52 protein-coding genes (2 of these 52 cut by a window edge) are annotated in these 57,671 nt (G+C 44.4%); 32 read left to right on the forward strand and 20 right to left on the reverse strand.

All coding sequences use genetic code 11. The features are described from left to right. Positions 1 to 302, reverse strand: partial view of a S8 family serine peptidase gene (locus ACXAER_RS11145; protein WP_474829234.1) — the beginning only. Its footprint begins 1,114 nt before the window's first position; 302 of the gene's 1,416 nt are visible here — the first part of the coding sequence; its start codon is at positions 300 to 302; its stop codon lies beyond the left edge, outside the window. A gap of 250 nt (positions 303 to 552) precedes the next feature. Here ACXAER_RS11145 and ACXAER_RS11150 point away from each other — a divergent pair, with 250 nt between their 5' ends. From ACXAER_RS11150 to ACXAER_RS11160, 3 genes are read left to right on the forward strand one after another with little or no spacing between them, the layout of a single operon-like run. Next, the gene (locus ACXAER_RS11150; RefSeq protein WP_474829236.1) at positions 553 to 1,047 is read left to right on the forward strand and encodes an RNA polymerase sigma factor; all 495 of its coding nucleotides are present in this window, start codon (positions 553 to 555) and stop codon (positions 1,045 to 1,047) included. Beyond that, the gene (locus ACXAER_RS11155) at positions 1,044 to 1,883 is read left to right on the forward strand and encodes an anti-sigma factor (protein WP_474829238.1); all 840 of its coding nucleotides are present in this window, start codon (positions 1,044 to 1,046) and stop codon (positions 1,881 to 1,883) included. The genes ACXAER_RS11150 and ACXAER_RS11155 overlap by 4 nt, the downstream gene beginning before the upstream one ends. Next, positions 1,873 to 2,394 carry a CC0125/CC1285 family lipoprotein gene (locus ACXAER_RS11160; protein ID WP_474829239.1) on the forward strand — a complete coding sequence of 174 codons (522 nt, stop codon included), beginning with the start codon at positions 1,873 to 1,875 and terminating at the stop codon, positions 2,392 to 2,394. The genes ACXAER_RS11155 and ACXAER_RS11160 overlap by 11 nt, the downstream gene beginning before the upstream one ends. Positions 2,395 to 2,597: 203 nt before the next feature. On the opposite strand, the gene ACXAER_RS11165 is transcribed toward ACXAER_RS11160, so the two are convergent. The 3 genes from ACXAER_RS11165 to ACXAER_RS11175 all read right to left on the reverse strand — a co-directional run bounded on the left by ACXAER_RS11165 (position 2,598) and on the right by ACXAER_RS11175 (position 5,345). Then, positions 2,598 to 2,789 carry a CsbD family protein gene (locus ACXAER_RS11165; protein WP_071816347.1) on the reverse strand — a complete coding sequence of 64 codons (192 nt, stop codon included), beginning with the start codon at positions 2,787 to 2,789 and terminating at the stop codon, positions 2,598 to 2,600. A gap of 200 nt (positions 2,790 to 2,989) precedes the next feature. Beyond that, positions 2,990 to 3,763 (reverse strand): siderophore-interacting protein, encoded by a 774-nt coding sequence (locus ACXAER_RS11170; protein ID WP_474829241.1) that lies wholly within the window; start codon positions 3,761 to 3,763, stop codon positions 2,990 to 2,992. Positions 3,764 to 4,181: 418 nt separating this feature from the next. Continuing rightward, positions 4,182 to 5,345, reverse strand: a complete 1,164-nt coding sequence (locus ACXAER_RS11175; RefSeq protein WP_474830566.1) for an MFS transporter — start codon at positions 5,343 to 5,345, stop codon at positions 4,182 to 4,184. Positions 5,346 to 6,263: 918 nt separating this feature from the next. On the opposite strand from ACXAER_RS11175, the gene ACXAER_RS11180 reads away from it, so the two are divergent. After that, positions 6,264 to 7,232 carry an FAD:protein FMN transferase gene (locus tag ACXAER_RS11180; protein ID WP_474829243.1) on the forward strand — a complete coding sequence of 323 codons (969 nt, stop codon included), beginning with the start codon at positions 6,264 to 6,266 and terminating at the stop codon, positions 7,230 to 7,232. A gap of 64 nt (positions 7,233 to 7,296) precedes the next feature. Here the strand turns inward: ACXAER_RS11180 and ACXAER_RS11185 are convergent, their stop codons facing one another. From ACXAER_RS11185 to ACXAER_RS11195, 3 genes are read right to left on the reverse strand one after another with little or no spacing between them, the layout of a single operon-like run. Beyond that, complete coding sequence (locus tag ACXAER_RS11185) at positions 7,297 to 8,916, reverse strand: hypothetical protein (protein WP_474829245.1); 1,620 nt, start codon at positions 8,914 to 8,916, stop codon at positions 7,297 to 7,299. 10 nt (positions 8,917 to 8,926) lie between these two features. Beyond that, positions 8,927 to 11,407, reverse strand: a complete 2,481-nt coding sequence (locus ACXAER_RS11190) for a LamG domain-containing protein (protein ID WP_474829247.1) — start codon at positions 11,405 to 11,407, stop codon at positions 8,927 to 8,929. A gap of 1 nt (position 11,408) precedes the next feature. Then, positions 11,409 to 12,668: a hypothetical protein gene (locus ACXAER_RS11195; RefSeq protein ID WP_474829249.1), complete on the reverse strand. Its 1,260-nt coding sequence runs from the start codon at positions 12,666 to 12,668 to the stop codon at positions 11,409 to 11,411. A 475-nt stretch (positions 12,669 to 13,143) separates the two neighbouring features. On the opposite strand from ACXAER_RS11195, the gene ACXAER_RS11200 reads away from it, so the two are divergent. The 15 genes from ACXAER_RS11200 (at position 13,144) to ACXAER_RS11270 (ending at position 28,869) form a co-directional block, all read left to right on the forward strand. Next, on the forward strand, positions 13,144 to 15,855 hold the full coding sequence (locus tag ACXAER_RS11200; protein ID WP_474829251.1) for an HzsA-related protein: 2,712 nt from the start codon (positions 13,144 to 13,146) through the stop codon (positions 15,853 to 15,855). Positions 15,856 to 15,858: 3 nt separating this feature from the next. Further along, on the forward strand, positions 15,859 to 16,614 hold the full coding sequence (locus tag ACXAER_RS11205) for an SH3 domain-containing protein (RefSeq protein WP_474829253.1): 756 nt from the start codon (positions 15,859 to 15,861) through the stop codon (positions 16,612 to 16,614). Next, entirely contained in the window at positions 16,584 to 17,213 is a 630-nt protein-coding gene (locus tag ACXAER_RS11210; RefSeq protein WP_474829255.1) for an outer membrane beta-barrel domain-containing protein, read from the forward strand. The genes ACXAER_RS11205 and ACXAER_RS11210 overlap by 31 nt, the downstream gene beginning before the upstream one ends. Before the next feature lie 10 nt (positions 17,214 to 17,223). Then, positions 17,224 to 17,748, forward strand: a complete 525-nt coding sequence (locus ACXAER_RS11215) for a TlpA family protein disulfide reductase (protein WP_474829256.1) — start codon at positions 17,224 to 17,226, stop codon at positions 17,746 to 17,748. Positions 17,749 to 17,750: 2 nt separating this feature from the next. Next, positions 17,751 to 18,005 (forward strand): DUF4266 domain-containing protein, encoded by a 255-nt coding sequence (locus tag ACXAER_RS11220; protein ID WP_474829257.1) that lies wholly within the window; start codon positions 17,751 to 17,753, stop codon positions 18,003 to 18,005. After that, a complete protein-coding gene (locus tag ACXAER_RS11225; RefSeq protein ID WP_474829259.1) occupies positions 17,992 to 19,125 on the forward strand; it encodes a DUF3570 domain-containing protein in 1,134 nt (377 codons plus the stop codon). The genes ACXAER_RS11220 and ACXAER_RS11225 overlap by 14 nt, the downstream gene beginning before the upstream one ends. A gap of 10 nt (positions 19,126 to 19,135) precedes the next feature. Continuing rightward, positions 19,136 to 19,711: a hypothetical protein gene (locus ACXAER_RS11230; protein ID WP_474829261.1), complete on the forward strand. Its 576-nt coding sequence runs from the start codon at positions 19,136 to 19,138 to the stop codon at positions 19,709 to 19,711. Positions 19,712 to 19,722: 11 nt separating this feature from the next. Further along, positions 19,723 to 21,879 (forward strand): hypothetical protein, encoded by a 2,157-nt coding sequence (locus ACXAER_RS11235; RefSeq protein WP_474829263.1) that lies wholly within the window; start codon positions 19,723 to 19,725, stop codon positions 21,877 to 21,879. Continuing rightward, positions 21,879 to 24,842 carry a tetratricopeptide repeat protein gene (locus tag ACXAER_RS11240; protein WP_474830568.1) on the forward strand — a complete coding sequence of 988 codons (2,964 nt, stop codon included), beginning with the start codon at positions 21,879 to 21,881 and terminating at the stop codon, positions 24,840 to 24,842. The genes ACXAER_RS11235 and ACXAER_RS11240 overlap by 1 nt, the downstream gene beginning before the upstream one ends. Then, on the forward strand, positions 24,829 to 25,641 hold the full coding sequence (locus tag ACXAER_RS11245; protein WP_474829265.1) for a tetratricopeptide repeat protein: 813 nt from the start codon (positions 24,829 to 24,831) through the stop codon (positions 25,639 to 25,641). The genes ACXAER_RS11240 and ACXAER_RS11245 overlap by 14 nt, the downstream gene beginning before the upstream one ends. 1 nt (position 25,642) lies before the next feature. After that, positions 25,643 to 25,990 carry a hypothetical protein gene (locus tag ACXAER_RS11250; RefSeq protein ID WP_474829267.1) on the forward strand — a complete coding sequence of 116 codons (348 nt, stop codon included), beginning with the start codon at positions 25,643 to 25,645 and terminating at the stop codon, positions 25,988 to 25,990. 116 nt (positions 25,991 to 26,106) lie between these two features. Then, positions 26,107 to 26,772: a MotA/TolQ/ExbB proton channel family protein gene (locus ACXAER_RS11255; RefSeq protein ID WP_474829269.1), complete on the forward strand. Its 666-nt coding sequence runs from the start codon at positions 26,107 to 26,109 to the stop codon at positions 26,770 to 26,772. Between the two features lie 6 nt (positions 26,773 to 26,778). Next, the gene (locus ACXAER_RS11260; RefSeq protein ID WP_474829271.1) at positions 26,779 to 27,363 is read left to right on the forward strand and encodes an ExbD/TolR family protein; all 585 of its coding nucleotides are present in this window, start codon (positions 26,779 to 26,781) and stop codon (positions 27,361 to 27,363) included. After that, entirely contained in the window at positions 27,360 to 27,899 is a 540-nt protein-coding gene (locus tag ACXAER_RS11265; protein WP_474829273.1) for an ExbD/TolR family protein, read from the forward strand. The genes ACXAER_RS11260 and ACXAER_RS11265 overlap by 4 nt, the downstream gene beginning before the upstream one ends. Next, positions 27,892 to 28,869 carry an AgmX/PglI C-terminal domain-containing protein gene (locus ACXAER_RS11270; RefSeq protein WP_474829275.1) on the forward strand — a complete coding sequence of 326 codons (978 nt, stop codon included), beginning with the start codon at positions 27,892 to 27,894 and terminating at the stop codon, positions 28,867 to 28,869. Before ACXAER_RS11265 ends, ACXAER_RS11270 begins: the two co-directional genes overlap by 8 nt. A 73-nt stretch (positions 28,870 to 28,942) precedes the next feature. Here ACXAER_RS11270 and ACXAER_RS11275 read toward each other — a convergent pair whose 3' ends face one another. Next, positions 28,943 to 30,817 carry a tetratricopeptide repeat-containing diguanylate cyclase gene (locus ACXAER_RS11275; RefSeq protein WP_474829277.1) on the reverse strand — a complete coding sequence of 625 codons (1,875 nt, stop codon included), beginning with the start codon at positions 30,815 to 30,817 and terminating at the stop codon, positions 28,943 to 28,945. A gap of 191 nt (positions 30,818 to 31,008) precedes the next feature. Here ACXAER_RS11275 and ACXAER_RS11280 point away from each other — a divergent pair, with 191 nt between their 5' ends. Further along, on the forward strand, positions 31,009 to 31,590 hold the full coding sequence (locus ACXAER_RS11280; RefSeq protein WP_474829279.1) for a DUF3299 domain-containing protein: 582 nt from the start codon (positions 31,009 to 31,011) through the stop codon (positions 31,588 to 31,590). A 232-nt stretch (positions 31,591 to 31,822) separates the two neighbouring features. On the opposite strand, the gene ACXAER_RS11285 is transcribed toward ACXAER_RS11280, so the two are convergent. Then, positions 31,823 to 32,620, reverse strand: a complete 798-nt coding sequence (locus ACXAER_RS11285) for a 5'-nucleotidase, lipoprotein e(P4) family (RefSeq protein WP_474829281.1) — start codon at positions 32,618 to 32,620, stop codon at positions 31,823 to 31,825. Positions 32,621 to 32,682: 62 nt separating this feature from the next. After that, positions 32,683 to 32,859, reverse strand: a complete 177-nt coding sequence (locus tag ACXAER_RS11290; RefSeq protein ID WP_474829283.1) for a GTP cyclohydrolase, FolE2/MptA family — start codon at positions 32,857 to 32,859, stop codon at positions 32,683 to 32,685. Positions 32,860 to 32,868: 9 nt separating this feature from the next. On the opposite strand from ACXAER_RS11290, the gene ACXAER_RS11295 reads away from it, so the two are divergent. Beyond that, positions 32,869 to 33,021 (forward strand): hypothetical protein, encoded by a 153-nt coding sequence (locus tag ACXAER_RS11295; protein ID WP_474829285.1) that lies wholly within the window; start codon positions 32,869 to 32,871, stop codon positions 33,019 to 33,021. Between the two features lie 224 nt (positions 33,022 to 33,245). Here ACXAER_RS11295 and ACXAER_RS11300 read toward each other — a convergent pair whose 3' ends face one another. After that, entirely contained in the window at positions 33,246 to 33,668 is a 423-nt protein-coding gene (locus ACXAER_RS11300; protein WP_474829287.1) for a YybH family protein, read from the reverse strand. A 321-nt stretch (positions 33,669 to 33,989) separates the two neighbouring features. Then, the gene (locus tag ACXAER_RS11305; protein WP_269918435.1) at positions 33,990 to 34,166 is read right to left on the reverse strand and encodes a hypothetical protein; all 177 of its coding nucleotides are present in this window, start codon (positions 34,164 to 34,166) and stop codon (positions 33,990 to 33,992) included. A 116-nt stretch (positions 34,167 to 34,282) separates the two neighbouring features. On the opposite strand from ACXAER_RS11305, the gene ACXAER_RS11310 reads away from it, so the two are divergent. Beyond that, entirely contained in the window at positions 34,283 to 35,053 is a 771-nt protein-coding gene (locus ACXAER_RS11310) for a sulfite exporter TauE/SafE family protein (protein ID WP_474829290.1), read from the forward strand. Between the two features lie 85 nt (positions 35,054 to 35,138). On the opposite strand, the gene ACXAER_RS11315 is transcribed toward ACXAER_RS11310, so the two are convergent. The 3 genes from ACXAER_RS11315 to ACXAER_RS11325 all read right to left on the reverse strand — a co-directional run bounded on the left by ACXAER_RS11315 (position 35,139) and on the right by ACXAER_RS11325 (position 39,118). Beyond that, on the reverse strand, positions 35,139 to 37,253 hold the full coding sequence (locus tag ACXAER_RS11315) for a TonB-dependent receptor plug domain-containing protein (RefSeq protein ID WP_474829292.1): 2,115 nt from the start codon (positions 37,251 to 37,253) through the stop codon (positions 35,139 to 35,141). A 69-nt stretch (positions 37,254 to 37,322) separates the two neighbouring features. Further along, the gene (locus ACXAER_RS11320) at positions 37,323 to 37,733 is read right to left on the reverse strand and encodes a hypothetical protein (RefSeq protein ID WP_474829294.1); all 411 of its coding nucleotides are present in this window, start codon (positions 37,731 to 37,733) and stop codon (positions 37,323 to 37,325) included. A gap of 62 nt (positions 37,734 to 37,795) precedes the next feature. Further along, on the reverse strand, positions 37,796 to 39,118 hold the full coding sequence (locus ACXAER_RS11325; protein WP_474830570.1) for a sigma-54 interaction domain-containing protein: 1,323 nt from the start codon (positions 39,116 to 39,118) through the stop codon (positions 37,796 to 37,798). A gap of 151 nt (positions 39,119 to 39,269) precedes the next feature. On the opposite strand from ACXAER_RS11325, the gene ACXAER_RS11330 reads away from it, so the two are divergent. The 6 genes from ACXAER_RS11330 to ACXAER_RS11355 all read left to right on the forward strand — a co-directional run bounded on the left by ACXAER_RS11330 (position 39,270) and on the right by ACXAER_RS11355 (position 46,619). Further along, positions 39,270 to 39,872 carry a Tll0287-like domain-containing protein gene (locus tag ACXAER_RS11330; RefSeq protein ID WP_474829296.1) on the forward strand — a complete coding sequence of 201 codons (603 nt, stop codon included), beginning with the start codon at positions 39,270 to 39,272 and terminating at the stop codon, positions 39,870 to 39,872. 369 nt (positions 39,873 to 40,241) lie between these two features. After that, a complete protein-coding gene (locus ACXAER_RS11335; protein WP_474829298.1) occupies positions 40,242 to 41,822 on the forward strand; it encodes a cytochrome ubiquinol oxidase subunit I in 1,581 nt (526 codons plus the stop codon). Further along, positions 41,819 to 42,955, forward strand: coding sequence for a cytochrome d ubiquinol oxidase subunit II (gene cydB / locus ACXAER_RS11340; RefSeq protein ID WP_334049932.1), 1,137 nt, complete (start codon positions 41,819 to 41,821; stop codon positions 42,953 to 42,955). The genes ACXAER_RS11335 and cydB overlap by 4 nt, the downstream gene beginning before the upstream one ends. Positions 42,956 to 42,965: 10 nt before the next feature. Next, a complete protein-coding gene (cydX, locus tag ACXAER_RS11345; protein WP_012519975.1) occupies positions 42,966 to 43,079 on the forward strand; it encodes a cytochrome bd-I oxidase subunit CydX in 114 nt (37 codons plus the stop codon). A 179-nt stretch (positions 43,080 to 43,258) separates the two neighbouring features. Beyond that, positions 43,259 to 45,040, forward strand: a complete 1,782-nt coding sequence (locus tag ACXAER_RS11350; RefSeq protein WP_474829300.1) for an ABC transporter ATP-binding protein/permease — start codon at positions 43,259 to 43,261, stop codon at positions 45,038 to 45,040. Further along, entirely contained in the window at positions 45,033 to 46,619 is a 1,587-nt protein-coding gene (locus ACXAER_RS11355; RefSeq protein ID WP_474829302.1) for an ATP-binding cassette domain-containing protein, read from the forward strand. Before ACXAER_RS11350 ends, ACXAER_RS11355 begins: the two co-directional genes overlap by 8 nt. Here ACXAER_RS11355 and ACXAER_RS11360 read toward each other — a convergent pair. From ACXAER_RS11360 to ACXAER_RS11370, 3 genes are read right to left on the reverse strand one after another with little or no spacing between them, the layout of a single operon-like run. Continuing rightward, positions 46,609 to 48,183, reverse strand: coding sequence for a sugar porter family MFS transporter (locus ACXAER_RS11360; protein WP_474829304.1), 1,575 nt, complete (start codon positions 48,181 to 48,183; stop codon positions 46,609 to 46,611). The genes ACXAER_RS11355 and ACXAER_RS11360 overlap by 11 nt on opposite strands. A gap of 1 nt (position 48,184) precedes the next feature. Continuing rightward, positions 48,185 to 49,186, reverse strand: a complete 1,002-nt coding sequence (locus tag ACXAER_RS11365) for a LacI family DNA-binding transcriptional regulator (RefSeq protein ID WP_474829306.1) — start codon at positions 49,184 to 49,186, stop codon at positions 48,185 to 48,187. 20 nt (positions 49,187 to 49,206) lie between these two features. Beyond that, positions 49,207 to 50,565: a GH1 family beta-glucosidase gene (locus tag ACXAER_RS11370; RefSeq protein ID WP_474829308.1), complete on the reverse strand. Its 1,359-nt coding sequence runs from the start codon at positions 50,563 to 50,565 to the stop codon at positions 49,207 to 49,209. Positions 50,566 to 50,770: 205 nt separating this feature from the next. On the opposite strand from ACXAER_RS11370, the gene ACXAER_RS11375 reads away from it, so the two are divergent. Together ACXAER_RS11375 and ACXAER_RS11380 are read left to right on the forward strand one after the other, a co-directional pair. Next, on the forward strand, positions 50,771 to 52,033 hold the full coding sequence (locus ACXAER_RS11375; protein ID WP_474829310.1) for a sugar MFS transporter: 1,263 nt from the start codon (positions 50,771 to 50,773) through the stop codon (positions 52,031 to 52,033). 12 nt (positions 52,034 to 52,045) lie between these two features. Next, a complete protein-coding gene (locus ACXAER_RS11380; protein WP_474829312.1) occupies positions 52,046 to 54,595 on the forward strand; it encodes a glycoside hydrolase family 3 protein in 2,550 nt (849 codons plus the stop codon). A gap of 66 nt (positions 54,596 to 54,661) precedes the next feature. Here ACXAER_RS11380 and ACXAER_RS11385 read toward each other — a convergent pair whose 3' ends face one another. After that, positions 54,662 to 55,036, reverse strand: coding sequence for an IS3 family transposase (locus ACXAER_RS11385; protein ID WP_474829314.1), 375 nt, complete (start codon positions 55,034 to 55,036; stop codon positions 54,662 to 54,664). A 363-nt stretch (positions 55,037 to 55,399) separates the two neighbouring features. Here ACXAER_RS11385 and ACXAER_RS11390 point away from each other — a divergent pair, with 363 nt between their 5' ends. Both ACXAER_RS11390 and ACXAER_RS11395 read left to right on the forward strand, forming a co-directional pair. Continuing rightward, on the forward strand, positions 55,400 to 55,759 hold the full coding sequence (locus ACXAER_RS11390; protein ID WP_474829316.1) for an adenosine deaminase: 360 nt from the start codon (positions 55,400 to 55,402) through the stop codon (positions 55,757 to 55,759). 63 nt (positions 55,760 to 55,822) lie between these two features. Beyond that, on the forward strand, positions 55,823 to 57,586 hold the full coding sequence (locus ACXAER_RS11395) for a lipoprotein N-acyltransferase Lnb domain-containing protein (RefSeq protein WP_474829318.1): 1,764 nt from the start codon (positions 55,823 to 55,825) through the stop codon (positions 57,584 to 57,586). A 51-nt stretch (positions 57,587 to 57,637) separates the two neighbouring features. On the opposite strand, the gene ACXAER_RS11400 is transcribed toward ACXAER_RS11395, so the two are convergent. Continuing rightward, on the reverse strand, positions 57,638 to 57,671 hold the 3' end of the coding sequence (locus ACXAER_RS11400) for a TonB-dependent receptor (RefSeq protein WP_474829320.1). Its footprint extends 2,912 nt past the window's final position; only the last 34 of its 2,946 coding nucleotides appear in the window; the start codon falls outside the window, past its right edge — the gene reads right to left on this strand; the stop codon is at positions 57,638 to 57,640.

Raw genomic sequence — 57,671 nt, forward strand, 5'->3', positions numbered from 1 at the left:
ACTTCATTGACAATTACCTGACCTGATGAAGATAGAATAGTGGCTGTCTCAGGGGTGGCGAATTTAGGAGAAGGAATACTGTTAACCACGCCCGAGACCAACGCCGTTGCGCTATCCACTCCTTCTATAGATGATTGCACGCGTCGTTTTGCTTCCTCGCGAATGGCGGTTAAATCGGAAGGTGTTCTATCAATTATTGGGCGCACTGGCGACACTACTTGATTCAAAGTTCCTACGAGTTGAGCTTTGGATATTGATGCCGCAAACAAGCTCATAACTCCCACCATAAGTGCGTACTTCATTTTGCTGCCTTTACATTAATGTTGGTGCAGTTCAGTGATAAGAGAAGGAATGGCATAAATTGTGCCATAGTCCTAAGCAAGTATTACCACTGCCTTATATTGTAGTGACGAATAGATAGAAAAAAAATTCCAATGCGAATGGCACGGTAATCCATACCATTGAAAAAAAGATGCAATGCAGCGGAATAAAAATAACAGTGGCTCGTTAAAAGAGTATTGATAACGGAAATCTTCACGAAGGTACATGAAAATGAAAGATGAGTTGACAGAACTCGTCCCGTCATTGCGAAAATTCGCATATTCGTTGACGGGAAACATACATGATGCTGATGATTTACTTCAGAACACGCTTGAAAGATTACTTAGTAAACCGATCCCTGAGCAAGTGACTTTAATGGCATGGGCATTTAGAGTGTGTCGTAATTGCTGGATAGATGAGTACAGAGCGAAGAAAGTGCGTGCTAATGCCTGCGATGTTCTTTCTCATGAAGCGCAGTCTGCAAATCAATTAAATATGGATGAGGCGGTGACGCAAGCGATAACGTTAAAACAGGTTTCCAGTGCCATGGACGAACTACCATGTGAGCAAAGAGAAACTCTTTCTTTAGTGGCGGTACAGGGAATGAGTTACGCCGATGCTTCTGAAGTTTTACAAGTGCCAGCAGGGACCATCATGAGCCGCCTAGCCAGAGCAAGAGTGAAGATATCAAACTTATTAAACGGGCAAAAAGAGGTGCTATCGTGATCTTAACTGACGAGAAACTCTCTGCGTTTTTAGATGGAGAGTTAAACACAGCAGAGATGGACACAGTCCGTGAAGCGATAGTGCAAGATGCATCCATTTCTGACCGGCTCGCCGCACTTGCAGAAGTAGACAGAGTAGTAAAAGTAGCGGCAGAAAAGGCGACTGCAGTTGCGCTACCCAAAGAAATCGTGGCCCTTTTGAGTGATGAAAAACAGCTGAGCCAAGAAAGCGAAGTACAGGCCTCTGACGTGAGCTTAGTTAGCGAAAGCTCGTCAAATCAAAGTTTTGGGGAAAATGTTAAGCCGTTTCCAAAGAAGGTGGACGCAACTAATAGTGGGCTAGGTGTGCAAACAAAGTGGAAAGGACCTTTTGCAATAGCGGCGAGTGTAGCGGTATTAGCAGGCTTAGTATTTTTTAATCAACAAGGGGCTGAAACAGCACAACCTTCTCATTGGGCTAACGTTTCGTCTGTGCTCGATGAAAATCTTTCGGGTGAAACTACCTCGTTCGTATCCGGCGTTGCGGTAACGCCACAGTTGTCTTTTTTAAACACTGAATTCAACTACTGCCGACAAGCTGAAGTTGCATCACAAGATGAACTAAGCGTAATGATAGCTTGTAAGGACAAGCAAGGCACATGGCAGCTCGCCGCTAGCAAATTGGATGAGGTAGGCGAAATAGTAGGTGAATATCAAACGGCTACTAGCGCCAAATCACTGGAAGATGAGTTAGATAAAATGATGGCATCGGCGCCATTAAACCGAGAGCAAGAAAAAAGCGCAATAGAAGCAACTTGGCTATCTGATAAGGCCAAAGGAGTAAATGATGAAAACTAAGATTTTGTTAGTAATTGCGGTAATAATTATGGCGGGCTGTGCAAGCCAACCTGACTATAGACAAGCAAAGCAAGGTGGTTTTGGCTATACCGAAAGCAAACTGAGTGACACACAATACCGTGTTCACTTTAAAGCTAAAGGAACAGATAAGGCCAAAGCTATGGACTATGCTATGCTGCGTGCCGCTGAGCTTACGCTTCTAGAAGGTTACGACTGGTTTGTTGTTACCGACCGCGAAACGCTAGTCGATAAAGAGACGGTTCAAACTACACCTACCGCTGGGTTTAGCCAGCGGTACGCACGAGTTACCGATTGTGGTGTGCTTACATGCCGCACTTCTTATCACCCGACTACTCAATTTGAAACCGGTGTATTTGTGGGTGGTTCCCAGAAGAGTGAGATTGAGAGCATTCTAAACATTGAATTAGGTAAAGGCACGCGCCCTTCATCAGTGACCAGTTTTGATGCAAGGGAAGTACGTGAAAATCTTCAGCCGAATATAGAAGAGTAATGTATTTCACCGGCCATTCCTTAAGTTCGGGCGGTAATATGGTGAAATCGGTCTTCTAAAGTATCAGCGTTATGCATTTATAGGCTGAACAAACAAGAAGGGCCTCAACGTAAAGTTGCGGCCCTTCTTAATTTTGCATTAGCAAACGTTTACGCTTGCTAACAAGCACCCTCTCGTTTGAGCACTGAAGAAAACCGAAGCTATTAGTTGAAGTAAGCGTCTACTTCTTTTTCAGCCTCATCACGGGTTTTGCCGTACTCTTGCTGAATTTTTCCTACTAATTCTTCGCGGCGACCGTCGATAACATCTAAGTCGTCATCGGTAAGTTTGCCCCATTTCTGCTGTACTTTACCTTTCATTTCTTTCCAATTACCTTCAATACGATCACTGTTCATAATTTGCTCTCCTTATCTAAACAATTGGTTGAAAATACTGGCAATAATATTCACCAGCTATTTTACCTAGAGCAAATGATGTTCCATCGTTTATCTTATTGAAAAGGTTGTCTTTATTGCATTTTTTAAATGGTAAGTTCAAGGCTTTTTATGCAGTTCTTACAAACGCTTGAAAACACTACAGGCTCATTGAAGCTATGTCAGGCTAACGTTTTTGCAAAGGCTTCGCTGTCTTGCCGTTTTTCTATTTTATGCTGATCTTCGCTACGACCTTTTTTCCAGTAGCTACTAATGTAAATGTTATTATGCGCTACGGCTTTTTCATCTTTTAGCCATGTTCTGATAGTGCGCATATCCGAGAATTCGCACGCTACCCAAACTGCGGGTGTACCCTCTAGCCATTTAAGCTGAGTAAGGCGATTAGATAAGGTGTTTTCAAACTCCCATATCACCTCAATACCCTCAGGTTTTTTAAGCACCACTGCGTCTCTTTCGTCTTCAATACGGATCACGGCATAGCCTTTGGCATCAGAGGGAAGTGCCGCTAAGTGATTTCTAATACTAGGAAGAGCGGTCATATCGCCTGCTAGCAATATCCAGTCATAATGGTCGCTTAATCCTTTGCTAGAGCCTGGACCTGCCAATGTAATAACGTCACCAGGTTTAGTACTGGTTGCCCATGCTGAAGCTGGTCCTGTTTTTCCGTTATCTGCGTGAATAACCATATCCAAAATCATTTCAGGCTTATCCGCATCAAAGTGAGTAACAGTATAAGTGCGCATTGCCACTTGGCCCATTTCTTCAGGTTTTTTAAGCGGGCTTCCGTTTTTATCGAACATAAGCTTTACATAAGCACCCGCCCCTACGGCAGGGAAAGTGCGGAGATCTTCACCACCTAAAAAGACGCGCTGCATAGTAGGGGTTATACGAACTGATTGTGTCACAACAGCTTGGCGGGGTTGGGGTTTAGCCATTAGTTTCTCCTTAAAAATTTAAGGTGATTTTATTTGATAATAGTTCTCATTACCATTTCTTTAGAAGGAATGATAACGTTTGTTAAATTCTATTTTTTAGATTAAAGGAAAGATATTTAGAACACTGACTATCAGTTGATAGATAAGCACAGCGAAGTGGGGTTTTAAAAAGGTACTAATTTGGAAAATAGGAGGCAAAAGAAAAGGGGCTAAAAAGCCCCTTAAAAAACCACAACATAACTTGGAAAACACATTTACACACCATAAAGACGCACACTCAACGACTTCATGTACTAAGTAAGATAGCCTAATTCTCAAAAGGTTCCGTTTTTATAAAAATAAATGGTAAAAAAATAAATACCTTTGAAAAGCTTCGATAAAACAACCGGTGCGCACCTTTGGTATTGGTTTTTAAATCTTACTCGTGGCGGCTAGCTCTTTGCAGCGCTATATAGACTACACAAGTGGTAAGGGCAATTAGCACTGATGCTACAGCGAAAGGCAAGGCAATGTTAACTTGGTATATCACTGCTGCGAGTGGTGGTCCTATAACATAGCCCATGGCGGTAGTGGCCGTAATTAACCCAGTAACAGTTGCTTGTTGAGAGGGCGCGCAATAGGTTGTTGCGGCTGCGGCTAATGATGGGTAGGCCATACCCATACCTAACCCCATTAATGACATGGCAATATAAAGCACAAACAATGAGTTTTGAAGGAACAGTAACAGGTAGGCCAATCCTAATAGAGGAAGTGCGAGCGTAATCATTGTCTCTTTACTTACACGTCCTCTTTGAACCCATCCAAATTGTGCAGTAAGAGACGCTGCGGCACTGATCATCATTGCAAATCCTACTTGTCGTGCAGCTTCAACGGGCGTGTAATGATAAAAATCGATAAAAAAGAAGCCTAGCGACTGCTGCATCATTGCCATAGCGCAGAACACGCAAATACACGCAGCTACAAACACATAAGGCACTTTGGTGGGAGCTTGGTGGTCTTCGCTTGTATGCACAGCTGTCTGTTGCTTAGATAAAGGGGGTAAAACTGGCAGCTTAAAATACACCAACGTCAGTGCTAACAAGGTTAATAAAACAATACTGTACAGCGGAGCTAATAAGCCAAACCCCACCAATAACCCCGCGTAAGCTGGACCGACAATTTGCCCGACATTGCTTGCGGAGGTCACTTTACTAATAGCACTTACCCTAGCCTGCGGCGAACTTATAGCCACAGCGTAACCCACGGCAGAGGGCGGCGTTGCAGACATTATGGTGGATTGTAAACTGCGACTTATTAATAACGCCAGAAACAAATTGGTGCCGCTAATTAAGCCCGAAAACCCTGCCATCCAGGCGCTAGCAAAGGCAAATGTTCCCAAGCTATAGCCAGTTAGCCCCACCATCAGAATTCGCTTAAACCCAGCGCGCTTTGCTACTTTGCTCCACACATTGGTGCCAAACGCGAAAATTAGCGCTGAACTCGACATAATTGTGGCTATGTGAAACTCAGACAGGTCAGCCTGGCGTCCCATAGAAGGTAATGTGGTTAGCATGACGCTTTGACCAACAGATGTCGCTAGCAATGCACAGAAGAGAACTTTAAAAACAACAGTAGATGCGGATGGCGATAACACGCAGGTGGCTCTTTATCTATGCGGACTGGTATTATTTATATTATCACAGTAGAGGATAAAAAAATGCCCGCCAAAGGCGGGCCAAAATCAGAGGTATGTAAAGGCCGGGATGGGCCTTTGAGGGGAGAGGAATGTCGTCGGGTGACAACTCACTAATAATATCGACGACATTACCAGTGTCCTCACTATGGTCTCGCTGAAGCAACACACATGTACTTCAACGAATCCAAATAGGGTCAACAATCCCTTGCTGCACGAGACATCACTGTCAGTGCTTGCGATGTAGGCACTCAGAGCTTGTTTGCAATCCTTATGAAACAAGAGCCTTGCATCCTGCGAGTTTATCTAGGTTATCTATTACCTAACCTCATCATCGACCAGCAATTTCACGAATCTTCTTCAGTCATCCTTAAATTTCAAAAACTGATACATCCTTATATCCTTGGTAACCATTCCATATGCTTCCTATGTCGTTACCTTCAATCTTTGATATTTATGTAACTTGGCCTCTCCGTCGCTAAAGCCTTCCTAGCTACAAATTACGTTCTGAACTCATCCGTTAGTCTAATGTATGCGTGAACTGTGCCAAATATTAAGTCATTTTGAAATTCTATATATGATATTGAATTGTAAGGATTTATTGTTTTTTATGATTTTTAAATTGTTGTGTAAGCAGTCGAAAAATATAGGACTATGTAGATTTTTCTCAGTAGCGTGTAGCGTTTTACAAACAGGTTTTGGAGGAGGGATTAATTACTTATTGCACAGTTATAGCGAAGATATGTATTGCTTCAGAGTTTCGTTTAGCGCATAAAAATTAGCGAATTGTGATAATGTGGTGCTGAAATCAACCCAGGTTAAAAGAAAATGAGAAGGCTTTTATTGCTGGCATGGCTCAGCGCTTTTTTTGCACACCCTAATGCCGCTGCCAAATGGCATTATGGCGAAGATTATATCATGGGAACCAATATCGAGGTTCAAGTCTGGGCAGAGGAGGACAATAAAGGTATAGCGGCGATTGAAAGCGTTTTTGAGCAAATGAATGCAGTAGATCAGATGATGAGCCCTTATATCTCGTCAAGCCAACTTTATGCCGTAAACAATTATGCCGCTAGCAAACCTGTGGTAGTAGATGAAGCTCTTTTCAACGTTGTTGAAAAGGCACTAACATTCAGTGAACTGAGTGAGGGTGCGTTCGATATAACGTTTGCTAGCGTGGGGTTTATGTATGACTACAGGTCGCGCACAAAGCCATCGCAAGAAAAAATAAACGGTGTGCTCGACGCAGTAAATTATCGTCATGTTGTTTTAGATAGTGCGTCGCGTTCGATCAGCTTCCTTCATCCAGATGTTAAAATTGACCTAGGTGGTATTGCTAAAGGGTATGCGGTAGATGTTTCTATTAATGCACTTGCAAAAATGGGAATTGAGCATGCGCTTGTCACTGCCGGAGGTGATACGCGATTATTAGGTGATAGGCACGGTCGCCCATGGATTGTGGGGATCCGAGACCCAAGAAATGAAGACCGACAGGCAGTTACATTGCCCCTTGAAGATATAGCTATATCAACGTCAGGTGACTACGAGCGTTTTTTTGAAGAGGGTGGCGAGCGATATCATCATATCTTGTCGCCTAAGACAGGTAAGTCGGCTTATGAAGTACAGTCGGTTTCTATTATCGGCCCTTCTAGTCTTACCAATGATGCATTGTCTACTACCGTGTTTGTGATGGGCGTACGTGCGGGAATTTCACTGATTAATACGTTGCCTGATTACGAAGCAATTGTGTTAGACAGTTCGCGCAAGCTGCATTATTCAAGCGGGCTAACGCAATGAAAAAACAGAAAGCACAGTGCTAACGCTTGCGCTGTGCTTTTCTATTATTTCTCTTAGCTTAATTTCAGATTGTACCGCTTACTATCGGTTCAAAAGCGGTGAGGCTATCCATTAATGTAGTATTCCCTAAGCCATGTCCGGGGAATAATTGAGCAAATTGCCCTTGCTCGCCATGTAACGCCAGATAATTTAATATCACGGTCTCAACTAGCAAGTTTACGTTGTTCGCTGCTGGCGTTGAGGCAGTTTCTACCGACCCGTCATTACGCATGTAGCCAAGCTGTTGGTGCTGCGCTTGTGTATCGGCATTAGCGCCAATTAACTGCGGTGCACCACCTGGATTATAAACAAGGAAGAATGAGGCGGATGTGGATGAATTATCTCCTGTCCATACCCCTTTCCCGCGCCCATTTTCGGAATCGTCGACCATGCCGTTACTGAATACCGAACCATCGCTGCAAACGTACATCATTAATGGCGTGCCCAAGCGTGCAGCATATTCTAAACATGCGCCCATGCAACGTCCTGCTCGCCTGTCTCGCACTTCGCCGGTTGCTCGGCTTCCATCGTGATAGTCGTAACCGCCCATGGTAATCGTTCCGGCACCCGCGAATCCATTCATCACTAGTTTCATAACCGATGCGGTTTTTCTAAATTCACCATCACCGTTAAACTCTTCTTCACTGAAGATACCCGATTCACCCACTATATTCGGATCTAACTCTGGGCTGAGTGTAGTCGGGTCGCCAAAGCGATCGGTGATATCTGCGCTTTTAACATAACCGCAGCGAACCATGTCTTTTATCACCTCATCAGCGGTAATTTGTGTATTAACCTTATTTAGCTTCATGTCGCTAATACGTTGGATAGACTCCATAACCGCAACGGAATCTTCTTGACTGAGCAAGCCAACTAGATCGCCGGTATCAACAAGCCCCGTGACATCTGCAGGTCTATCTATCTTGGTTGGACGTACGGCAGCATCTATCATTGCTGCAGGGGCCATAGAATTGCCACCGGAATCGCTATTGCGAGAGCCTATTAGCGTTAATAACGAGCCGTCTGCTCCCGCACGGTTTATGCCGTACATCGGATTGTGAGGATTGTTGCCTGTGTCATTTTCTGAGCGAGCAGGAATAACTGCTCCGTTGATATTCGCACGGTTGGTTATGCTGACTTTGTCTAAAATACCGTGTAAAAAAGCGCTGTCGCTGTGAAATGCTAAGCCCAATTCAGTATTAACAAAATCGGAAAGCCCCGTATCTGGGTTGGCTATTGAAGGCACCATGTCTCCAGGCAACCCCTGTCGGCTGTAACCCGAAGTGCTCAAGAAATCTAACTGTCCGCCACGTCCGCCAACAAGCACGTTTGACCCCGCTATGTTTGCGCCTCCTGCTAGGTCAAAAGTTATGAAAGGAATCTTGCCCGCCCCCTGAGACGCAATGCCACAACTGGCTTTCAGTGCTTCTAAATCTGGAGATAGCGCGGCGTGAGCTTTATTAGGATTAGCAAACAAACTTAATACCGAGCCACCCACTACAGTAGCTGCACCTGTGCAAAAGCCTTGTGCTATAAATTCTCGTCTTGTCATGGGCTTGCCGTGATCAAGATGATACAAGGGCGCATCTGCGCTGGCGGCCTGTTTAGGACGTTTTTTGAAAAAATGAGATGTTAATTTAGCCATGTTCCTTGTCCTACTGTATCAACATTGTGGCACTGCCTAGCACGGCGGCACAACTCGCTTTTGCTACGGTTCTTGTATATTGCGCGTTACAATTAGTACCCGAACCACATAGAGTAAGGCGATCGACAAGTTGGTTTACTTCGCCGCGCACCAAGTCGCTGTCTGCTTGCGATTCAATGTTGTCTTGCAACATATGACTAATGATGGGATTCAGTACGTTATCACGCGCCGCCCCATTAAATGCTGTATTGGCTGGCTGACTGAAATCAAAATCCGGAAAGTACGCATTTCGTAAGCTGTCTGTTTCAATCAAGGTATCACAATAGCGGATAGCTAATTGTGTTACAGCCATTTGATTTGAAGCTAAAAAGCTTGTTATGTCAGTTACCGACGGCAACTGTTGCTTTAGTTGAACAAATGTATTGTTTACCGTCGGAGTGTTCATAGGCACCGTTGTCAACACTGACATAGTCGCATTGATTTGTGCAAAGTGTTTTGTACCTATGTCAGACTGAGGAATAAGGTCTGATTGCTCTGCTGGTGCCGGAGGGGTTGCAGCTACCCTTACATTTCGATTGTTGCCAAGAACTTCAAAAGTTAAGAAGAACTCATCTAACTCTGGCCCTTTTTCTAGGGGAATGATTGTGCCTTGTCGTGACAGAGGAGCACCGCTTTGGGCACTATAAGTTGTATTACTAATTTGAGTGTTTAGAGTAGAGAACACTTGGCCTGCAAACGATTCTTTACCGTTGATGCCTATTCGCAACCCTTCTACAACAATATCGGGAATTGCTACGGTGTTATCAAGAGAAATGAAAAACGGTTCTGCAAAAAGGTAACTGAAAGAGTCAAATTGACTTACCTCAAAGACAATATAGCTTTCTGGTACATCAATCAGGTCGCTTACTCCAAATAAAAGGTAATATTGTTGACCGACGCCAGCGTCGAAGTTCTTAATTATTTCGTCATCAGACAAGGTTCGGTTGTGAATGGCAACCATTCGTATGGTACCTGCCCACTCGTCTTCACCAGACACCTCGCTGCCAAGCACAAACGCAAAGCTGTCGTCCCAATCGAGTAAGTTGCCTCCTTCAATTGAATCGACATCACCCGTATATTCGCCGTTAACATATATGCGGCGGCGATTATTGGCGTCATAGTTGACCACTACATGTTGAAGTGCGGCTTGCAATACTTCAGCCGCGTCATCAGTTGAAAGCGCAGGTTCACCATTAATGTCTGTGCTTGCTGAGCGCAACAACATGTCGTAGTTATAAAGTGTTTGGCCCAACGTGAAGTTACGTCTGTCTCGTCCGCCAGAGTAGCTTACAATTTTAGCCGGACCTTCTTGTGTAACATTAGCGGGGGCAACCCACGCTTCAATAGCAAATTCGCCGCTGCCCAAAATAAGATCATACAACTTTTTACTATTTGTTGTACTTCCTTGGGCTTTACCCCCACTCAACTGAATACCGTAGCCTCCAACCCAATTGTAGGTACCAGATAAGGTTAAATCTAGCGCTGGATCTACGCCTGATGTGTCAAAGGCTGTGTTACCAGAGCCAGTTTTAAACTCCCATTTAGCAATGGTATTTTGTTCATAGCGCCCCCCTCCACTTGCAAGCGTACCTTCAAATAAGGAAAGGGCATTAGAGGTGACCAAGCTTGGGTCTAGCTCTGTCAGCTCAATTCCATTAGCCATGCTTTCAATCGCCTCACTCAGAGCGTTTCCATCGGACTCACAATCGCTCCAGCAATTGTGGAACTCGTCGCGAAGGCGAACGACAAAACGAGAGTTCGCGGGTGTATCTAGGTTCATTCTATCTTTTGCTGCTTCATAAGCTTCATTGATATCGCTTGACGAAAAGTAGGGTGAGATGGGGATCGTAGCACTATTGGTGTGGCAACTAGCGCAATAAGTTTGCAGTATTGGATAGACAGTAGATTCAAATAGCGCGGGACTTTCTGGAAAGTTTTTTGTGGAGCCCGGAGTTTTAATTGGAGGCGCCTGTAACTCAATTTCCGTCGCTTGGTTTAGTTGCTCTGAAGCGCTCGCCCAGTCGGTTATCCAAGTGGTCATGATATCTGCACAAGCACTGTCACTGGTGAGCCAGCAATTGTGTCCACCGGCCACTTTAGTCACTAATCTAGATTCACTCGGCTGGCTTAAGTCTACTAAGATACCCGTATCGGCATAAGCAAGGTTAATATCGTCATTACGGGCAAATGTGGGAGATTGCGCTCCTTGTGTGTGGCAAGCGCCACACCGCTCTGCTGTCGCCATATTATCCCACAATGCTTGCTTGAAATTAGCAACGTCGTCAGTGCTTGGTGCTGGGCCAGTATAATTGACCACAGGCTGCTCAGTAGGAGGCGGTAGTGGAGTAGGTTCAACAACGGTATCACTACCTCCACAAGCTGTAAGGAGTGCACCAAAGACAATAATAGCTACGTTGCGAGACATGATTTTTTTAGGTGTATATTGGGGCATCTTACTCTCCCTTACAGTAGTTTGCTGCGTCGGCAAACACTGACTTCATTTGATACCCTGATGCGGCAAAGCGAGCTTGCATGTTCGTTATTTGCTCGCGATCTTCGCTGTCTTGTGGCTCGCGAAGACATACTTCTTTGAATACTTTCTTCACTTGGCATTGTGCGAATTGCTGACTGTTTGCTAACTCTCGTCCCATAGATTTAGCGCCTTGACCAGAACCTGATAGCGCAGAAGACCACCCAAGATTAAAATTCACGCCTTCTCGCCAGTAGTTGTCCCAACTATCGTCTTCAGTGACGAAACCATGTACAAAGTTATTACCGTTGTTCAAGTACTTTTTTTGCACACGCGTACCAGTCACAGGGTCTACAGTGCTACTGTCGTTATATTCAATTGCACCGCGCTCGCCCTCGGGATCACTGTTAGCATCATAGCGGTAGTTGTAGTAGGCAAATGCTTGAGCTAAAGGGTCCATACCAGAATGGCAACTTACGCAATTATTGTGGAATAACCTGCTGTCTCCACCTGGGCTTCTACTTACGTCTTGTCTAATTCTGTCAGGTGGTCGGGTGATGTCGGCAACACCTTCAAGGTCAGTACACATGTGGTTCATCAAAGTGAAGCGAAACATGGCTCGATTAGTGCCGTCTTTAAAAAACGCTTTAGCCGCCGCTCGAGTTGTCATGATGCCGGCTGTAGCTTCACTTGGCAGGCCTGTAACAGCAGATTGTGTAGTTTGAACAAGATTCGCTTTTAGATCGATTACCTCGTCTTCCATAGCAAGGTAGTGGCTATTGTTATTATTGCTATATGCTGGCAATGAGAGGGTATTACTGCCAATGTACAAGATATCTGCGGTTAAGATTTCTCTAAAATCAACATCGTCTCTCACTATACCTATTACGGTAGCAATGTAGTCGTTGAGTGGTTCAAACTTATCGAAAGCTTCATTTGTCCAAGGCGCGACCCAAGTCTTCAACGTGGCGTTGTAAAAAGCGGGATGTTCCATAGCAAGATACGCTGCGCTATCAACATCACCGTTTTCTATCAGCAATTGCATTTCTGCAAGCGTAGCTGGCGAGGCAGGAACGCCAGCCAACCTTTCATGCATGCGCATGGCTTGTTCTCGCGCGCCGGCGTATGCGTTAGCAGCAAGAGTAATTGAAAAGGTAAATAGTGAAAGAGCCTTTATCGCTATCTTGAGCGTTTTTCGATATTCACCGTGCTTAATTTTTTGTGAACTAGTTGCTTCGTGCACTTTTTATTGTCCTAATTTTCACAATTATGCGCTATGAAACCAACCAGTTGCATATGTGTAAAGTGTTAATTCTTTTTTTACGTTTGAATTCTAATAACTAATAGCCAATTTTTTTAACATCGTAGTTACTAAAAAACACGTGAAATAAGGCATTCTGGTCAGTCCAGTGTTCGCCATTAGCAGCGTTTAGACGCTGTGAATTTTTTCGTTACCTAGGACGAAAAGCACAATTGGTACGTGGAATGGTATGGAAAAATATCCTTTTTTATACTTTTTCAGCTTGAGTCATTTCGCAGTTAATGGAATGATGGAGCAACATTTACAAATGTCAGTGGTATGTAAATGGCCACCCAATGTTTATCCGTTAAAATGCCTAAGCATATCGCTTTACCGTTTAAAAATGAGTATTGGTTGTTTCCTCACTGATAAATAAAATGTTTTAGGAAAGGTATTTTCAGTTAGAGGTTCAGGGACCATGAAACTTTTACTAAGCCAAAAAAACGCGAGTTATTTGGCGCTGCACAGCGTGTGCGTGTTAATTGCATTGTTGCTTGTTGGTTGTGGTGAATCTGTTGTTTCTCAAAGCAATGAAGAGCCTGATCCTGTCGTTGTCGATATTCCAATCGCGTTTATAAAGCGAACGCTTCCTGTTGACGACGCTGGAAATCAAATTGATATCGATCTTCGAACCCCTACTCAATTCATCCCAGGTGCCGCACTTTTTATCAAAAACAGGGCCGCGGTAAGCAGTGAAGAAATCAATATCACTGACCGGGTTTTTCTAGAAACTGACTCTGACGAACAAGGCTCTGAAGACTTCGTTACGCTACAATACGATGTCAAAGATTTAGAAGCTTCTTACGACGGCACTCGTTTGCTTTTCGCCATGCGAGCTCCGGAAATTGAAGATGCTGATGACGATGAACAACCAACGTGGAATATTTGGGAATATAACTTACTAAGCGATTCGCTACGAAGAGTTATCGCCTCAGATATTGTTGCTGAAGCAGGAGAAGATACGAGCCCAGTCTATCTACCTGATGGCCGTATTGTTTTTAGTTCTACTCGTCAGCGTACTAATCAAGCGATTTTGATTGACGAGGGTAAAGCCCAATACTCAGGTTTAGAAGAAAGCCTTCAAGTCGCTGCGTCTGTGCTTCATGTTATGGACGCTAATGGTACCGATATAACGCAGATTTCATTCAATCAAAGTCATGACCTCGATCCTCTAGTGCTCCCAAATGGCAAAGTGCTTTTCACGCGATGGGACCAAGCAGCAGGTGACAAGGGCATGCATTTATATCAAATGAACCCAAACGGCAGTCAATTAGAGGTTGTCTATGGTCGACACAGTCATGATTTCGAAGGCAGTAACCAACATTTTACCAAAAGCCGAATAACACCTGATGGGCAAGTCATTGTGGCTGTAAGTGAATATCAACGCACTCGGTTAGGTGGGAACTTCTTTCAACTAAATACTAGCGACTTCATTGATCGAGATACGCCTGTAGCGGCAAACGACGGCGCTGCAGGGCCCGGGCAAATTCCAGCGCTCTTTGACACGATTGATACACAGTCTCCGCTTTCCCTTGGCGGCTACGTATCGTCTCTATACCCGTTATTTGATGGCAGTGGAAGGCAGCTTTTTACTTGGAGTCAATGCCGAGTTTTGGCACCAGAAAGCGATGAGCAAAGTAGCGACGAGCGTAAAATAGTTCCCTGCACTGAAGAACTTCTCACAGAAGAAAATGTAGACGCTGCCCCTGAACTTTATGGGTTGTGGATGTACGATCCCGTTACTAATACGCAGCAAGTGATTGCACCGCCACAGGAGAGCATTGCGTACACCGAGGTGGTGTCTATGGAGCAGCGCGGATTTCCCCAAGACTATGAGCAGGCTGAAAATTATAGTAGTGAACTTGCAGAGCAAGGCTTAGGAAGGATTCATATTCGAAGTGTTTACGATTTCTCGGGCGAAGATGTTACACCTTTGGGGATCACTGATATGGCCAACCCAGCGTTAACAGCGCCGCAGCAGAGACCTATTCGCTTCGTGCGGGTTGTAAAAAGTGTATCCATTCCTGATGACGACATTATAGAGGTTGAGCGCAGCGATTTTGGGCCATCTCGAAATTTGCTAATGCGCGAGATTTTAGGCTACGAAATGGTTGAACCGGACGGCTCTGTCATGCTTGATTTGCCAGCAAACGTACCACTGTCATTTAGCTTTTTAAACCAAGACGGCATGCGAGTTTCGCCTCGACACAACAACTGGATTCAACTGGTACCCGGCGAGGTGAAAACTTGTAATGGATGCCACACAAGCGACAGTGAATTACCCCATGGTAGATTAGACGCTGAATATCCATCAATAAATTTGGGTGCGCCAAATACTGGTGGCCCTCACCCTGGTGCAAACCCTGCACTATTTGCTGATTTAGGCGAAACGATGGCAGAGACTAGGGCGCGTATAACAGGTGACGTTTTCCCAAGCGCTGACATTATGTATGAAGATATTTGGACTGACCCCGCAACAAATGAAGTGGCCGAATCTTTTTCATACGCATATGGTGATATGACCACAGCAATTCCTATTTCTCAGAGTTGTGCCCAAGCTTGGACTAGCTTGTGCCGGATTGTGATCAACTATCCTGACCACATTCAGCCACTATTCGAACTCCCTCGAACCACGTTTGATTCCCAAGGAATGTTAGTAAGTGATCACACTTGCGTAAGCTGCCATTCACCAAGCGATGCCGATGGAATGACACAAGTTCCTGCTGCTCAGCTAGACTTAACAAATCAGCCTTCACTGGAAAACGCAGACCAATTAACGGGCTTTCGTGAACTGTTGTTTAATGATGCCGAAGTGGAAGTGGTAGAGGGTGTTTTGCTTGATAAACTGGTACAGGCAGTAGACGGTAACGGTAATCCAATTTTCGAAACCGATGAAGACGGTGAACTTATCTTGGATGCCGAGGGCAACCCTATTCCGGTGTTAACAACAATTACTGTTCGTGCATCAGCGCGTGGAGGGAACGCGGCAGCTAGCACAGTTTTCTTTTCTCAATTCACTAGTGGCTCACACGCAGGTTGGCTAAGTAAGGCTGAATTGCGCCTTATCGCCGAATGGCTCGACGTAGGTGCGCAGTACTATAACAACCCTTTCGACACGCCTCAGGACTAAGCAATGAACAGAGTATCGCTATTGATTTGTTTTGTGCTTTTGATAGTTAGTGCGAGTAACTTAAACAAAGCCTACGCTGCGGACGAGATTGAAGTAAAAGTAGTTGAGCAATATGCAGATATGCATACAGGACCTGCCTCTGAATTTCCGGTTTTCCATGTTATTAAAAAGGGCGAGGTTATCTCCGTTCTGAAGTCACACACTGGCTGGTACAAAGTCCGAACCGCCAATGACAAACTAGGATGGATAGCAAAAAGAGCACTGGCGGCCACTCTTGGCCTTGATAATAGTGAAATACAACTACCAGAACGCACTTTCTCTAGCTATGCCGAACGTACTTGGGAGTTTGGTTTACATGGTGGGAAGTTAGAAGACGTTAGCGCCATGATGATAAGCGCGGCGTGGGTACTCACCGATAACATAGCTGTAGAAGTAAGCGCTGGGCAAGCGTTAGGCAATTTTTCAGATAACAGGTTATGGTTGGTGCGCCTTCAGCATTACACATTCCCCGAATGGGAGTTTTCTCCTTATTTCACTTTAGGCGCAGGGCAAATACGCACTGAACCTAGCGCAACCTTGGTGCAAAGCGGAGCAGAGTCGAGAACTAATGATCTGTTAGAGGTTGGGGCTGGTGCAAGGTATTACCTTACTAAAAATTTTGTCGTTAGAGCTGAATATAAGCGGTTGACGGCGCTAACTGAACGCGATGACTTAGAGGAGTTAAATCAATGGACATTAGGCCTTTCTGTGTTCTTTTAGGTGGTGCAGCTGCGCTAATTATGAGTGTAGGTGCATACGCACAGCAAACCCCTGTGATCGAACCAGATTTAGATCGTCGCGAAATACGTGAAGCCGACATTGATAGCGAAAATATAGAAATTGGCTTGTTTGCTGGTCAAGTGAGTATTGAGGACTTTTCTTCCTCAGCCGTTGTTGGCGTATCTCTTGGTTATCACATCACTGAAAATATTTTTGCTGAGGCAAGCTATGCGCAAGCGGATGCCGGAGAAACTAGCTTCGAAATATTGTCAGGTGGTGCACCTTTTTTAACCGACGATGAGCGAGAGTATCGCTACTACGACTTATCTGTTGGATATAACGCCAATGGCGAGCTTTTCATCACCGATAACACCGTATTTAACACGGACCTTTACTTCACATTAGGTGGAGGAAATACAGATTTCGGTGGTGAAAGTCAGTTTACTGTGAGCGTTGGAGCAGGTTATCGCGTGTTACTTACCGATTTTTTTGCCATTCGTTTAGATGTGCGCGATCGCATTTTTAACAGCGAACTGATAGGCGAAGAGAAAAATACCCATAACATTCAGTACACCCTTGGTGCGACGTTCTTTTTTTGAGTAAGACCCTATGAAAGTTAAAAATTTAGACCCTATAACTAGCCTCGTTGCGAGTGTTTTTATTCTACTCAGTACTGCCTTACTAGTGTGTACAGATGCTCATGCCGCAACTAAAAATACCCCAGCATCAGACTTTACTCTTAAAGGGCGGGATGGTGCCAATCATCGCTTGAGTGAAGAAGTAGGTAACATTGTTATCGTTAATTTTTGGGCATCATGGTGTGGACCTTGTCGAGAAGAATTGCCTGCGTTTGAGTCGCTTTACCAAGAGTATGCCGATTTAGGCGTGACGATATACGGGGTAAATGTGGATGATGACCCTGAAAAAGCCAATGTATTGTTGAAAGATATTGATGTGAGCTTCCCTGTATTATTCGACACCAATGGTGATGTGAGTAAGCTCTACGATGTCTCTGCCATGCCAACTACTGTCATGGTCGACCGTGATGGCAATACTCGATTAATTCATAAGGGATATAAATCGGGTGATGAAAAGCGTTATGAACAAGCCATTAAAGCGTTGTTAAGGGAATAACAATGAAAACAAAACTTAAGCTAAGCATGCTTCTTTCGATGTGTGTTTTCGCTACATCTGGCTGTGTAAGCACAATGGAAGAGATTGCTAATATTGAACCTTGGGTAAAACCCTATGAGCGCAGTAACCTCGCCGACCCTATTATGAGTATGAATCGTAACCCTGTTGCAACGGCTTACACCAAACATGTTTTTGAGGCCAGAGAGGGAGCTAGAGGCGCAGACGGCGGTGCAGGAGGTGGCTGTGGGTGCAACTAAGCGTTGGTTAGCTTTAATTTCAATTATATTTAGCTACAGTGCCGTTGCGGCTGTATTGCCACAAGACCGTTCGGATGTCATGTATCACAGTTACTCCGGAGATGGTGTGTCGATAGATGGGCCTTCCGTTTTGCTGCGCAAAAAAATTGGTAATAAGGTATCAGTTTCAGCAAATTATTATGTTGATGCAATATCGGGGGCTTCCATTGACGTGCGCGCTCAAGCGAGTAAATACCAAGAAGAGCGCACCGAGACGACCATTGGGGCTGACTTTCTTCACAATAAAACGTTGATGAATGTAAGTTACACCAATTCAAGCGAAAACGATTTTGAAGCCAACTCGTATCACCTTAGCTTCAGTCAAGACTTTTTCGGAGACTTAACCACACTCGCTCTAAGTTACTCTAGAGGAGATGATGAAATTCGTCGTGTTGGAGATGAAAGCTTTTTAGAAGAAGCGGCGCGACAAAAGTTCGGCGTGGGTCTTACGCAAGTTGTTACTAAGAATATGATTGTGGGCTTTAACGCTGAAAACGTATCCGATGAAGGTTATCTAAACAATCCCTACCGCGCCATTCGTTATCTAGATCAAGATAGCGCTCGAGGCTTTTCGTTTATAACGGAAGTTTATCCAAAAACGCGAGTCAGTAATGCATTCTCTATTAATGCAAATTACTACTTGCCCTATCGCGCAAGTATTTATGGCGACCTGCGCTATTACACAGATACTTGGGGCATTAAAGCAACCAATGCAAAGCTGGGGTATATACACACGTTTGGCAAAGCGTGGATTTTAGACGCTCACATTCGCTTTTATCAGCAAGATAAAGCGAACTTCTACCAAGATATTTTCAATCGGGCTGACGAATTTACTTTTATGGCCCGAGATAAAGAACTGTCGACTTATTCTGGTGTATCTGGCGGTATTGGGGTTACTTACGAGTGGCAGTTTTCATCAGAAGCACTCATAGAAAAAAGCGCGTTTAACTTTGAATATGACTATATGCAGTTTAATTACGATGACTTTCGTGACGCGACGGCTGGAGGCCCTGCCGGAGAAGAGGCGCTTTTCAGCTTCTCTGCAAACGTGATCCGCGCTTATGTATCTATATGGTATTAGGAAAACAACAATGACAATTTACCATGCAGTAAAAAATTTCTATCTATTTTCGTTTGTATCCGCGGCAGTTCGAAGTGTGGTGTGCACGATTGTGGTTATAGCCTCTTTGAATAATTTAGCTATTGCAGAAGAACAAGCGTTAGAAGTGCCTATAGCAGAACAAATTGAAGACCTCAAAAAAGCCTTGATTGGCCTAAATCGAGATCTATTTATTCTTGAAGAAGATTTGCTTTTTCCGTCAAGTACGCAAGTTGCAGTCTATCTGGCGTTAGATGTGGGTACCTATTTCGGGCTCGATTCAGTTGAACTCTTGATAGATGATGAGCTTGCTACGCATTATTTGTATACCGAGCGACAAGTTAATGCGTTAGAACGCGGTGGTGTACAGCGCCTGTATTTAGGTAACTTAAGTCAAGGCAAGCACCAGCTGACGGCATTTTTTGTTGGTATCGGGCCTGAAGATAGACCCTATAAACGAGCCGTTTCGTTGACGTTTGATAAAAGTGAAGATCCACAAGCGATTGAACTAAAAATCTCTGATTCCACTTCTAAGCATCAGCCTGAATTTACCGCAAGTGTGCTGTAGGACACGGTTACATGAAGCTATATAGCCCTAGATTATTGCTGGCTGCGCTTATTGTGTTTACGCCTCAGGCGGCTCTGAGTGTCGTAGACAACGGAATGACGAGTCAAGATATAAAAATACAACGCCAGCGCTTGAATGATGTGCATTTTGGCGAAGCCGTATATTCACTTTATGTTGACGACCCTCTGACAACCTTGGGACGAATGGCAGTTGCAAAACAAAAGGGGCTAGAGGAAGCACAGCTACAAAAAATCACGCTGTTAGAAGGCGGTGTGCAGTTAGGCTATGGCATGCCCAAGTTAGCCCAAGAGAACCTTTCCGCACAAGCCAATTCGTTACTGGAAAATAATCGCCCGTTAGCGTGGTATTGGTTAGCACGATTGAGCTTTTCTCACCAAAGGGTGAATGAGGGGCTGAAAGCACATACCGCTTTTTCCAATGCTGTAAACGCTATGGATGCTGACATATATGACTTAATCACGCCAGCACAGTGGTTTGAATTGAACTACGAAGCAGCGCAAGGTGTGCTTGCCATGGGCGGTAGTGATATTGCTACTTATGTTGATGCTCTACCTCAAGGCCACATTACGCGACACTACTTACAATACAATCGCGCGATAGATGCGTATTTTAAGGATAATGTGTTGGAAGCTCATCATATTCTTGAGGAGTTAAAGCTAGTTCTAGGTGAGAATAGTGGTTCCGCAGTTGATAATAGCGGCTGGATGTCTTGGTTTAGCTGGTGGCACGACAATATTGATGACGGTGTCGAGGAAAGTGAAACTCGAGCTTTACTCAACCAAGTGCTGCTAGCCGAAGGGCAAATGTTGTTAGACTTAGAGCGACAAGAGGAAGCACTTCGCGCATTTGATAAGATAAATACGCGAGCTTTGGTATCGGGTACTGATTCAAGCGGAGACCGTTCCGCTAATATTCAGCATACATTTGCCGAGAATGGGCAAGCGCTGCTTAGAGACGAAGCGCTATTGCATTATGGCTGGGGGCTAGCTCAAAGTAACGATTGGCCGCTTGCTCTTGGTGTTTGGGATTTCCTTTCTAAGCAAGAAACTAACTTGTTTACTCTTCAAGCAATCCACGCACTTGCATATGGCTACGCGCAAAAAGGGGGAGAAGTACAAGCCTACGACACCCTCAATCAATTGGTAAACAAATTAGAAATCGCTATTAGCCAACTTGATGACTTAACCTTAAAAATATCCACCGATGGCTATTGGAAGGCTGTTGCGAAAGGGGCAAAAGTGATAAGCGAGGAAATAGAGGCCAATGGTGAGGAAGCGCCTTTAAAAGCGGTTAGTTGGGATACATTGTGGCCATTGTCTCAACATGATTTGTTGGCTGAAATTATCGTAAATCAAGCCAGTGGTGAACAAGACAAGCTTGAGCAGCTGCTTGAACTTTACAACATTGAACACGAGTTAAGGTTACAGCTAGCAGACGCTGCGATTTACTCGAATTTATTAGAGGAACGCGATAAGACTCACGCCTTACGTTCGCACAATGCCAGTTCCAGTGATATTGAAGGCCGTTTAAATTCGCTTGCTTTCACTTACCAAGAACTCACCGTTCGTGTAGACCAAACAGGTCAATTAAAAACAAAAGACGATAGCGAGTGGCTGAATGCTTTGCTTACCTTTGCCACCGCTGAGCAGCACGAATGGTATACCAGACTCGAACGCAGCGAAGCGCGCTTGTTAAGATTGACGCAAGAGCGCAGCATGCGCCCCAGTTACAGTGCCCGTCTGGCGAGATTAAAAGGGGCTTTGATTTGGCAATTAGCGGAACAGTATCAAAAAGTGCGTTGGCAAAGTCAGCGTGCGCTAGAGGAAGTCGGTGAGTTGTTGAATCAGGCTGTTGAAGCACAGATTAACTTTGACGCGCTTCTTAATAAACCGAGTTTAACCGAAGCCCAACGTGAGAGAGTCTCTTCAGTCCAGAGGCGAATAGAAGAACACTTGTACTCAACGCGCAGTCTTATTGCATCGTTAGAAAACTCCCTAACATTGACTGCTCAAATGGTTATTACAGAAAGAAGGGCATATCTGACACAGCAACGCGCACAAAGTAAGTTAGCCATGTTGCAGTTAAGAGATATGAACATTAAAACACCCTCGCCCTCTAGCCGTTCAAACAAATCGGGGGGAGAGTGATGAATTTTGGTTGTAGTTTGAGCAACTTTAGCTTGTTTCCTGCTAAAAAATATTGGACTAGTGCACTTTTATTATTTCTTTGTGGGTGCTCTTTTACATTTAATGAACAGCAAGAGGATGCGGAAAAAAGAACAGAAAGTGCATTACTTGCAGAGTTACCTATTCAACCCATTGAAGTGACGCCAACCAAGCTTCAGCCACTTGGCTTGAGTGAAATTCGCAATGGTTATGCCCAACTGGTTAATAGGCTTGACGATGAGGGCCTGGCTCGTCAGTTAGATCTCAGGCTAGCTGATGTCGAGATGTTACTAGCCGAAGAAAAGCAATCGACCGGAGATGTGCTTAGCAACACGGCTGTGTACACCGAGGCGATAAAAGCGTATGAAAAGGTCCTTGCCAATTATCCTGATGACCCGTCAAAAGAAGCGATGATGTACCAACTATCTCGAGCATACGATTTAAATGCACAGGGAGAGCAAAGCGTAGAAATGTTGGGGGAGCTATTAGAAACATTTCCTGAATCATCTCACGCGCCTGAAGCTTGGTTTAGGCTAGGGGAAGCTTTTTATAGTGAAGGAAATTACAGCGGAGCGGCAGTAGTCTATGACCAAGTCATTAAATACGGTAAAGACAACCCGTTTTACGGGATGTCATCTTACATGCAAGGGTGGGCTTATTATAATTTAGAAGATTATGATGCAGCTCTAGTCGCCTTCGATAATATGCTTTCTGCAAGTTTTCTTTATCTTGAAATTGAAAAAATTGAAAAAGCGAAATCATCAGATTTAGCTTTACTTTCAAAAGGGCAGCAGAAATTAGTTAAAGATAGTTTAAGGCTTATGGCCTCACTGTTTTCGTATCGCGGTAATGGCAAAGCCGTTGTGGCTTTTTATGAAAATAAAGACGAAGCGACCTATCGACATTTGGTTTTTGATGAGTTGGCTCAACAGCATCTTGATAACGACAGGTTTATTGATGCCAGTGAAGCGTATTTAGCATTTGCTACTGCTTACCCCATGCATAGAGAAGCGGTTCCTTTCTACGTTAAACACATTGACGCGTTTATCTTAGGGGATTTCCCTAGCGAGGTGGTAAGGGCTAAAGCGGGCTTCATTGACGCTTTTGGCAAGGAGCAAGGGGTACTTGATGAGCTATGTTCGGTATGTAGAGAGAGGGCGAAGCTTTATTTGTATGATTATTTACAAGAGCTTGCACAAACAGAGCATAGTTTAGCTCAACAGTTGTCTCAATCACAAAGACGAAAATTGTTACCTGAGGCCTTGCGTAATCTAGATGATGCGTCGTTAGATAGACAAGCAGATATCGCGTATGGCAGAGCAGCAAGATTTTACACTGAATTTATCACCACATTTCCTCATGATGATTTACGGCCTGAGATGGAGTTTAACTTAGCCGAAAGTTACTTTGAATCAGAACAATTTAGTAAAGCAATTCTTCATTACGAACAATTTGCCTATGAGTATCATTCCCACGCTTTGGCTGGTGACGGAGCGTACGCAGCCCTGTTGTCATACGTGAAAATGTTATCGTCTTCTACCTACACAAGCAGTGATAAAAAGCGTGAGTTGCTAGAACAGCAACGAGAGAGTCAAATACGGTTTATTAATACTTTCGAACTTGACTCAAGAGCAGTAAAAGTGACTCAAACCGTGATGCAAGCTTATTTTGAAGAAGGCAGATTTGAGGAAGCGCTCAAATTCAGTCAATGGTTGCTGTCTCCTCCAGAAGCTCAGCATGCGTCGGTTAAGTTAGAAATAAAACATTCAGCAGAACTCGTAGAGGCACACGCTTTGTTTGGGCTGTCGCGTTTTAAATCATCGGAGCTGGCCTATGCGAACCTATTGCAGCGAATGGCCAAGCAAGATACAGGTTTTGACGCACTTACTCGAAATTATGCAATAAGCATGTATAAACAGGCAGAAAATGCTGTTAAAAGTGGAGATCTTGCGTTAGCTATTTCTCACTTAGAGCGAATAATAGCGAAAACCCCGGACGTAGACGTTCGTGTGAACGCACAATATGACGCGGCGAATTATTTAATTGCTGAGTCACGCTTTGAAGAAGCTCAAGTGCTTTTAGATGATTTTGCCACTCGCTTTGCCGGTCACGAACTTGCCGACTCAATTGATGAGAAAAGACTCTATGTTTATGAAGAAACCAGGCAATGGAAGCGCGCGGCTGACATGTTGCAAGCTATTTGGAAACAAAATAAACAAAGCGAAACAGGGCGAGAGGCATTATATCAATCAGCAGTTTATTACGAGAAAGCCGGAAACCGCGCTTCCTCTCTGCCTGCTTATCGCGCGTATGCTCATACCTATCCAGAGCCCTTCGAATTAGCTACAGAAGCGCGGTTTACTATGAGTCAGTTTTATCTTGAAAGTAAAGAGAGCGGTAAACGACGCTATTGGTTAGATAAGCTTATCAAGTCACATGATAGCGCAGGAGATAAGGCTACACTGCGCTCTAAAACACTCGCCGCAATGGCCGCAATGGTATTTGCTGATGATGCAAAATATGTTTTTGAACAACAGAAACTCACTCAACCTTTAAAGAAAAGCCTCGCTGAAAAGCGCAGCACCCTTGTCAAAGCGGTAGATGCACATAATAAGGTTCTTGCTTACGGAGTTCGTGATTACGCTACTATTGCCAATCATCAGCTTGGTGGCTTGTATCGAACGCTTGCAAGAGATTTGATGAGTTCAGAGCGCCCCTCTGAGCTCAATGCATTGGAATTAGAACAATACGATTTATTGCTAGAAGAGCAAGCATATCCCTTCGAAGAGCAAGCAATTCAGGTATATGAAATCAACGCTAAAAGAAGTTGGGATGGTATTTATGACAAGTGGGTGGAAGAGAGCTTCAATGCACTGGCAGAGCTTTACCCAAATCGCTATCGGAAAAACGAAATACGTGAGGAGATAAACATTGAAACCTTCTAACCGTATTTCAACTTTGAAAGTATGGCTATTTAGCACGCTAATTGCGCTGGCTTTAACTGGATGTAGCAGCTTATCTTTACCTATTTTTTCAAATGAACAAAGCGATCAAGTTGCGGAAGATAAAAATGCGAGTGGTTCTGAAAATTTATCAAAGGAAGATACGCTAAAAGAAAGCAAGCCCCAAGATGCCCTCACTAGTTTACAGCAAGAAGCGCTTGCATTAAGGCAGCACACTAATCGTTACAAGTTGACGAAACTTACGCTTTTTGCAGAACATCAAGCAAAGCTTGATGGTGCCTTGTTGTTATACCAACAAGGTAATCATGAAGAGGCCAAAGTGCTGATTGAAGCACTTTTTGAAGATTTAAAAGCGTCTAATACTGCTGACGTTCCTTCATCTATTTACGTGTTGCGTGGTGATATAGCTATACAACTTGCTCAGCTCAAAGATGCAGGTTTGTATTATGAGTTGGCGCGAAAGCAAAATGAAAATAATTACTTAGCGTTGAATCGACTAGGCGTAATGGCCAGAGAAGAAGGTCAGTTTACTAAAGCAGAGCGTTTTTATTTAGAGGCTATTGATGCGTGGCCTGGGAATCCAGTCACCTATTACAATTTGGGCATCTTGTACGATTTGTATATGGGTAAAAAAGAGAAGGCGCTTAGAAATTACGAAAAGTATGCAGCATTAGTTAACAACCCCTTAATTGGTGAGGTTGACAAGAAAGCGTCGAAAGAAATAGCAAGATGGATAGCCGATTTAAGACGCCAGTTGCCCGCAATTGACGAGGAAAGCTGAAATGACTAAGCCGAATTTTAAAAAGCCACTTATGTTTTTAGTTTTTGCTTCGACTGTTATGTTTTCGGGGTTGCTTAAAAGCGCAGAGCAAGAAAAAACGCAAACTGATGAATCTTTGCGTTTAGAAGCGACGATCCGCGGTGACAAAGAGCAACCCCGTGTTATCAGTATTGTACCTTGGCAATTGCCGGAACATCGCGATATAGAAGGCACCCTGTCGTGGAAGCCGAAGAATAGCAAACTAAAACCGTTGGAGCGAAAGCAGTTTTTGCGCAAAGTCGCGTTGTCGAAGCAAATTAGTACGACGGGGCCTAAAAAGAATTTGCCAATTAATCAGGCTGACAAATAGGTATTGATTCCATCAAGGATGTGGGAATAGAGATAACCTTTCCCTTCCTAGAATAAGTTAAAACAACAATAAAAATAGCGGTGAAGTTACCGCTGTCATTTTAGAGAGGAAAAACCATGCAAGTCTTCGAAGTAGTCGTTCGCTTTTTTCAAGAAGGTGGCCCTTTTATGTTTCCAATTGCTATCGTGCTAGCAATTGGAATCGCCATTGCTCTTGAGCGTTACTTTTTCTTAAGCGCAGCGAAGCGCACAAATAAACGTGCTTTTGCCGAACTAGAGCCGCTTTTAAGCAGCCAGCAATACGATCAGGTTCGTCGTTTGGGTGAGCAAGGAAAAGCTCCCATCAGTCGTGTTATTGGGGCCGGCATTGCTCGCCTTCAAGTCAGCCCCCGTCGGGAAGATATCGAGTATGCAATGGAAGAAGGGTTAATGGAAACTATTCCCCGCCTTGAGAAGCGCACACCGTACTTAGGCACCCTGGCTAACATTTCTACCTTGCTTGGTCTATTGGGGACCATCATTGGCTTAATCGCAGCATTCTCAGCAGTAGCAAACGCAGACCCTTCTGAAAAAGCCAGTCTGTTGTCGCAAAGCATTTCAATTGCCATGAATACCACTGCTTTTGGCTTGATTGCTGCCATACCACTGCTGGGCTTCCACTCAGTGCTTCAATCTAAAACTACCGAGATTGTAGACAGTATGGAGATGGCTGGCGTGAAGTGCCTTAATGCACTTATGGCAAAAAAAGCAGTAGCGTCACTTAGTCGCGATACAGATGAGTAAATAATCATGTTAGGCAAACGTAAACGCCTGAGAAAGCCTGACGCAGAACTGGATATTACCTCGTTTCTTAACTTGATGATTGTGTTGGTACCAGTTCTACTCATGATGATGGTATTTTCTCGCATAACCGTAGTTGAGTTAAAACTACCTGGGTTAGAAGCGCTTGGCGACGGGGCAAGTATTGAAAGTCAGCAAATCGAATTGGTGGTAACTTCACAAGGTAGTGCAATTTACTTCCCTGCGGGTTATCTAGTGCAGCAGCTGCCAGTGATGAAAAATACGGAGCAGGACCGAGTAAATCAAGATTGGGATGGAATTCAATTAGTCCTTAAGCAGTTGAAGCAAACCTTATTGGCAAAAGGAACTGAAAAAAGTGACATCGTCTTAATGATTGAAGATGATGTAAATTATCAGACTATTGTAACATTATTAGAAAAAACACGTTCTTACAAAGACGTTGTTGCTGCGTCAGTAGTAGATGCAGAGCTATTTCCTGATGTTTCATTCGCCGAGGTGCCTGAAGACATGTCTCGTATAGAGTGGGCGGTAAACGGAGATACTTCGTCTTCTAGTGCTGAGGGGGCGTTGTGAAACAATCTGTGCAAGCCAAGCGCATGGCTCGAAATCACAAGCGCCATAGTCAACAAGCAAAACTTAGCCTCGTATCGTTAATGGATATATTTACCATTCTTGTGTTTTTTTTAATGCTGAATGCGTCCGATGTCCAAGTGCTAGATAACCATAAGTCGGTAACTTTGCCTGAAGCAGTGAGCGAAAAGCCTGCTAAAGAAACATTGCTTATTCTTGTTAACAACGAAGATATCGTGCTGCAGGGTAATAAAGTCGCGGCTGTGAGTGATGTCTTAGAAAACCAAGAAAGTACAATTACCTCACTATTAGAAGAGCTAAACTACCGTGCGAAAAAAGCTGATGAAAAGGGGCGTGATACGCTTTCGGATACACAAGATAGTGACGGCCCAATAGCTCGAGCGATCACTGTGATGGGCGATCAGTCTGTGCCGTATGCGTTATTAAAAAGAATTATGTATACCTGTGCAGAAGCTGGCTATACAGATGTATCTTTAGCAGTAGAGCAAATCATGACGAAGGAGGGCGGTGATGAGTAGCATCTATTTTCAAACTCAATTGCCTTGGTCGTCGAGCGAACAAGAGAACAGACTTTTCAGTAAAATAACCTATGGTTGTCTTATTATTGCTGTTGTTTTTGCTTTGGTTATTAATTGGGTTCAACTACCTGAGCAAACCCGCGAAGAGAAAGAGACGTTACCGCCTCAACTTGCTCGCATACTAAAGCCAAAACCGTTGCCACCGCCTCCTGAAGTGAAACCTAAGCCACAACCTAAGGTTGAACAGCCAAAAGAGGAGATAAAGCCTAAGCCACAGCAGCCTGTTAAGAAAGTTCAGCCTGCGGTTAAAAAGCCCAGACCTGTTCCGGTGGAAAAGACGAAAGAAGAAAAAGTGGCTGAAGCACGGGAAAACGCAAAGCAGACCGGGTTATTGGCATTTTCAGATGATTTAGCCAGCATGCGAAGCGATATCAACCTAGCAAATGTGGCCAACACGAAAACCATTGAAGGTGCAGGTGAACAAGAGCAAACCAGCAGAAAGCGGATAGGTAAACAGATTGCTACGCCAACGTCTGGCAGTTTAAAAAACGCGAGTATTAGTCAAAATATTGGGGCTAAAGGTGAGCTAGAAGGGCGTCGCACTACAGAGTTCACTGCGCCTGAGGAGGGTGCCGCATCTCTCGCTGCCAAGCGCATCGAAGTTGAATCTCAAGTGATTGGTAACAGAGACATAGAGCAAATACGCAAAGTATTAGATGCAAATAAAGGTGCCGTTTACGCCCTTTATCGAAGAGCGCTCCGTCAAAACCCTGACCTAGAAGGTAAAGTGACGGTTAGCTTAACGATAGAACCTAGTGGAAGTCTGTCTTCGGTTACATTGGTAAGTAGCGAATTAGAAGATGAAGCGCTTGAGAATAAGCTTCTAGCACGCATTCGTATGATTAACTTCGGTGCTGCTGACGTGGCTCAGACTAAACTTGAATACGCATTTAATTTTCTACCGTTTTAACCTTATAGAATTAAGGCCTAGCTTTCGCTCTGGCCTTAGTTTTTTCCCATTGATGTCTATCACATTATAAACATTAAACTACAGCTGTTTTATCTCTGCCTGTTTCTTTCGCTTCATAAAGGGCTCTGTCTGTATCTTCTAAAATGGCAGTAGTGCTTTGCGGTGACTCAATTACTTTTAATCCTGCTGAGAATGTTAATTTAATGTCTGCACAGAGTTGACTGGCAGAGGCTATTTTTAGCGTCTGACGGAAGCGATCAAGCTGTTTGTAAATTTGGTCTTCTTTAGCGCAATGGAATATAAACAGAAACTCTTCACCTCCTAACCTGCCCATATCGACGTGTTTAGTAAAAAGCTGTCGCGCAGTGCTCGCGAATAGGCGCAATGCATCATCGCCCATTTTGTGACCATAGTTATCATTGATAGATTTGAAGAAATCGATGTCTAACATTACTACGTAAAATTTTTCGTTAGCCGCTTCAAAGGTGGCGAGAGATCCTTCCAGTAACTCTAGAATTTTGACCCGGTTATAAAAGCGGGTTAATGCATCGGTAGTAGCAAGCCGTTCTAATCTTTTCTGGTAACGCGCACGCTTAATGTAGAGTAAAAACAGTAGTAAGCTAAGTATTAGACATAACCCAGTGATTACAGCTAATAAAAAATTTCGTTGCTGGTTAAGCGCAAGCTTTTCTTCTTGTAATTGAGTGATAGCTTTTAAGTCGCTATTTTCTGCCTGAATTTCGTCTAGTTCGTAAAGCGTTCGAATTATTTGCACACGCGACTTATCTAGTGATTCGGTTATTTTCTTATTTAATTCAATGTATTGCTTGAGTGCGTCTATCGTATCTTGCTCGTTACCAAACCTTTCAAGAATAGACAGTTTAAGATAAGCGGCTTCCAAATGGGCAACGCCTGCTTCTGCGCTCGCTATTACCTCTTCTGCAAGCCTAACCATCTCTAATGCCTCTGTTTTGTCTCCGCTGGACAGCGCCAGACGAGAAAGTGCTATAAGCGAGTTAAAGTAAATAGTAGTAGAGTCTAAATCACGGGCTAGGTCGCTTGCTTCTTCAAATAAAAGGCGAGCGGCGCTGGCTGCCTCAGAGGTATTCCCTTGCGCTAACAACATTTCCCCTTTGCCGAGTAGGGCTTTGGCTAGCAGGAGGGAGTTATTGTTTTTTCTTGCAATCTCTATGGCTAATTCAAAAAAGCGCGCGGAGGCTTTAAAGTTTGAAAGCCCTAGCTCTGTTCGAGCAAGCTTTTCTGCTACCCGACTTTGATTAACAGTGTTTTTCTTTTTAACCGCAAATTCATAAGCTTCGTTTAAATATGCTTTTGCTTCTTCGAATTTAGACTGCTGCAAATAAATAGTGCCTATCAGACCAGCAATATGAGAGGTAGGGACTTGTGTCTTGAACTGTGTAGCTAATTCATAAGCGGAGAGATAGTTATCAAGAGCAAGCTTAGGTTCTTCAATATTTTCAAAAGTAGTACCTAGTGTCATTAATACGCCAATATTCAATTGTATTACGCCGTGGTTCATAGACCACTGCTTAACGGCGTTGAGCAAGCTAATCGATTCTTGTATTTCGCCTTTGCGTGAAAGTATTTTGGCTTTGAGCAATTTTGCGCGTTGCTGCATTAGCCTACTAGCGTAAACATCGCTTATGCATTTCTCTGCGAGTGCTAAAGCTTCATCATATTCGCCCTGTTTTTCTTTACCTAAGGCATAAAGGTATACCCATTCATGACGTTTTGGAGAGAACTGATTTGAATCAAGCAGCGACTTTAATCTAGCCATTTCTTTTTCGGGTGCTCGATGTAGCGCTTTGATACTGGCTATAACTTCATCGTTTGGTGCAGGGTTGATTTGATTTGTAGCAGCGTAGGCGGGCTTTAACGCGAGAAGGGTGAGCAATACACTTGTGACAAAAAGTCCAGTTCTAGTCATTCAACTATGCGCCTATTTATAAAAACTCCATTCACTAAAATATAGTCACTCTTTTCGAGCTTCGACAATATTGAGCTGAGTTTCTTGTTATGAAGGGCTCAATCAACAATGTGGGTAGATAAACGTAAAATTTACTTTATTAAGATATATTATGTTATAACGTATTTTTGTTTCTTTGACGGGGCATCTTTGTGAAATTTTTTGTCACGCTTCCTAGCGTTAAACTTGGTTTAATTGCGACACTACTAATGTTAGTTAGCGCGTTAAACTTAACCCAAGCCGCCAATTACGAAGAAATTGACTGGGTTGCCCTTATGCCCGAGGATGATTTGAGCGCGCTTTTAAACAGGCCTGAGTTTTTAAACGATATTGCTGACGGGTCTGCCGCTGATTCCATTGATGACTTTGCATCAAGGCAGCTAGAAGACGAGCAAGCGCAGCGATACCAACAAGCGTTAGTATCTACTCGGGTGATAGATGGATTTGATGGTAAAGCCATCCGCATCCCCGGCTTTATTGTACCTTTAGAGCAAAACGAAGAACAAAAAGCCACCGCCTTTTTCGTTGTACCGTATTTTGGGGCTTGCTTACACATGCCGCCACCGCCGCCAAATCAAATTTTGTATGTTGAATACAAAGAAGGCATTGCAATTGAGAACTTGTACGACCCTTATTGGTTTGAAGGCACGGTAAAAATAGACAACCACGAAAGCGCACTAGGTACATCTGCCTATTCGTTAGTGCTAGACAGCTTCGCGCTTTACGAGGAGTAACTGATATGAAAAAAACAGTCGTTGCAGCTACTGTTTTATCAAGTCTTCTAGCATTTCATAGTACTGCGTGTGAACTACACGCAGGTATGGGAAACATGCAGTTTGGCTTTCAGCACCCCATGATGCGACAGCATTTAGCGGCAGCTAAGGAGCCACTCATTTCGCTCAATGTCGACAGAAAGCGAGAAGTGGCTAAGCTTAAAACGTTCGTTGATTCTACTTTTATAATAAGCTACCAAGAACCGTACATGGGGTTGGGCAAAATAAAAATCTCTGTGCCCACTCGTGGCATGAGCAACTCAACGTTGGCAGATTCTTGGGTTACGCCGCCCACATCTTCAATGTTGTCGCCAATTTGCATGATAATAGTGTGAGGCACAGCCCACGTAGACGTCGCGTCTTTAGACGTATTCGAACATGCGATTTTGCCCTGGGTAAGCTGCATTCTGCGCAAGTCTTTGTCATTAACCATACCTTCTTGGCCTACCGCTTCTTTGTCTTCAGTAGTGCGGCCAACTACGCAGGTATTGCTGGTGGTCAGCGGTAAACCTTGTGCCAAAAGATTATTCCACGTGTGGTTATCAAGTGTTTTATCGCGATTGGTAATAAGCGCCACCTTGCCATTTCGCGCAACAACCTCGTTGATAAAACCAGCGACGCCTGGCACAAGTGTGGCTTCTTCACGTTTTACCCATTCGGCCCAGCTTTGTGAAGAATATCCCAAGCCCGCACTTTCCCGTTCTTTTTGATAGGTGCTATTGTCTAGCACGGTTTCATCAACATCCATCACCACAACATCGCCATTAGCAAAACGCGTAGGTAGCGCTGAAATAGCTTGGCCATACACAAAACTTGAAAGAACAGGGTACTCTTTGCTGCTGGTTTGGTATATCACGGCATTTGACAGAGTGTGTGATTTTACACCAGCAAGCGGGGTTGATGGCGTAGACGAGCACGCCGCAATAGCTGATACTGCAGCGCCAATGCACGCCGCTTTACTGATGTAAGAGAGCTTGTTAAGAGATAACAATGTTATTTTCCTTTTATTGTTTCTTCTGCCTACCGGTTTCAACACCCAAATTATGTCTGAATTTATCTGTGAACTGGGCCTGATAATTCAGCAATGGCGTCGTGTGCATGCAGACTTTCTTGATGTTCTACTTTTACACGAAAATAGGTAGCTTGGTAATACGTACTTAACGCTTCATGCAGTCGCCCTACCGAATCTTCTACAAACATCAAGTTTTCAGCATTGCGGCATAGCAACATGAAGAAGCCTTGTTTGTTGTTGACCCTGTTGCGCAAGCTATCCTTGCTGTTGATTTGGAAACCGAGACCACGGAAACCTTGCTTGAACTGGATTTTGATCCTGCAGGTGTAGTATGGCTAGGTATTGCTGAAGAACACGAGCACCACGATCACGACCACTAATCAGATGTAGTGCTCTGCAAAACGCTAACAAGCATTTAGATCGGAGATGATAACTAGGGGCATAGCAATATGCCCCTATTTTTGTGAATCTTTCATACCCATTTTACACTCACTCAATTTTTGTTTAGCTGAACTCTCACTCCTTCTGTACCTTATTTAAGAAATCGTCTGGCCCCAATTTACCTACATCCGCTTTTGACTCTGATCTTGTGGATTAAAGAGAATCACGCAAAATCTAACAAGTCAGTACCGAAGAAGTTGTCGATGACACAGCGCCATTCACCACTCCCATCTCTTTGCAGAACGTAAACGGCGCGCTTGCCCTCGCAGGGTAGGGCGTTGGGCGTGGTTTTAGGAACAAGATAAAGCTTGGCGACGACTAGTGCTACGTCACCGGCTTGTATAACCCGTTCATCTCCGGTTGTTACAAAATGGTCGGGCATGAATTTCTTTTGAAATTTAAGTAAGGCGTTAACGCAGTCGCGTTGCGTAGCATGCTCTTCAGTAGTCTGGCTTTGCGTTGAGCTGGACATAGGGGTAGCGACCACTTTTGCATCGCTTGTATAACATTGGGATAAGGCGTTTTGATCGCCGCGGTTTACTGCGTCATGTAACTGTTGTAACACGTGAGATATTGGATTGTTCATGGCTGTCGTTCCGTTATTTTTACCGCAAGACGAGCCAATAAAAAACCCGCCTTTGCGGCGGGTTTAGTGAATTCTATTTACGCACTAGCTAACCCGCCCATTCCTTAGAATAGCGAGAATAATAATCAGCGCAGAGGCTGAAAAAGCAGTATGTGTAGTCGTGTTTTTAGACATAGTGTTTAAACACAGTGTGATGCTAGTGAGTATTTAATGACCTGAGTATCCTGCGCACCAAAGAGAAAGTCAACGTGTTTTTTATGTGAACAAATTAGACTCATGCGGGTGGGTGAGCAAGCGGTTAGAATTGGGTTCGATGCTAGTTTAGGCTTCAAATATGGTTATGCGAATAATCGAGCCCTGCTTTAAACAGTTATAGATATCTTCATCAGTAAAGCCACTGTTATGGAGAATTTGCCTGGCAACAAGCTTGGCGTCTTTTGTGCTGTGCTTGTCGCATATTATTTGAAGTGCTTTGTTTAAATAACTAATAGAAGGCATGATAAATAACCTAACGCGACACAAGTAGCTTTGTATGATATTTAAACGATGTTGTGTGGTGTTTTGATCACTAAAACCGCGAAAACAGTGTCATAAATTAAGGTGGAGTTTGAGTCTTGGAGTTGATTTTTAGCTGGCTAACGGCCAACGATACGTTGTCGATGTCATCATCAGTAGTACTTGTTGTTACCTCCTTCTTTACGTCTATGATGACAGCAACGCTGGGTATTGGTGGCGGGGTCTTATTACTGGCAGTAATGGCCAGCACTATGCCGGTTAGTGCGCTGATCCCAGTTCATGGCTTAGTGCAGCTTGGTTCTAATGGGAACCGTGCACTAATGACGGCGAAGCATATCGACTGGAATATGCTGAAATATTTTTCTCTAGGCGCAATCGTCGGCGCTTTCTTAGCGTCGTTTATTGTGGTTCAGCTGCCGCTCGTTATCATTCAGTTTGCAGTTGCCGCATTCATTTTATTTTTAGTGTGGGGGAATAAACCCAAAGCACAAGAAATGAGGCCCGCGGGTAGAACGTTGGCGGGGTTGGTGACCACCTTGGTTTCAATGTTTGTAGGTGCCACAGGGCCTTTGGTGGCGGCATTTGTACACCGAAATAATTACAGCAAAATGCAGATAACCGGCACGTTTGCCAGCTGTATGACACTGCAACACGGTCTCAAAGCGTTTGTTTTTACCTTTGTAGGGTTTTCTTTTGCGCAGTGGGCAGGGCTTATCATTATTATGATTGCCAGTGGTGCGCTCGGTACATTTTTCGGGCTCAAAGTGTTAAAGCGTGTGCCGGCCGATAAGTTTATGCTGGCGTTCAAGATTGTAGTGACCTTGTTGGCCCTGCGCTTGCTATGGCAGGCCTTAGTGAGTTTACTTTAACTGGGAAAAAAACAGGAGCTTAAGAGACGTGTCTCTCAAGCCCAATACGTATATTTCCAATAGTTTCTCGCTTTCTTTCTACTATTTAGAATCGATAGCTTAACGACAAATGCCACTCGCGCCCAGCACCAGGTACTCGCTCCCCCACTTCCACATCAGTATTCATTACGCGGTTAATTCCCGCAGTATGTGGTGCGTACTGCTTATCAAACAGATTATGAATAGTCGCTGTTACCTGAAGGTTTGAGTGCCCACTATCAAGAAGCGTTACAAGCCCAGTAATGTGAACCAACCCATACCCTGCTGTAGATGCTTCATTTTGCAGAGCTGAAACGTGGTTTTGTGCGCCGGCTAATTCAGACGTAAACTGCATTTGAAGCGGCGCATCAAATACCTGGGTATTCCACTGAACTGTTGTTGTTAAATGCTCGGGCGCAATACGGAATAAGGCATCGTCAATGTCATCACGATTGCCATGCTGGATAGTGGCTACTGCACGTAAACTCAAGGCATCGGTAAGCTGGCCTTGCACCGTGATGTCGGCACCCTTGATAACAGCATCGGTATTCGTCCACTGAAACGGCTCAGTACCAGCCATCATGGTAGATACCATGTTCGCCGCCATATTCGTACTCGGTGAGCCTGTGATGTAATCCTCTATATCTTGATAGAAAAAGCGGGGTGATATGGTCCAACTTTCATAGTTGTAATCAGTTCCTACCTCTATTTTGCGCGCGGTTTCATTGTCTAATTCAAGGTTACCAATGTAATTAAATCCGTCGGCCATACCCCCGGAAATACCAAGCGGTAGCCAGGTGTAGCGCTCGAAATAGGTAGGGGCACGATTTTTCTGAGAAATGCCAAGTACGATATCAAGCGAGTCGCTCGCATGGTATCGGGTAGTCGCGGCGATATCTAACATGTTGTAGTTTTCGTCACGCTCAGCGGTATTAAAATTACTGACTAACGTAGCAATTGCAGGGTTCATCATAACCATGTTAGACCCTGCTTCTCCAGCATCCATACTAACCCGGGTATACCGCGTACCTAGCGTAGATGAATATGTATCTTTGTTTATCGTCCACTGAGCATAAACACTCGCGGTATCTCTTTCTGCATTAGTAAAATTATCTACAAAGAACATGCCGTTGTTAGGGTTAGTAATAACAGAGTTATTTCGGGTGTGGTGTAGGTAAGCGCCCAGTTCTAACTCGCCACTATCTAATGGCATAACGTATTTTGCATCTAGCCCTTGCGCGATAGCGTCAGCGTTGTTCTCGCGCGCCATGCTCTCAGACATTATCATGCGCTGGGAAAAGTTATCCATGGCATGTTGGTTACTGTTGCCAAACCATTTCATAGCAAAGTACTCAGCTTCACCGGCGTTATAGCGATAACCGACTCGGTACCATGCTGCATCAATAAAACCTATATCCATAGCAAGGGCGGGCGTACCACTTTCATTCGTATTTAGCTGTTGGTAGCTAGCGTCAAATTGGTGTTTTCCCCATTCATAGCCAAGTCTAAATTTACCGCCATTTCTTTGGTAGTGGCTATTGGGTATAACGGTGTTATCACCCGATTCTCGCTCATCACGCTGCTGATGCATAAACGCGCCGCTAACGAAAGCTTGGTCAGTTTTGTAAAGTACATTGCCCTGATACTGGTGCCCGCTACCCGGGGCAATCAAACTGGCGTTTACACTGCCAGTAATGCCGTTTCCTAAAGCAAAAAGGGATACCGCATCGGCGTTAATACGAAGTTTGCCGCCTAGCGTTTGTACGCCAGCACTCACAGGTACAATGCCGCGATATAAAGTAGCGGTAAGCCCAGGCTCTGGCAGTACGTGAGATAATGGCGAGTCCATTGAATTAGGGCCAGCGCCAGCGATGTCGACCCCGTCAACGGATACACCCACTCTATCGCCAAACAAGCCTCGATATTGAATGAGGCCTGTAACCGGGCCATTTCGCGAGATAGAGACTCCGGGTAGCAGTGCTAACTGATCGCCAAAGTCCGCGTCTATATTGGTTGCGGCAGTTACTGCTTCTCGCTCTATTTCTTTTACATTATTGAGCGAAGAACCAATCACTGTAATCACTTCTGTTGAAGCGCTATCAATGAACTCAGATGTGTTTGCATAAACGTGTGCAGATGTGCAGGCAGCTGTAACAGCGAATGCCAGTAAAGAATACTTCATAACAATTCCATTAAATAAACGAACGTGTGCACGGTTAAACCATGCGTGTTAAGTGTGTTTTAGGCGTTGTTATGCGAGAGGTGGAGCGCGACCTGGCGGAGCCGCAAAGGCAAAAGATGTGTAGGGTGCTGCTGCAAGGCGAGACGCCAAGGCGCGATAGCGCACAAGGGATATCACTACTAACGCATCTACAGGTACGTTGTCCATTTGAGGAAGGTCGGCCAACGTGCCGTTGGTACAATCTACGTGCTCAACAGGTGCTTTTAGTAGTTCTGGGCTTATAAATACAAACTCACCTTCAAGCTCTGTTGCGCTTACCGATATATAGCGCATGGTTTTGCCAGTACAGATAAGCTCAATGTCATCACCCACCAACCCACGGGCATGCTGCATGGTATGCGAAGCAAGGCCCAGTGCTAATGCATTTTGCAAAAGCATACAAAGGCAGAGGGTTAAGGCTGTCAGGTGTTTAATCGACATTGTTTATCTTTTTACGTTGCGCGTCTTTATCATAGCGTGCGATGGACGAATGTTTCCACATTTTAATTAAGTTCTTTAACTCCGGCCTTTTTAAGCTTTCGGTAAAGTGTGCGGGTACTTACGCCTAGCGCGTCCGCGAGGCTGTTTATATCGCCTTTAAAGGAGCTTGCTACCTGAGCAAGATAGACATCTTCTACCTCGTCGAGAGTCATAATACCCTTGCCAAGATTAACTCCGCTTGTTGTTAGTGGGTATTGATCATCTTTACCCTCCATTGAAGCGTTATTCTCGTCGTTGAACTCGTCTAACACGGGAAGATCCGACTCGTAGATCACGCTCTCATCGGCAAGTAATACAGCTTGGTCAACGATGTTGCGCAACTCGCGAATATTACCCGGAAAGGCGTAGCTGCTTAATTTTTCGAGGGCTTTTTTATGGAAACGCTTTTTTTCGTGGGACTGGGCCAAAAAGTGCGTTGCAATTAGCGCAATATCTGACTTTCTCTCTCGTAAGGACGGAAGATTGATAGGAAAGCCAGCAATTCGATAGTAAAGGTCACGCCTGAATTCCCCCTTTTCTACCATTTGCTTTAAATTTTTATGCGATGCACACACCAAACGGAAGTTGGCCTTCTTCGAAACTACGCTTCCCACAGGGCGGTAAGTCTGTGTTTCAAAAAGCCGAAGTAGTTTAACCTGCATGGCGAGGGGAATATCGCCTACTTCGTCGAAAAATAGAGTGCCACCCTCTGCCGCCTCTACCAGTCCTTTTTTATTGGTGGTCGCGCCGGTGAAAGCGCCTTTTTCATAGCCGAATAACTCACTTTCAAGCAACGCATCAGACAACCCGGTACATTCAATCACAACAAAAGGTTTTTCAGCGCGATGGCTACTTGAGTGCAGAGCCTGAGACACCAGTTCTTTCCCAGTTCCGGTTTCACCAAACAGTAAAACAGATATATCTGAGTTTGCAGCGCGGTTAATTTTATTCAGCATCGTTTTGAATGCTTCTGACTCGCCAATCATTTTTCCAGCAGAGGGGCGGTTAGACGCAAAGGCAAGCTTATCTAGAATTTCCAGATAACCTATTAAATCCCCGTGACCGTCGAAGATAGGTCGCATCAGAATGTCACAGTAGCTTTGGCCCTCGCTGGTGGTATGGATATGCACCACACTAGCTGCTCGGCCCGACTTTTTACTTTCCTGCATAGGGCACTGCTCGCCGCATTGGTCACAGGGCTTATTGTTTCGATGAGATACCTGATAACAGGTGCTATAACCGAGCTTGATATCGACAGGGTAAGTATCTCTGTAAGGCGCATTGACCGCCTCAATAATGTAGTTTTGATTGATGAAAATAGCGGGTTTGTCTATTGCATCTATCATTGCTTGTACAATTGATATGTTCATTGTCAGCGTATTAGTTAATGCTACTTTTATCTTGCCAACTTAACATATTGGCATAGAGCTTGTTGATTGTTTTAGTTGAATCACAATGCCTGAGTGCAAATACGTCCGTCAATAGGAGAGTTACACAATGAAAAAACGCACCTTTTTAATTGCGTTGGGGGTAGCCGTAAGCGCCGGTTGCCCTTTCGCTAATGCACAAACCAACGAGCTAGCTGACAGCGAAGTACAAACAAAAGTGAAGCAGGCAAGAGTTCACGCTAAAGCACTTGGTGGAGCGCTTAAATCTAGGCTAAAACAGGCAATTCAGTCTGGTGGTTTAGAAGCGGGTGTAGAAGAGTGTCAGTTGGCTGCCGAGCCTATCGCCGAGGGGCTTAGCCAAAATGGGTGGGAAGTAGGGCGTACTGCGCTAAAAGTGAGAAACCCGAATAACGCGCCAGACGAGTGGGAGCGCGAACAGCTAGCCCTTTTCACCTCTCTATTGGAAAAGGCTAAGCTAGAGGGTAAACAGCCGTCTATGCCTATGGATACCTCTAAGTATGACAGCGACAGTGGCGAATTCCGGTACATGATGGCTATTCAACAAGGTCAAGTTTGCATGGCGTGCCACGGTGGCCAAGTTGCACCTTCAGTAAAGGATACCATTTTAAAACATTACCCTAAGGATGAGGCCACTGGGTTTGAACTTGGTGAATTGCGCGGCGCGTTCACACTGACCTATTCGCCACAGTAACAACTTCAGTTAATTTTGTATTAGCTGAAGCAAAAGCTCTCTTCTCAACCTATTAAACAAGGCTATGACGCCCCCTCCTTTTTTTATATGTGTCAATTTTGTCATTGAAAGTGACAAAATTGGCGCGGTGATCGTATCGAATCCTTGCGATGGATCAAAGTGCGCAACTTTTCGTCATGGAATAATTGTCCTGCACAGTACGAATAGACTGTCATTCATCAGTTGTTAGTTCAGATTAACGAGAAAAGTGATGTATGGCACAAACCATGCTCTAGCTGTGATGAATGTTCACGTGATAACCACTGAATAACCAATAAATTTATTTAAGGTCAAGCGCTTATCGCGCAAAAGAGACAAGGGAGATAACCCATGAGCGATACGTTAATAGAACTATCGCGGTGGCAATTTGCATTAACTGCGATGTTCCACTTTATTTTTGTACCCTTAACACTAGGGCTAAGCTTTTTACTTGCCATCATGGAGTCGGTCTATGTGATGACAGGTAAAGAGATATACAAGCAAATGACCCAGTTTTGGGGAAAGCTGTTTGGTATTAACTTTGCCATTGGGGTAGCCACAGGCTTAACCATGGAATTCCAGTTCGGCATGAACTGGTCATACTATTCCCACTATGTTGGCGATATCTTTGGCGCGCCTCTGGCTATTGAAGGGCTTATGGCTTTCTTCTTGGAGTCTACCTTCGTGGGCCTGTTCTTTTTTGGCTGGGACAAAATGTCTAAGGTGAAGCACCTTATGGCTACTTGGTTAGTTGCTATTGGTTCTAACTTCTCAGCGCTTTGGATCCTAATCGCTAATGGCTGGATGCAGTATCCAGTAGGTGCTGAATTTAACTTTGAAGCAATGCGTATGGAAATGACCAGCTTCGCTGACGTTATTTTTAACCCTGTAGCTCAGGTTAAGTTCGTTCATACAGTTTCAGCAGGCTACGTGACCGGCGCAATGTTTGTGTTGGCAATCTCTAGCTACTACTTACTAAACCATAAGCATATTGCGTTTGCCCGTCGCTCGTTTGCGATTGCAGCCAGCTTTGGCTTAGCTTCAACTTTGTCAGTTATTGTTTTAGGTGACGAAAGTGGCTATGAACTGGGTGACGTGCAAAAAGTGAAATTAGCTGCTGTGGAAGCTGAATATGAAACGCATCCCGCGCCAGCACCGTTCACTGTTTTTGGTATACCTAACGATGAGAAAGAGGAAACCGAATACGCCCTTCAGATTCCGTGGGCAATGGGCATCATTGCAACCCGTTCGTTAACCGAAGAAGTGAAAGGTATTAAGGATCTTAAAGAAGAGAATCGCGAGCGTATTTTAAGCGGCATTAAAGCTTATGAAGTGCTTGATGATGTAAGAAATGGTACCGCAACAGCTGAGCAGCGCGCAGCCTTTGAAGCCAACAAAGACAGTCTTGGCTACGCCATGCTGCTTGAGCCCTACACAGACGATGTATCAAACCCATCAGAAACGGCCATTCAACAAGCCGTTGACTACAGCGTTCCTCCGGTGGCCCCGCTATTTTGGAGTTTCCGAATCATGGTTGCTGCAGGTTTCATTATGCTTGCTCTGTTCTTGTGCGCATTTTATTACAGTACAAAACATAAAATCACCAAGCCTCGCTGGCTACTAAGAGGCGCTCTTTATGGTTTACCACTTCCTTGGGTGGCGTGTGAAGCAGGCTGGTTCGTTGCTGAATATGGTCGTCAGCCATGGTCTATTGCAGAAGTATTGCCGGTGCATACCTCAGTGTCTAACTTGGCGATTAGCGATGTGGTAATCACTATTGTTGCCTATACCGTCTTCTACACAGCAATGTTCATCATTGGCTTTTACCTAATGAAAAAATTCGCGAAGAAAGGTCCTGTGCCTCCGGAAGATACAAAGACTGAAACTGAGCTTGATCTTATTGACCTTGATGAGCAAGGAGCAAAAGCATGATTGATTATGAACTGTTACGCGTCATTTGGTGGTGCTTAGTTGGCGTGCTGCTAATTGGGTTCGCCGTCACTGACGGCTTCGATTTAGGAGTGGGCGCTTTGCTTACCCTTATCGGGAAAAATGACAAAGAACGTCGTGTGATGATTAACACTGTTGGACCTCACTGGGACGGAAATCAGGTGTGGTTTATTACCGCTGGTGGCGCCATTTTTGCGGCGTGGCCAATGATTTATGCTACGGCGTTTTCAGGTTTCTACCTTGCTTTAGCGCTAACGTTAATTGCCCTCTGGATGCGTCCTATTGGTTTTGATTACCGCAGTAAATTACCTAACCCACAGTGGCGCAAAGCCTGGGACTGGGCGCTATTTGCTGGTGGCATTATTCCGTCGCTCATCTTTGGTGTGGCGTTTGGTAACCTGCTATTAGGTGTGCCTTTCGAGCTAGATAGCACCCTTAAATCAACCTATACAGGTTCGTTCTTTGGTTTGCTGACGCCTTTTGCCTTAGTGAGCGGATTACTGTCAGTAGCTATTTTACTTAACCACGGTGCAACCTGGTTACAAATGAAAACTGATGGTTTTATTGAAGTTAGAGCCCGCGCCGTATCAGTGGTATTGAGCCTTGTAGGCGTAGCCTTGTTTGTTATTGCAGGTTTTTGGGTAGCATTTGGCTTAGATGGCTTTGTGATTACCTCTGCGGTAGACACTATTGCCACATCGAACCCGCTTAAGAAAGAGGTAGCTATTGAAGCGGGTGCTTGGATGAGCAATTACAGCAAATATCCTTTCATGGTGGCAGCCCCCGTATTAGGTGTAGTAGCTGGTCTTGCCTGCGCGTTCTTCTCTAAGAAAGGCAATCCGGGTATGGCGTTCGTATCAAGTGCACTGTTTATCACGGGTGTAATTTTAACTGCGGGCTTTTCAATGTTCCCGTTCCTAATGCCTAGCATCACAATGCCAGAAGCTAGCCTTACCGTATGGGATGCAACGTCTAGTCACATGACGCTGAACGTTATGTTCATTGTTGCCTGTATCTTTGTACCCATTGTACTTAGCTACACCGCTTATAGCTTTTACGTGATGCGTGGTCGCATCAAAAATGATGACCTCGACCAATCTCACACTATCTATTAAGGAGATATTTATGTGGTATTTCGCTTGGATATTAGGTGTTTTACTGGCGTGCTCTTTCGGCATTATCAACGCCATGTGGTTAGAAGCTACAGAAAATATGGATAGACCGGAAGATCAAGAGTAGAAATGGAAGTAGGCTGGCCGCAAGAACACGCCGTGAACCCGTCAAAGGGGGCTTTGCGGCCAACCCACCACCCCTTCGAAGAGGGTGAAAAAGAAATCAAATAACGAGAAAGATAGATACGAACAGTGATTAAAGAAAAGGTTCCCAACAGGCAAACACTTACTCAGTGGTGTAAGGAAATGGATAGCGCGCACACGCTTGGCTTGCGCCGTTCTCTTATGTCACAGGTAGTGGTTAAGTGTTTGTCGCTTTTTTCTTTAATTATTGGCTTTTACTACTTTTCTAGCATTGCACAAGACTGGGTGGTGAATAAAACACCCGCGTTACAAGGTGATCTAGCGGGCTTATCTGTTTGCTTGGGAATAACCTGGGTGCTTCAAGGCGTAGCGAATCGCTTGTCGTGCCAAGCGAAAGACTCGGTGCTCAACAAGCTGGAGCAGAAGTTAAGTAAGGTGTTTGTTTCTCGCCAACATGCCTTGGTTCGACAGCACTCAGTTTATTATTGGCAAACCCTATGGTTACAGCACCTACAAGCTTTTACAGATTGGGCATTGGAATATCGTGTTCAGCAAACAATAGCCGTTGTAGTGCCTTTATTAGCATTAACAGTAATTTTTTATGTCAATCCGGTTATTGGTCTTGGGTTACTAATCACACTTCCTGTTGTGCCGCTTTTCATGATTATTGTTGGTAAGGGCGCAGCTGCACTGCATCGTAAACACTTTGTCGCTCTTGAAAGGTTGGGAAGCTTATTTACAGACCGTTTAGCGGCATTGCCGATGCTAGCAAATTTTCAAGCGCATCAAAGACAAACCGGCCTGCTAAAAGAAGCAAGCGAACAGTTAAATACACGCACAATGAAAGTCGTCAGTGTCGCATTTTTATCTAATAGTGTGCTCGATTTTTTTGCCACGCTTGCTGTTGCGTTAGTGGCGGTATTTATTGGGTTTTCGCTATTAGGTGAGCTTGAAATTGGCCCGGCTATAACCTTGCAGCAAGGCTTATGGATTTTACTTACCGTACCCTTGTTACTAAGTGAAATGAAAAAACTGGGGCAGGTGTATCATCAAAAAGCTCAGGCTGAAGCAGCGCAAGAAGAACTGGCTCCATTGTACTCACACGTGCCTGATACGATTTCACTACAATCTTATGCTCAAAGCGCCGATAATCCTGAAGAAATGTCACGGTTACTAGATGCTTCTAACTTCAACGTGTTTGACTTGCGTGAGCCCGCTTCACTTAAAGAAGGGCACGTACAACCTGCCTTACTAAAAGCTAACTCCTTGATAATCTCAAAAGGCGATAAGGTGCTCCTTAATGGGAAATCTGGAGCGGGCAAAACCTTATTGTTAGAGGCGCTTAGTGGCCAAAGGCCAGCGACCCATAAATTCGAACAGCCAGTAGTGTGGATCACTCAGCACCCAGTCATCACGCCAGGTTCAGTGCGGGAGAACCTATGTCTTAACGATACTTACTCCGATGACATCTTAATAACCGCATTGCAAGACGTTGAACTTGAAGCTTGGCTAACACTGTTGCCCTATGGGCTTGATACTGTGATGACAGACTACCCTCAACTTTCAGGCGGTGAAGCACAGCGTTTGTCACTGGCAAGAGCGTTATTACGTGATGAAAGTATCTGGCTTCTCGATGAACCAACCGCACATTTACCCGATGAGCAACACCATAGGCTAGCTCAGTTGATTAAGCGTTTGGGCGAGAGCAAAACCTTGATATGGGCCTCTCACAAAGCATTGCCAAGTAATTGGTTTAATCAGTTTTGGTCGGTTGAGAAAAAAACGTCACTCAACCAAGCAAATACTGAAGCGAATAATGATCACAGCGACACTGGTATAGAACACGGCAACCACGATTGTGATGTAACAAGTGTAGTGAAAGTAGTAACCAGTGCTGTGAATAAAAATTCAAATGATCAGAAAAGGAGTTTTGGTTTTGAATAATGGAAAACCCGCTTATCTGACGTTACTACTGGCTCTTTTGCACGGCATAGCGGGGATTAGTATTCTTGTTATTTCTGCTTGGTTTATTGCGATTAGTGCAATAGCGCCAGTGGGGTTTAACTATGTAATACCTGCTGTGGTCATTCGCGCTTTGGCGCTTCTTCGTATTGCGTCAGGTTATGCCAGTATGTGGTTTGGGCACAATGACCTCCTAGCGCGCATTGCAAAAGCACGGCTGCGCGTTTTTTGTCAGCTAGAAAACAGTCAGATTACTGATAAGGCCTATACCACAGAAGCACTAGCGCAACATACTGAAGAGCTTGCGAGCAAATGGATTGCATGGGTTGCCCCTCTATCAAGCGTTGTATTTATCTTCACAGGTTTGTGCGCTGCTGCGGTGTACCTCGACCTCCCAGGCGCTTTTTATATTTTGTCGCTATTTGTTGCTTGGCTAGTTTTTGTGGCCGTGCAAGGCCTAAGCGCACTAACGCTTGCGAAAAAAGCCAATAAAGCAAACAAGCTATTTCGCCAGCAATCTTCCGATTTTTTCAACCGCAGTGCCATTTGGCATCTGGACAAATCGATGATTGAAAGTGATTCTGCCTCATCTAACCCTGACAGCACTAAAATACCGAGTGCTAGTCAGGTATGGCGCTATCAGCTGGCGCAAAAAGCTAAGGCACAACGAACAGCATGGTGGTTTCAGGGATTAGCGTTTTTATTTGTTGTATTAGTCATGTCGGGTGTTTCACCCGTGGCGTCGGCCTTTGTATTCGCGCCTATCGCTATAGTCATACCTATGGTTCTATTGGCAGCGCCTGACTGGGCAAGTACAGGCTTTTTAAGTGTAAGTAAATTTGCGCAGTACAAACAAAGCGTCAATGCTCTTAAGCAACTTAAAGCCACGCCAATTAGGCAGTATCGTGATAGAGAAATAAAACACTCACTTAATTTAATTCAGTTTTCTGCTAAAGGTCGACATGCAAGTTTGGTTAATACTTCACTACCTGCGAATGGTGTTGTTTGTATTTCTGGGCCGTCGGGATGCGGTAAGTCTTCATTGTTGCAGTCAATTATTGGTTTGCTGCCAGCTACGGGGCTGCGCGAAATTGACGACATAGGTATGCCTGAAGGCATGGTAACAAACTGGCGTTATGTAGAGCAGGAACCTATTGTGTTATCAGGCAGTATATCCTTAAACCTAGACCCAGCGGGCAACGATATTTCTCAAAATGAAATGAGTGAATTGTTGTCTGCGCTTGGCTTGGAAGAGATTCTTCCTTTAAAGAACTGGGTAGGAAAAGCTGGAAGGCCTTTATCCGGTGGTGAGCGAAAGCGATTGGCGCTAGCTCGTGCAATACTAGCGAAGCCACCTGTTCTTGCTGTAGATGAGCCTTTTGAGGGGTTAGATTCTTACACACAACAAAAGGTGAGTGAGGTACTAAATAGTCTTTCTGCTACTACATTGATTTTAGTTGCATCCCACACAACACCCGACGCGCTAAACGTAAAAACGCACCTTCAACTAGGCGAAGCCGACATTAAAACTGCACTGCAAACACAGTGCGCTATTTCATAGCCTTATGTTCAAAGTTTCTTGTAATGTCTTCTAAGCTTCTACCCTTAGTTTCCGGAAAGAGCTTAGCAACTAAAATGAGGCTGATTAATGCAAAACAGCCATAAATAGCAAATGTGGTGGCCGCGCCTAGGTTAGCTAGCTCCCATGGAAAGATAATTTGAACTAGAAAGCTGGTTAAGGAGTTAATCACGCCCACCAAAGAGATAGCCAAACCACGAGTTTGATTAGGAAAAATTTCGGCTAACATCGCCCACATTACAGGCCCTAAAGACATAGCGAAAGAAGCTACAAACGCGATAATGCCAAATAGCACTAAGGGCGCGTTCATTGTGATACTGCTGGTAAGCAATGGCTGTTGGTAAGTATCAAACTCTTCACTTGATAAAACAGTTTTAAGCGCCCGTTTAAACTCCACGTCCGAATAATAGACTTGGTTGGTTAGAGGTTCTAATTTGCTTGCTGCGATGGGAGCCTCTTGTTGAATAGTGCTAACGGTAGCTTGTTGAACTTGGTAAGTGGCTTGTTTAAAACCATAAGTGCAGATAGCCATGCTAATTACAACACCGGTCAAACCCACAATGAGTAGCGGCTTTCTACCCCACTTATCAATAGTCATCATTGCCACAACAGTAAAGGCGACATTCACTACACCAATCCATACTGCCTGCATAAAAGCGGCGTTGGTACCCACGCCACTTTGTTCAAAAATAGTAGGTGCATAGAAAAAGATAACGTTGATGCCGGTAATTTGCTGTGCAATGGCAATAATGATTCCTACCATCAAAGGAAAGCGCATGGCTTTTGCTTTTAAAAAACCAAGGCGCTCGCGTAGCGTCCAAGTCTTCTCTTCAAGCGAAGACGCAATATCCTTAACAAGTGCATGGGCTTGTGCCTTGTCGAAAAGGCGGTTTATAACCTGTTCTGCCTCTTCTTGACGCCCCTTTAAGACTAGCCAACGAGGGCTACGCGGAATAGTAAAGAGTAAAAAAAACCACAACGTCGCTGGGATAGCTTCAAGCCCTAGCATGTAGCGCCACAAATGCGTATCTATACCCCATTCAGTAACCCAACCTGCACCGCTGTTACTCAGCTGTAACAGGTAATAGTTAGTGAAATAGGACAGAGCGAAACCAAACACGATATTAAGCTGATTCACCGACACCATTTTGCCCCGATCCTCTGGGGCGCTTATTTCAGAGATATACAGCGGAGCAATGATGAGTGAGCAGAACGCAATGCCGCCAATAAACCGAGAAAGTACTAGCAGCTCGAAGTTAGGGGCGAGGGCAGAACCGACAGATGAAAGTAGATATAAGAAAGCTACAAAAATAAGCGCTTTTCGCCTGCCAATAGCGTCGCTCACGCCGCCAGCAAAAAGCATGGCTATTAATGCCCCTAATGTGGGAGAACTGACTACGAAGCCTTGCTGCCAGTCACTTAGGTTAAACTCGGCATCAATAAAACCATTGGCTCCGGCTATTACGCTGGCATCAAAGCCAAATATGAACCCACCAAGGGAAACTATAAGCGTGTAGTATAGCGACGGAGACAGGGCTTTATTCATTCTATAGTGTGCCTAATGTGTCCCTATCTACCACTTCTGGAACAAATAAGTGCTCAATTGGAACAGGACTTTTAATGTCATAAACATGTTCAAGTACCCAATAAGCGGCCATTTCTCCCATAGCGTGAATAGGGTTATTAATAGTTGTTAGCTTTGGATAGAGATAGCGCGAAAATAGCACGTTATCGAAACCAACAATGGAAAGCTGAGTTGGAATATCAAACCCAGCTTCTCGTGCCGCCGTCATTGCGCCAGAGGCCATTTCATCGTTTGCGCACACTAGTGCGGTAAAATCCGGAAAGGTCGCTTGAAGATGCTGCATTCCTTCCTGACCTGTGGACTCATGAAAGTCGCCTTCGAACAAGCTGTTGCTGTCAAATGTAAGTCCTGCTTCTTCAAGGGCTTTTTTGTGACCAGCAAGACGGTCGCTCGCATCTTTTTTAAATAGCGGTCCGCTAATGTAAGCTATCTTCGTATGACCCGCGTCAATGGCCGCTTTCGTAGCCAAGTAGCCACCTTTTACGTTGTCTACAACAAAGCAGTTTTGCTCAAGTTCGTCTACTTTTCGGTTAATCACTACAACCGGGACTTTGCTGTCGACCAGCTTCTTCAGGTATTCGTCAGAGACTGCCTCAGCGTGCAAGATAAGTGCGTCACACCGGCGGCTTTTTAAGAACTCTATGGCTTCGTGTTCACGCTTTTCATCCACGTGACCCGCGGTGATAATTACATGCTTACCACTTTTCTTTAGCACGTGTTCAACCGTACTCATCAAGTCACCAAAGTATGAGCCATGCAGTTCGGAAACAAGTAAACCCACACTATTGGTGCGGTTAGATGCCAGAGATTGCGCAATGGCGTTGGGCTGGTAGCCCAGCGATGCCATGGCGTCCTCTACTTTTTTGCGGGTGCGCTCGCTTACTTTCGCGTTTCCATTCATAACACGAGAGACGGTAGCCAGCGATACCCCAGCTGCTTCTGATACTTGGTAAATTGTTGCCATACGGTTTCTAGTAATTGTCCTTATTTGATACCGCTAATGTACCCATTTATACGACTCTTCACCAGTTTTGAATAGGCTAAAGCACTTTGTTTTAAGGTGCGTTTTTGGGTTTCGTAGTCAACATATACAATGCCAAAACGCTTGGAATAACCCAGCGCCCACTCAAAGTTGTCCATCAGGCTCCATGCAAAATACCCGCGAATGTCCACACCCTTTACCATTGCTTTATTTACGGCATTTAAATGAGTGTGAAAATAAGCGGTACGCGTATCATCTATAACTTCACCGTCATTCAGGACATCATCCATTGCCGCACCGTTTTCTGTAATATAAATGGGCGGTAAGTCATAGCGCTCATTAAGATCAACAAGCAGTTCGGTGAATGCGTCAGGGGTAATTTCCCAGCCCATTGCGGTTAGCTCATTTGTTGCTGGTGGAACAATTTCAAACCAATTATTTCCATCACTTTGATACAGGGTGCGGGTGTAGAAATTGATACCCAAATAGTCGATAGGTTGAGAAATGATATCCATATCACCTTCAAGTATTTCTGGTTTGCTATCAGTATCGAGCATGTCGATAATATCGGGGTATCTACCTTCTATTATCGGCTTTAAATACCACTGGTTATGGTAGTCGTCGGCCAGTTTAGCTGCGTGCTTATCTTCATTAGAATTCGTTGTTGTATGGCAATTGCTAAAGTTAAGCACAATACCGTTTTGACTATTCGGGCAATGGTTATTAAGTACTTTCAAAGCTAACCCATGTGCAAGCAACAGGTGGTGCGCCGCTTTACGCCCGTTGCCCATCCCTGTTTTACCAGGAGCATGAATACCGGCTTCATAGCCTAAATAAGCAGAGCAAAATGGCTCGTTTAAGGTGGCGTAAGAATAGACTTTCTCGCCCAATGCCTTTGCAACGGCCTCTACGTATTTTTCAAATGCGTAGGCGGTGTCGCGGTTTAACCAGCCGCCATTGTCTTCAAGGTGCTGCGGTAAATCCCAGTGATAAAGCGTAACGAACACTTTCATACCGCGTTTTACGACCTCGTTAACTAGGTTGACGTAAAATTGCATACCTACTTCATTAACGGTGCCGTCTTGCATCATAACGCGGGGCCAAGAAATAGATAGTCGATAGGCATCGACACCCAAGGCATCGATAAGCGCTACATCTTCCTTCCAAAGCGCTACGTGATCGCAAGCTACATCACCGTTAGTTGCATCTGAAATTGTCCCGCTCTTTTCACAGAAGGTGTCCCAAATGCAGTCCAACCTTCCTTTTCTGTCGCCTTCTATTTGAAAGCTTGATGTAGCTACACCAAACAGGAAGTCTTTAGAAAGCATCATAGAATTGGATGGAAGGTTAATGTCTTTCATCGTAGAAATGTCCTAGCAATAACAATTTCGTCATATTTGCTTTGCGAATTGCTAAGCAAATAACATCATATTTACATTGAATTCGATAACGCTTCATGTAATTATCTACTCAATGTAAGCGCTTACAAAATAATTTGGATAAGCATGTAAGCGCTTTCAAATGTAAATTTATCATTAATCAGAAAAATAGCAACAGAGGTTACTTGTGGACACACCAGTTCAGCCGAATATTTCATCCGCTCAGGAGCAAGGGGCAAACGGTAGCTACCGCTTTGCGCTAATCTCACTTACCACGTTGTTTTTCATGTGGGGATTTATTACATGTTTGAACGACATACTTATTCCCTATCTAAAGGGGGCTTTTAACCTCAGCTTTACGCAAGCAATGTTAATTCAATTTTGTTTCTTTAGCGCTTATTTCATCGTATCGCTCCCCGCGGGAATGGTTGTGTCGCGCATTGGTTACCAAAAGGGCATTGTGCTTGGATTAGCTGTCGCATGTGTAGGCTGTTTGCTGTTTTTCCCCGCTGCGTCTAGTCAAATTTATGGTGTTTTCTTGTTGGCGCTCTTTGTGTTGGCGTCAGGTATAACCGTCCTTCAAGTGTCTGCCAACCCTTTCGTGACAGCGCTTGGTGACCCTAAAACGGCCTCGTCACGACTTACCATGACTCAGGCGTTCAACGCTTTTGGTACAACAGTGGCACCATTTTTCGGCTCTTATCTTATTTACGGTGCTACAGGCGAGCACGGTGGCGGCACGCCAAGCGCTTCAGATGTGCAAATTCCTTATCTAATATTGGCAGCTTCGCTACTGCTTCTTGCTCTTGTGTTTATGTACTTGAAGTTACCTAAGCTTAATCACACAGGCGCAAATGCAGGTGTATTAAAAGGTGGCGCATGGCATCACAAGCACCTTGTGTTAGGTGCGGTAGGTATCTTTATGTATGTTGGTGCAGAAGTGGCTATTGGCAGTATGTTGGTTAATTACTTAGCCAGTCCCGCGGTTGGCGGACTAACTGAAGCTGGCGCGGCAAAATTGCTGGCATATTACTGGGGTGGAGCCATGGTAGGGCGTTTCATCGGCGCTGTAGTCATGCAAAAAATCTCTGGCGGCTATGTACTTGCCTTTAATGCCTGTATGGCAATTGGTCTTATTTTGCTATCGCTTTCAAGTACGGGTGACCTTGCGCTGTGGAGTATATTAGGCGTAGGTTTATTTAATTCAATTATGTTCCCTACCATTTTCAGCCTTGCACTACAGCAATTAGGTAAGGACACACCGCAAGGTTCAGGCATTTTATGTCTAGCTATTGTGGGCGGAGCTATCGTTCCACTTTTCCAAGGTATGCTGGCCGACTCGATTGGGGTTACGCTTTCATTCCTATTGCCCGCTTCGTGCTATCTCTACATTGCTTATTATGGCCTTGTAGGAAGTCGCGTATCTAAATTTCAAACCACTGAAAAGTAACGAGGATTAATAATGCGAAAAAGTCTAATCGCGAAGGTTGTTGCAGGTGCATTGGTCAGTGTCTTAGTTAGCGCTTGTGCATCCGATGAAGACGCTTCTTCAGTTAACAGTGCCGTAGAAAAAACGAATAAAGCCAGTGAGATATGGCCTAAGCTAGATATCGAAGTAAAGTCAGCCCCTGCGGTAGAGAAAAAGGTAGATGATATTTTATCTACCATGACGCTTGAACAGAAAATTGCGCAGATGATACAGCCAGAAATTCGCAATATCACTGTTGAAGACATGCGTAAGTATGGGTTTGGTTCTTACCTCAATGGTGGTGGCGCGTTTCCGAATAACGACAAGCATGCAACTCCTGAAGATTGGGTGGAACTTGCCGAAAAGCTATATCAAGCTTCCATTGACGACAGCCTAGATGGTTCAACAATCCCGACAATGTGGGGTACCGATGCTGTTCACGGTCATAACAATGTTATTGGCGCCACTTTATTTCCCCATAACATAGGTTTAGGTGCGGCAAATAACCCTGATTTAGTAGAGAAAATTGCTCATATCACAGCGAAAGAAGTGATGGCGACGGGCATTGATTGGGTATTTGCGCCAACGGTTGCTGTTGTACGTGACGACCGTTGGGGTAGAACCTATGAAAGCTACTCTGAAGATCCTGCCATTGTTAGGGAGTATGCCGCATCTGTAGTTAAAGGTCTTCAAGGCGCTGCTGATAAGGATTTTTTAAGCGATCAGCGTGTAATTAGCACGGTCAAACACTTTGTCGGTGATGGCGGTACCGTAGGTGGAGACGACCAAGGTAACAACCTAGCTAGCGAGCAAGACCTGTTCGATATACATGCCCAAGGTTATGTTGGCGGATTGACCGCTGGGGCACAGTCTGTAATGGCATCGTTCAACAGCTGGAACGGCGACAAACTTCACGGTCATAAGTATCTATTAAATGATGTACTTAAAGATCAAATGGGCTTTGACGGCTTCGTAGTAGGCGATTGGAACGGCCATGGGCAAGTTAAAGGCTGTAATAATGAAGACTGCGCGCAGGCTATCAACGCGGGTCTGGATATTTTCATGGTACCTAACGATTGGAAGGTACTGTACGACAACACCCTCGCTCAAGTAAAAGATGGCACTATATCTATGACCCGCATCGATGATGCAGTGCGCCGCATTCTTCGCGTGAAAGTACGAGCGGGCCTTTTTAATAAGCCAAGCCCAGCAAATCGCCCGTTATCTGGCGACCGTTCGCTTATAGGTAAAGCAGAGCATCGTGAAGTAGCCGCGCAAGCGGTACGTGAGTCACTTGTGCTTTTGAAAAACAAAGATAAAACGCTGCCTCTTTCTGCGAATAAAAACATATTAGTGGCCGGTGATGGCGCCGACAACATTGGTAAGCAGTCTGGTGGCTGGAGCATTACGTGGCAAGGCACAAACAATACCAATGACGACTTCCCAGGTGGAAGTTCTATTTACGACGGCATCAAAGAGCATGTCGAAAGTGCTGGTGGTAAGGTCGAACTTTCCGTTGAGGGCGGTTTTGAAACTAAGCCAGATGTTGCCATTGTGGTATTCGGCGAAGAGCCTTATGCAGAAGGCCACGGTGATAGAGAAACGCTTATCTACCAATACGGCAATAAGAAAGATTTAGCGCTACTTGAAAAGCTGAAGTCTCAAGGTATTCCAGTAGTATCTGTATTTATCAGCGGCCGCCCAATGTGGGTAAATGCCGAGCTTAATGCATCTGACGCTTTTGTCGCCGCTTGGTTACCTGGCTCTGAAGGCGATGCGGTAGCTGATGTGTTGTTTGGTGAACAAGACTTTAAAGGAAAGCTATCTTTCTCTTGGCCGTCAAAACCTCAGCAAATTGTGAACAAGGGCGATGAGACCTACGAACCATTGCTACCCTATGGATTTGGGTTATCCTTTGATGCCGAAAACGTGTTAAGCGATTCGCTAAACACTGAGATTAAAGTAAGCACGGATAACAACGAGGCAATGGAAATTCTAAACGGTGCCGTGCAGTCACCGTGGGTACTATGGCTGTATTCAGGTGATGAATCGCTACCTGTGAACGCAAGTACTCACACCCTTGGTGCGCTGACCTACCGCACTGTGGACAAGGTAGTGCAAGAAGATGCACGAAAAGTGACCTTTGATGGCTCTGAATTTGCGGCTATGCGCTTTGCTAGCAAAAGCTTTTTCCGCGAAGACTTAAGTGCACAGTTACTCACTAGCGGGGCGCTAAGCTTTAACGTTAGCCGTCACTCAGATATTACTGGGCCTGTTACCGTAGGCATGAACTGTGAAGGCGAAGGTGATGCTGCTGGCAGCTGTTCAACGCAGATTAATATTAGCGAGCAGCTAAAAGTAATGCCTGCTGATACGTGGACGAACGTGAGCATTGATCTTCAGTGCTTTGTCGACGAAGGCATTGACTTCACTGGCCTTGTCGTACCGTTTGAGCTAGGCAGCTCAGGTAAGGCAAGTTTGAGCGTAGCAGATATTCAGTTTACGCCAAAAGGTGCCAAGGAAGCCGATATATCCTGTCAGTAGGAATTATGACTTTTTAAAAAGTCCTTTCCTTTGTGTTGAAGTGGCCTCATTAAGTTGGACTCATTTCTACGCGGTAACTAAGGCCTGCGTTCGATATTGTATCGGACTCAGGCCCTTTAGCTTAAAACGTTCGTCGTCGTTAAAGTCGATGTATTTTTTGATGCTTTCAATGAGTTCATTCGCGTCTTTGAACGTTTCATTGTGATACATCTCAGCTTTTAATATGCCGAAGAAGTTTTCTGCAACAGCATTGTCTAAGCTGTTTCCTTTCCTGGACATGATCTGCGTTAAACCATTCTCTTCCAGGTGTTGTTGATGTTGCCAACCTTGGATGCTGGGTGTACGAGTGGTACCCAATGCTTCTGCGACTCTTCCGACTTCACCTTTGTAAGATTTATAGCGTTTAGGCCTGGCTTTTGAATTCAAGCCGAGTTCATCCATCAAGCTCATCATGTTTAGCGCGTAAGTTATTCTAAGGTAGCCGTATTGATCTTTATGCTCATGATAAATATCACGTATTTTTACACGTAAGTCATTATTGGAGCCAGGCTGGCTCAGCGTATTAGATGGTAGTAATGAACGCTATTGGCAAGCTCAGTAGCCTTTAATAAATGCTCTATGGTGTTTGGACATAAAAAGACCGCCAGTAATTGGATAATCCAACTATTGGCGGGCACTTCATTCGAGCTGCTTTTTTATTTGAAGATTGTTATACAATGCATGCATAGATTGACATTTATTAGTTTTTATATACATTACTTCGCGCCAAGGTTTTGGCAGTAACAAACTAAGGGATAAATAAAAATGAAAAAAATTGCGCTTCTTGCAGCAATCGCAATGATGACGTCGGGCTGTGCCAGCGTCATGACATCAGAGAACCAATCGATTAATGTTACCACAAGTAACAACAAACCAGCAGAAGTTACTGTTGACGATAAAACAGTGACAGCGCCTGGTATGGTTGTTGTACTTCGTGACGGTAAAGACAAAGTTGTACGCACAAAAGCTGAAGGCTGTGACACTGCTACACCAATTAAAAAGTCTGTAACACCTGTTTTTTTTGGTAATATCGTAATTGGTGGCCTACTTGGCTCTACCACTGACGGCGTTACCGGTAAAATGTGGGATTACGCTGACAACGTAGAAGTTCAGTGCGCGCAATAAGCTAAAATGAATTACGTAGTAAAAAGCTGGCTTTTGCCAGCTTTATTTTTTTGGGCACTTCTTGTGGGTGATAGTAGCGCGAAGAGCTTATACGTTGATGAAAGCATGCGTGAGCGTATTGCTGCGAAACCGCAGTGGCATGCTCTATTGCATATAAAAGGCCAAAAATCGGCAATATCAGATCCCAAATTTACCTTATCAGGACCACACTTCTCTCCGCGCGCTGAACTTGATGCATTAATAGCTTATGTTAATGTGTCTGAGGATGAAGCCACTTGTAGATTTCCTGCTCGTGTTTATTGGTTGAACAAGCAATTAAATAAAAGCACGAAAGGCGTTAACGTAGACGCGTGTCCTGAGCTCAACCAATATATAAATCACGTTCCTTTCGACTCGGTTGAAATCATTTTTGCTTCTGAAGTGCTGTCCTCTGCCTCGAGTATGATGGGGCATGTGTTTCTAAAAGCGAAAGGTCAAAACTACAGAGGAAACGCGGTATCGCACGCGCTTTCCTTCTTCACTGAGTATGATACTTTTAATCCGTTTTCAATTATTTACAACGGGTTAGTGAAAGGAATGCCGGGCTTCTTTATTGTGAGGCCATATGAAAAAGAGCTTGCACGATATTTAAATACCGAAGGCAGGAATGTATTCGAATATAGCCTTTCCCTTGATGAAGGTGCTAGGCAGCTCCTGCAGCTTCACCTGTGGGAGCTTAAAGAAATCGATATTACCTATCTTTTCCAGAGCTATAACTGTGCAACGCTAACACTTTATTTATTAGGCATAGTTCAGCCAGAAATAAAAAAAGAAGAAACGTTATTCGTAACTCCTGCTGATGTGGTTAAAGCTGCAGCTAAGGTGCAATTAATTACGCAATCGAAAGTGAATTTGTCTAATGAATGGGCGGTCGCAGCACTTGAATTGCAGCTAGGTACTCGTAATGTTACGAAATTAAAGCATATTCTGTTAGAGATGAAGAGTAATGACTACATCCGGTTTGAGGCTTTAACTCCCCTTGAGCTTGAGTATGTGAAGCGGTTAATCGCAATAGAACAAAAGATGACGCCATCTCATTCTTACAAGTACGACGACTTTGATAAGCATGTAACTAAGCTTGTAGATGGGCATGAGCTGTTTCAACTTAACAGAAAAACAGCGAAAAACCCGCTTGATACAGTACAAGACAGTGCTTTAAGTATAGGGGTAGAGCGGTTTAACCAGTCCGAAAGAGCGATGCTATCCATTCTGCCAGCTTCGCACTATTTAAGAACATCCGAGCCACAATTTTTCAACGAATCAGAGCTACGTATTGCTGAAACACAGCTGTCGGTAAACACACAGTCTGGTAATGTGCGCTTGGACCGTTTTACACTCTATGCGTTCGAATCATATATGCCGTCAACGCAAAGCTTACCAAGGTGGTCTGGTACGTTATTCATTGGCTACCAACAAGCATTTGACGATGCGCTAAATGACGAAGGCTTTTTCTCATTAGAAGGCGGCTTGGGCAAAAGTGTTAGGCTTCATCGCGATGTTATTGGTTACGGAACCGCTGAGGCAGGTTTTGGTACCAGACTAAACGAAGACATCGTATATGGTCGCTTAAATGCCGGGCTGTTTGTTAATTTAGCCTGGCAATCATCGTTTCGATTTGAAGCGTCGGTGGCAGTTTCAGACAGGGTACGAAAGCCGCTTAACCACTTTGTTGCTGAATTATCTACTCAGCCAAACAATGGTTATGGCGTTTATGTAAGACTTGAGCATTTCGATAGCGGCGTAAACAAAGAAGTAAGAGCAAGAGCCGGATTTGACTGGTATTTCTAAATAAAAAAGCCGCTTTAATAAGCGGCTTTTTACTCACACTATAAACAGAAATTAGAACGTGTATCTTGCACCAAGCGTATAGCGA

This window comes from Alteromonas sp. AWJ4_199 (assembly GCF_056159165.1).

Coding starts and splice junctions, on each gene's coding strand:
- ACXAER_RS11230 (WP_474829261.1), top strand. CDS start 19,136: ATGACAATTTACCATGCAGTAAAAAATTTCTATCTATTTTCGTTTGTA.
- ACXAER_RS11250 (WP_474829267.1), top strand. CDS start 25,643: ATGACTAAGCCGAATTTTAAAAAGCCACTTATGTTTTTAGTTTTTGCT.
- ACXAER_RS11360 (WP_474829304.1), bottom strand. CDS start 48,183: ATGAATAAAGCCCTGTCTCCGTCGCTATACTACACGCTTATAGTTTCC.
- ACXAER_RS11325 (WP_474830570.1), bottom strand. CDS start 39,118: ATGATAGATGCAATAGACAAACCCGCTATTTTCATCAATCAAAACTAC.
- ACXAER_RS11180 (WP_474829243.1), top strand. CDS start 6,264: ATGAGAAGGCTTTTATTGCTGGCATGGCTCAGCGCTTTTTTTGCACAC.
- ACXAER_RS11390 (WP_474829316.1), top strand. CDS start 55,400: ATGAAAAAAATTGCGCTTCTTGCAGCAATCGCAATGATGACGTCGGGC.
- ACXAER_RS11275 (WP_474829277.1), bottom strand. CDS start 30,817: ATGACTAGAACTGGACTTTTTGTCACAAGTGTATTGCTCACCCTTCTC.
- ACXAER_RS11165 (WP_071816347.1), bottom strand. CDS start 2,789: ATGAACAGTGATCGTATTGAAGGTAATTGGAAAGAAATGAAAGGTAAA.
- ACXAER_RS11300 (WP_474829287.1), bottom strand. CDS start 33,668: ATGAACAATCCAATATCTCACGTGTTACAACAGTTACATGACGCAGTA.
- ACXAER_RS11190 (WP_474829247.1), bottom strand. CDS start 11,407: ATGCCCCAATATACACCTAAAAAAATCATGTCTCGCAACGTAGCTATT.
- ACXAER_RS11240 (WP_474830568.1), top strand. CDS start 21,879: ATGAATTTTGGTTGTAGTTTGAGCAACTTTAGCTTGTTTCCTGCTAAA.
- ACXAER_RS11235 (WP_474829263.1), top strand. CDS start 19,723: ATGAAGCTATATAGCCCTAGATTATTGCTGGCTGCGCTTATTGTGTTT.
- cydB (WP_334049932.1), top strand. CDS start 41,819: ATGATTGATTATGAACTGTTACGCGTCATTTGGTGGTGCTTAGTTGGC.
- ACXAER_RS11215 (WP_474829256.1), top strand. CDS start 17,224: ATGAAAGTTAAAAATTTAGACCCTATAACTAGCCTCGTTGCGAGTGTT.
- ACXAER_RS11185 (WP_474829245.1), bottom strand. CDS start 8,916: ATGGCTAAATTAACATCTCATTTTTTCAAAAAACGTCCTAAACAGGCC.
- ACXAER_RS11370 (WP_474829308.1), bottom strand. CDS start 50,565: ATGAAAGACATTAACCTTCCATCCAATTCTATGATGCTTTCTAAAGAC.
- ACXAER_RS11170 (WP_474829241.1), bottom strand. CDS start 3,763: ATGGCTAAACCCCAACCCCGCCAAGCTGTTGTGACACAATCAGTTCGT.
- ACXAER_RS11160 (WP_474829239.1), top strand. CDS start 1,873: ATGAAAACTAAGATTTTGTTAGTAATTGCGGTAATAATTATGGCGGGC.
- cydX (WP_012519975.1), top strand. CDS start 42,966: ATGTGGTATTTCGCTTGGATATTAGGTGTTTTACTGGCGTGCTCTTTC.
- ACXAER_RS11305 (WP_269918435.1), bottom strand. CDS start 34,166: ATGCCTTCTATTAGTTATTTAAACAAAGCACTTCAAATAATATGCGAC.
- ACXAER_RS11330 (WP_474829296.1), top strand. CDS start 39,270: ATGAAAAAACGCACCTTTTTAATTGCGTTGGGGGTAGCCGTAAGCGCC.
- ACXAER_RS11200 (WP_474829251.1), top strand. CDS start 13,144: ATGAAACTTTTACTAAGCCAAAAAAACGCGAGTTATTTGGCGCTGCAC.
- ACXAER_RS11320 (WP_474829294.1), bottom strand. CDS start 37,733: ATGTCGATTAAACACCTGACAGCCTTAACCCTCTGCCTTTGTATGCTT.
- ACXAER_RS11255 (WP_474829269.1), top strand. CDS start 26,107: ATGCAAGTCTTCGAAGTAGTCGTTCGCTTTTTTCAAGAAGGTGGCCCT.
- ACXAER_RS11205 (WP_474829253.1), top strand. CDS start 15,859: ATGAACAGAGTATCGCTATTGATTTGTTTTGTGCTTTTGATAGTTAGT.
- ACXAER_RS11335 (WP_474829298.1), top strand. CDS start 40,242: ATGAGCGATACGTTAATAGAACTATCGCGGTGGCAATTTGCATTAACT.
- ACXAER_RS11380 (WP_474829312.1), top strand. CDS start 52,046: ATGCGAAAAAGTCTAATCGCGAAGGTTGTTGCAGGTGCATTGGTCAGT.
- ACXAER_RS11210 (WP_474829255.1), top strand. CDS start 16,584: ATGGACATTAGGCCTTTCTGTGTTCTTTTAGGTGGTGCAGCTGCGCTA.
- ACXAER_RS11350 (WP_474829300.1), top strand. CDS start 43,259: ATGGATAGCGCGCACACGCTTGGCTTGCGCCGTTCTCTTATGTCACAG.
- ACXAER_RS11220 (WP_474829257.1), top strand. CDS start 17,751: ATGAAAACAAAACTTAAGCTAAGCATGCTTCTTTCGATGTGTGTTTTC.
- ACXAER_RS11260 (WP_474829271.1), top strand. CDS start 26,779: ATGTTAGGCAAACGTAAACGCCTGAGAAAGCCTGACGCAGAACTGGAT.
- ACXAER_RS11150 (WP_474829236.1), top strand. CDS start 553: ATGAAAGATGAGTTGACAGAACTCGTCCCGTCATTGCGAAAATTCGCA.
- ACXAER_RS11270 (WP_474829275.1), top strand. CDS start 27,892: ATGAGTAGCATCTATTTTCAAACTCAATTGCCTTGGTCGTCGAGCGAA.
- ACXAER_RS11290 (WP_474829283.1), bottom strand. CDS start 32,859: ATGTTGCTATGCCGCAATGCTGAAAACTTGATGTTTGTAGAAGATTCG.
- ACXAER_RS11365 (WP_474829306.1), bottom strand. CDS start 49,186: ATGGCAACAATTTACCAAGTATCAGAAGCAGCTGGGGTATCGCTGGCT.
- ACXAER_RS11385 (WP_474829314.1), bottom strand. CDS start 55,036: ATGGATGAACTCGGCTTGAATTCAAAAGCCAGGCCTAAACGCTATAAA.
- ACXAER_RS11315 (WP_474829292.1), bottom strand. CDS start 37,253: ATGAAGTATTCTTTACTGGCATTCGCTGTTACAGCTGCCTGCACATCT.